Source organism: Streptomyces sp. NPDC000983 (assembly GCF_040299205.1).
Lineage (GTDB): Bacteria > Actinomycetota > Actinomycetes > Streptomycetales > Streptomycetaceae > Streptomyces.
This window is the reverse complement of the sequence record NZ_JBEPBM010000043.1, coordinates 1-51,344: the sequence shown is the minus strand read 5'-3', so window position 1 is coordinate 51,344 and position 51,344 is coordinate 1. Positions and strand designations below refer to the sequence as shown.

Here is a 51,344-nt window from a genome sequence, read left to right as displayed (position 1 = left end):
CTGTTCTGGGGGCGGGGGGGCTCCGGGGGGGGCGGGCCCCCCGGGGCTTGGGGGGCCGCCTTTGCGATTGTCGGTTGTCGCCGCCCGCCCACACGATCGTGCGCCGCAGGAAGCGGCGCACACCGGCAAACGTCGCTCAGGGCAAGGGTGTCGGATTCGTTTCACCTCGACCAGGACGGTTGTGCTGCGGGCTGTTTGAAGCGGCCCCGGTGGGTGTCCGCGTCCGCCTGCGCTGCGCCCTCAGCGCACGAGGTCGGCCAAGAGCGCGTCGAGGACGTTCTCTTCCTCGAGGCGCACGCCGGGTTCGGCCAGGGCCGCGGGCATGTCTTGGTCCCATGCGGCGGTGGCCGGTGTGCCGCGTGCCGTACCTGTCGTCGTACGTCCGAGTGCGGCCGGCCGTTGCGCCGTCTCGATGGTCCGCCCGGACATCAGGCCAGCGATCTGCGTACGCGCGGCGGGAACGCGACCTGGGTCCCGAGAAGCCCTTCACGGTTGTCGGCCGTCAACTGCTGGGCCCCTACCGGTCGGGGTGGTGGTCCCCGCCGCGACCGCACGGCGGATGACACCTCGCGGTGTGGTGCCCGGAGGGCGGAGGCGGGGAAACCCCCTGTACGCCTCAAGGTCCCCGCGGTGGGCCCGAATACCACTTGACCATCAACAGGGTTGCCTTTCAGTGCAATTGGGCACGAAAAGGCTGCTTGTATCGGATGGTCGGACGGGGGCCGGACGGACATGGACGAGTCGAGACTGAGGGCGGCCGCCGCGCGAGCGGTGACGGAGAGCGCTCCGTTGGCACGGGAACTGGCGGCCCGGTTGCGGGAGGTGGAACAGAGGCTGGGGCGGACCACGCCGGTCTCCGACGGTACGGCCCTGACGAAGGAGCAACGTGCCCTGTGCGCGGAGGACCGTCGGCTGCGCGGCCGGGCCGTCGAACTGGTCAGGGAGCTGACGGGTGACCGGTTGCGGGCGCTGGACACCTTCAACGTCGTTCTGTTCGGCCGTACCGGTGCCGGCAAGAGCTCGCTGGTCGAGGCACTCACCGGAGGCGACGGGGCGCGGATCTCCCCGGGCCGCCCCGACCACACGACGCAGGTCGAGGAGGTCCGGTGGGCGGGGCTGCGGTTGTACGACACACCGGGCACCAACGGGTGGGGGCGTGACGGCGACAACCGGTATCTGGAGGAGGCGGCCCGTAAGGCCGTCCTGGTGGCCGACGTCGTGCTGCTGTGCTTCGACGACGACAGTCAGTTGGAGGGCGAGTTCGCGAAGGTCGCCCAGTGGGTCCTGGCGTACGGCAAACCCGCGGTGGTGGTGTTGAACTGCAAGGTGCCGATTTGGCGTGCTCCGGATGAGGTGGCCGAGCGCGAGGTCCGGGTTCACCTGTCCACGACCGTCGCGGAGCATGCCACGCACATCCGGGAATGGCTTGTGACCTGTGGGCTGCTGCACGTACCCGTGGTCGCGCTGAACTCTCAGCGGGCGGTCGCCGCCAGGGCCGCCGAGCCGTATCGGGGCAAGGACGGCAACGCGGTACGGAAGATACGGGGCCGGGCCGACCGCGCGACGCTGCTGGAGTGGTCCAATTTGCCTGTCCTGGAGGCACTCCTCACCGAGGCCGTCGGCAGCGACGCGGCGCAGCTGCGGTACGGGGGTCTGCTCACGCAGACGGCGGGCGCGCTCAACGGGCTCGCCGGTGACCTCGACAGGGCGCTGGCCGGGCCTGCCCTGGAAGGTGCCCGGACGATCGAGGCTGCTCTCGAAGAGCTGCTGGGCGTCCTGGGGTTCCCGGAGGACCCTCCCGCGTCCACCGCCGACGAGGACACGGACGCCTACGCAGCCATGGTCGGCGCCCTGCGCGAGCTTCAGCGGCTGCGGGGCGGACCGTTCGCCGTGCCGGCACGCGCGGAGGCCCCCGCTCACCTGGACCACCTGCTTGCCGCCGGCTTCGGCAAGCTGCGCGGCACCCTGCAGGCCCGTGCCGAGGACCTGGTGGAGAAGGCGTTCCGGGAACGGAAGGCGCTGTCCGGGGAGGAGTTCGACGCGGCCGTCTTCAAGCCGGCCGAACTGACGGCGGTCATCGAGAAGGCGGTTGGATCCTTCACCTCCCACCTGGAGGGCCGTGTCAACCTGGTCGTCGACGACCTCAAGGCCGGCCTCGCCGAGGTGGACGCCGGGGTGGGCGGCCTGGGCAAGGACGTGCGCGGCAACGCCGGAGCCGGTTACCGCGCGTTCGGTCGAGGTGCCGGCTATGCCAGCGCGGGAGCGGGCCTGCTGTCGGCCGGACTCTCCGTCGCCGCTGTGGTGTTTCTGTCGAACCCGGTGGGCTGGGCCGCCGCAGCCGGACTCGCTGTCGTCGCCGGAGCCGGCCGGCTCGCCGCCCGGTTCGGCCTGCGGCGCGGACAGCAGCGACGGGACGACTCCCGGGTGGACCACCGGGAAGAGGTCCGCGACGCCGTGCACCGGGAGGTGGAGGCGCTACGGGACCGGGTCGCGGCACACTGTGCGGCCATCGTGCGGCATGCCGCACTGCTCAAGGCGGGGCCACTCGTCCAGCAGGCCGTGGCCCTGCGACGTATCGCCGATGCCGCGGCCCGGGACACGGTGTGGCTGGCCGACACGGTGGATGAGCTGCCGACGGGGCGCGACGCCGCCGAACTTCTGACGGAGGCCATGGGGCGTGCCGAGGCCGCCGTCGGCATCACCCATCCCGCCGAGGCCGACCGGCTCTGGCTCGGTGCCGACTGGTGCGACGACCCGCGCAACCTCTCCGCCGAGGACGACGCCACCGGGAGGCGGCGCCAACGGCGCACCCCACGCTTCAGCCCCAACGTCCTGGACCGGATGCGCGAACTGTTCCGGCGTGGCCCGCAGGGCCCAACGCCGGGAACCGGAAAGGAGTGGCTCGGCACGCTGCACGGCCACCTCGCCGGTGACCCCCACGCGGCCGGCCTGCTGGCCGAACTGGACGCGCTGGCCGCCGACCCGAGGCCCCGGATCGCGGTCGCCGGGAATCTCAGCACCGGCAAGTCGGCGTTCATCCACCGCCTGCTGGTGGAGTCGGGCCGGTCCGTTCCGGATTCGCTGACCAGCGCCGCCGGCCCCGAAACCTGGCGTGCTGTGTCGTACGACTGGGAGGACCTGATTCTCGTCGACACGCCCGGATTCCAGAGCGGGCGAGAAGGCCATTCCGAGGCTGCCCGCCTGGCCCTCGCCGACGCCGCCGCCGTCATACACCTGTTCTCCCCTCTCATGCTGGTCGGAGAACAAAGCGACCTCCTGCACCTGCTGCGCGGCGTCCCGGAGTCGGGAGTCTTCGACAAACAGGGCCGGACCCTGTGGGTGATCAACAAGATCGACCGGCTCGCTGTTGCCGGGGACGCGGATGATCTGCGTGCCCACATCGGCCACGCGGAGCGGGAACTTGCCTCCGCGCTGGAACGGATGGCCCCCTCCCCGGTCGGTCCGCCCTCGCACCGTGAGCGCGTGGTGTCGATGGCGGCCGCACCGTACGGTCTGCGCGCCGCGCACCGCCGTCACTACGACGACTTCCGTGCCTGGGACGGCTTCCAGGACTTCACCGCGTCTGTACGGCGGTTGCGCCTCGCCCTGGAAGCGAACGCCGTGGACGTCACCCTGCTGCACGGCGGGGCCGCCCGGCTGGGTGTACTGCGCTCCCAGGCCCTCGAACACGCCGAGGACCTCGATCGCAGGATCACCCAGACGGGCAGGCTCGCCGATGAGGCGGCGACGGGCGCCCGGACCGGACGGGGTCTGGTCACCTCGATGATCAATGGGGCCGAGCGCATGGCCGTCGCCTTCACCACACGGCTCGTGCACGAGACGCTGGAGGCGGGCGTGGACGCGCCGGTCCGCAAGGCCCGCGGCCGACGCCTGGAATCCTGGGCCGAGGACAAGGAGTTCGCAGGTGACTGGAAGAGGCACCGCTCGGACTCCGAGCGGGAGGCGCAGGCCTGGCTGGCCTCGGTGGCGGACGCGATGGAGCGAAGGGCCGCCTCCCCGGCCTATGCCGCCGCCTTCCCGGAGACCGCCACCCGCGCCGATCTCTCGTTCCTGTCCCGGGAGTCGCTGCGGGTCTGGACCGGCGACATCCTGGCGGGCGCGAACTCGATCGTCACTCCGGGCGCCGAGCTGAAGCCCGACGATCTGGTCGCGCTGGCCGCCCACTTCGACGTGGCGCTCGACGCCGGGCAGCTCGACGACCTCCTGGAGGGGGTGAGCAACGTGGGCGTGTTCCTGAAGATCGCCAACGCCGTCAGCATGATCAGCGCCCTCAACGCGGAGGCCGGCCGCGAGGAGAAGCGGGAGGCGTCCCGCGTCTACCTCCTGAAGACCATGCGCGCGTCTGCCGAGGCATGGGCGAAGGGGATACGCGGCGGCTGCGGCGCGGTGGAGGACGTGTGCGGTCGACTTGAGGCCCTCGCCGTCGAACTGACGACAAAACAGGGGGAGTTGCTTGAGAAACTCGCGGCGACCCACGAACGCGCCGATCGGTACACCAGGGCCATCGAAGGAGCACGCATGCGGCTGGGTGACTCCGTCGTGGGCGGTGGGAACGACGGCACGGGGCATCGGCACACCGGAGACGGACGAGGGAAAGGCGGACGGCGATGAACTCGGCCGACAGCACCGGGGGCACCCCCGCCGACTGGGCGGACCGCGCCATGGCCGCCGTCCGCAAGGCGTTGGGCGACAGGGCGGCCGCGGTCCTGGAGGGGGCGTGGGCCGCCCGGGAGGCTGATCCGGACGTGGCCGTGGTGCTCTACGGCCCGCAGAACGCGGGCAAGACCACCCTGCTGCGCCGCCTGCTCGTCGAGGACGGCACCCGCGTCCCCGCGTGGGCGACCGTGAGCGGCGGCAAGGAGACCTTCGAGGCCGGCGCGGTGCGCTCCGCCGGACTGCGCTATGTCGACACCCCCGGCGTACAGGCGGGTGACGCGCTGCACACGGAACGGGCCGGGACCGCCCTGCTGGAGGCGGACGCGCTCCTGCTTGTCCTCCACCGGGGGCTGTTCGGCGACGCGGCCGAGGACCTCTTGCCGTTGGTGGCCGGCGAGGCCGACGACCCGGACCGTCCCCGGCCGTATCCCGTCGGCGCCCTGGTGCCGGTGGTCTGCAAGGCCGACCGGTGGGGAAAGGACGTGGGCGACGAGGAGTACGTCGAGGAGGTGGCCCTCATCCGTGAGCGGTTCAGGAATCAGCTCGCCGTCCACATGGGCCGACGGCCCGTACCCGACCTGCACGTAGTGGTCGCCGACTACTACACCCTCAACGCCCGCATCAAGCCGGAGGACCTGCGCCCCGGCCTCTTCATTTCCCACGGGGAGCACGACGGCATCGATGCCCTGCGGGCGGCCCTGCGGACTCTGCCCGCACGCAGGGCGGAGCTGCGGGCCGCGGCCCGGGTGCGGTTCTGGAGCCGGCACGCCGTCCGGGCGCTGGACGCGGCACGGATCTCGCTGGGGGAGGCCGAGGCCACCCGGGACGGCGCCCGCCGGGTGGACACCCGCTTCGCCCTGTTGGAGAACCGGCTCGACGCCGTGCGCGAGACGGGCCGGGTCGAACTGCGGGCCGCGGTAAGGGAGGAGTTGCTGCGCGCCGCCGACTCGTCCGCCTCCGCCGAGTCGGCCGAGGACACCGCCCGCAAGCGTCTCGCCGCCGCGGTGGAGGGCTGGCAGGCGCGCTGGGCGGGCGAGGTCAACAAGCTCGCTCTCCAGGGGCGGGCGGAGACGGTGACCGTACGAAGCGCTCCGGGCATGCGGGCGTTTCGGGCCTACCTCAGTGACATCCGCGCGGTCCTCGCCTCCGCGGACGGTTCGGCTCCCGCCAGGTCCGACGGCTCGGCGGACGTCACGGCCGCCGTGGTCCTGGGCCTCGGGCCCGTCTCCCACGTCGTCACACACGAACTGCGCAGGCGCCGCCACGAGCAGGTCGGTGAGGTCGTGGGACAGCAGAACGGAAGGACGGACACCGGGGCCGGTCAGGGGGCGGACCCGGTGACCGCCGGGCAGGTCTCCGCCGTGCCCGATCCCTACGCATACAGCTACACGGCCTTTCCCGCGCCCGACGCGTCCGGGGTGCCCGGTGAGTGGGACGTCACCGACCGGCTGTCCGACTCCGGCGCGGTGGAATCGCGGACGGTGGGCGGCGATTCCGCCGGGGATCCCACCGCCGGGGATCCCACCGCTTCCGGTGATGGCGCGGCGGGCGAAGGCGGTGGAGCGGAGTCCGGCGGTGATGGCGCGAGCCTGCTGGGGGAACAGGCCCTGGTCATCGCCCTGTCGGAGATCCGTGCCCTCATCCGCGGCAAACGGGCGGAAGCGGCCGAGAAGCGCCGTGCCGAGCGGCGCGAGGCAGCCGGCAAGGCGACCGAGCGCATTGCCGCACAGTTGGAGAAACCCTGGCTGAAGGCGCTGGAGAAGGTCCGCACGGGTATCCGGGCCCAGCGCCCCGACCCGGCGACCACGGACCTGGCCGAGAGCGAACGGGCCCATCTGGACGGCGTGGTGAAGGAACTGGAGAAGACGCTGAGAGAGGCACCCCTGTGACCACGGAGCCGGACTCGGAGCCGGCGCCGCAGGTCTTCGTCGGCCATGTCGCGGACGACCGGGACGCCTTCGTGGAACCCCTCGCTCTTGAGCTGGCCGAACTGGGAGTCAGGGCATGGGTGGAGTTCTGGGAGATCCGGATCGGCGACAGCCTGATCGGCCCGGTGTTCACCGACGGCATGGACCAGGCGGACTGCTTCGCCCTGGTCCTCTCCTCGTCGTGGCACGAAAAGCCATGGCTGCGCGAGCAGTTGGAGGCTACGACACACCGGCGTATACAAGACCGGCGCACGCTGATCCCCGTGCTGCTCGATGGAGTGCCGCCTCCTCCCGCGCTGCGCCACCTCAGGGCGCTCACCTGCCCCCGCAACCCCGAGGGCGCCGCCGTCGCCGCCCGAGGGATCGCCGACCTGCTGTACGGCGTCGACCAGCGCCCTGTCGTCACCCCGCGGTCCGCCGCCCGGCAACCCCCGCCGTGTGTGTCCGTACCCGGCTCCGCCGCCCCATCCGCACGGCACCTGTCGCGCCGGCCCGCCTTCCCGGGGCCCGCGGACGCCGAGGCCGGGTTCCTTCAGTGTGTTCTGACCGTCGCGCTGCGCGAGGGTACGCTCGGCCCGCTGCCCTGGGCCGAGGTCGGCGCCGCCCTGCGGGAGGCAGAGCCGGACCTTGCGGCGACGGTCCGCACACTGGCCGGCCTGGAGAGGAACGGGCTGGTACGGTCCGGGCGGGTGGGCGAGCGGGTGGCATGGTGCGAACTCACCCCGGCCGGTTACCGGTTGGCGGCACCCCGCGGTGTGCCCGACCTTGAGGGCGCAGAGCGCCGACTGGTCCTGGCCCTGGCGCGTCGCCGAGTCTCGCCGGACGCCCGCTCTCAGGGGCGGGACGCGGTCGAACTGGCGGACGTCGCAGGCACCCACGTTCTGGTCGCCGACCGTTTCCTCGCCGATCTTGCCCAGCAAGGGCGGGTGACCCTCCTGAGAGGGGGAGGCCGTACGCTCGTCACGGACGTCGATCCGGCGCTCGGTGACTGGGCTCGTGAACTCGGTGAGGAGCAGCGAAGATGACGGTTGGCACGGCCCGGGACCCCGCTGAGGGGCAGGTGTTCATCAGTTACGCCGGGCCGGACCGGGCGTGGGCCGAGTGGGCCGCCTGGACGCTTGAGGAGTACGGGCATCGGGTCGTACTGGACCTGTGGGACTGGCGCATGGGCGAGCGCCTCGACGAGCGGCTCGGCTACGCGTACCGCAGTGAGGTACTGATCCTGCTGCTCTCACCCGACTACCTCGCCTCGCCGTGGGCGAGGGCGGAGTGGAGCAGTGTGCTCGCGCAGCCGGCAACGCCCGGCCGGCTGCTGCCGGTGGAGGTCGAGCCGCTGTCCGCGGTCACGCTGCCGCCCGAGCTGCTCGCGCTCAATCGGCTGAAGATCTCAGGACAGCCGGAGGCCGAGGCCGCCGACCGGCTGGTCTCCGCCGTCAGGGACGCGAAACTCCGTCTCGCCGCCCTGATTGCCGAGGGCCACGGTCCGATCACCGGCAACGGGCGCACGCCCCCGCACCACCGGCCGCCCTCGACTCACCACACGGCCACCGCGACAGCCCCTCGGCTGCCCGGCGCCGCGTCACGACCGGATGTCTCGAACGTGCCGGTCGAATCGTCCGGCGCACCGGACCGGGAGTCGCTGCTGGAACAGCTCAGACTGCAGCTGAACACCGGGTCGTTCGCGTGTCTGCCGCCCGGACGCGGCCCGGACGGCGTCGGCCCGGACGACATCGCCCGCGAGTACGTGGCCCGCTTCCGCAGCCAGTACGACCTCGTGTGGTGGGTGGACGCCGGCGACGCCGAGCGGGTCAGGGCCTCGTACGCCGAACTGGCCGTCGTGCTCGGTCGGGTCGCGGACGACGCTTCCGCCTCCGCCTCCGTTTCCGCCTCGGACGAGTCGATCGAGGAACTCTTCTCCCTGCTCGACGACGTGCCGCGCAGGCTGATCGTGTTCGACCGTGCGACCGCTCCGGAGCGGCTCCTGGATCTGATGCCGCCCGACCCCGGCCATCTCCTGGTGATCCCGGCACATCCCGACTGGCTGCCGGGCCCGATTCGACGCCGGAATCCCGAACCCCCGTCCGCCGTGGAACCCCGGCCCGGGACCCCGGAGCCTCCCCGCCCGCCGCGCATCCTGGCGGTCGCCACCGAGTGGGCGCCACGACGCGGGGGCCTGAGCACCTTCAACCGCCGCCTGTGCCAGGCCCTCGCCGCCGCCGGAGCGGAGGTGCACTGCCTGGTGCCCAAGTTCGACCGGGAGGAGGAGAGAGACGCGGGACGGCACAAGGTGAACCTCGTCGAGGCACAGGAACCGCCGGTGTGGACGGGTGAGTTGTCCCTGTTGCGCAGGCCGAACGAGCTGACCGTGGTGCCCGACGTGATCCTCGGGCACGGTCGGATCTCCGGCCCTGCCGCCCAGCTGCTCCGCGAACAGCATTACCCAGAAGCCCAGTTGGTGCACATCATCCACATGCTGCCGTACGCCCTGGAACACCTGAAGGAGGACCGGGAGGACGACCCCGTGCAGCGGGCGGACGAACGGACCGAAGTGGAACTGGCCTTGGCCGAATCGGCTGACCACGTCGCGGTCGTAGGCCCTTATCTGCACAGCAAGTTCGCCCGGTACTTTCCGGGATCGGAGCCGTTCAGCACCACTCTGCACCGTCTCAACCCCGGCTTCGACTCGTACGCGGAGACGAGCTTTGGTGTCACCGCACCGGAGCGGCGGACCGTGCCCGCGGGCGATCCGGAGGTCCTGGTCTTCGGCCGTGCCGAGGACGTCCGGCTCAAGGGCCTCGACCTGGCCGCGCAGGCACTCGGTCGGTTCGCGGGGCGGACGGGGCACGACGGCAAACTCGACTTCGTCATCCGGGGCTTGGCGGCCGGTCAGTCTGCCACCGCACTGCGCCGGCGCATCGAGGAACAGGCGGCCAACGGCAGCCTGAACGTGAGCATCAAGCCGTACCGCATGGAGAGCCGGGTCCTGACCGGCGACCTGCTGGCCGCCAGTCTGGTGCTGCTTCCCTCCCGCAGTGAGGGGTTTGGTCTGTCGGCCGCGGAGGCGATTACCGCCGGCACCCCGGTCCTAGTCAGCGGTGCCAGCGGACTCGCCCTGCTGCTGCGCGAGACACTGGGGGAGCGGGAGGCGGCGCACCACGTCGTGGAGACCCGGGACGACGAGCAGGACGTGGAGCGTTGGAGCCGCGCTGTGGAACGGGTTCTCGACGACCGTGAGGAGGCGTTCGGCCGGGCGGCGCGGCTGCGTGAGCAACTGGCCGGGGCACACACCTGGCACGCCGCTGCCGCCTCCCTGCTCGGCCGAATGCGCGACCGCGATACGGTCGCCACCATGGCGCCGTCGTGAGGGGTACCGTCCTGGCAGTGGTGCCGTCCGGCCGCAGCGGCTCCGGTGGACGCAGGGGTGGCTGACGACGTGCTTGGGTAAGGACGAGGCAGTCACAGCGGGGTCTTTGGGGGAGCGGCATGCTGGCGGGGGCGATCGGTGATCTCGTGTTGGGACTGCTGGCCAGTTGCCTCAGCGGCCTGGCGGTGTGGCTGTGGCAGCGCGGCAGACACAGCCGGGATCTGCGGATGCGGATGCGCGTGGTCGGGGCCCGCCCCGGCGACACCTGCCTGATTGTGATGAACAACAAGTACGGCGCTCCGGGCACGACCCATCACCACGACGTACAGGCGATGATCGAGGCGGCCGTCCTCAGCCACAGCCTGCACTGCGAGGTCGAGATCGTCCGCAGTGACGACTTCCGCGGCGGCAACGGGGACAAGCCGGAGTTCTGCCTCGGCGGTCCACTCGGTTCGAACGTGCGGAGCGCGGGCCATCTCGCCCACAGCCTGCCGGGCGTCATGTTCCACCCCTATACGCACCAGGACCACCCCCTCGCCATCGAGGCGGACGGCGAGCGCTACCGGTGGGATCGTGAGAACACGGCATACGCTCTGCTCGCCAAGTTCACCGCTCCGGGCGGCTCCCGTCCCGTCCTCCTCATCTGCGGGCAGAGCGCGGTTACCAACCACGCGGCCGCGTACTTCCTCCGTCACTCCTACCGCCGGATAGCGGACACGGTCGCCTCCACCGACCGTTTCTGCCTGCTCCTGAAGGTCCCCTCGATCCGCACCTACGGTTTCCAGGGGGTCACTCTGGAACGAGACCTCACCGACGTCGCCTTCGCCTCCGCGCCGTAGCGGCTGGGCGTCCGAGGGTCCGGGCGAGGGCTCGCCGAAGCGGTGGGTGCCGGTTCGTGGGAACCCCAGGGCAACCTTGTGAGTGGCTTGTGGGTCTCCTTATCGATCACGTCGTGATCGGAGCTACGAGGAGACCATCATCAACGCTGTACGCAAGACCCTGACCGCCACGGCCGTCGTCGGTGCCGTTCTCGCGGGAGGCGCCGCCTGCGGGACGGTGGAGCAGTTGTCCGCCGGCCAGAAGCTCGACCGGGCCTTCGAGAAGCTCGGTGAGAAGAACACGCTCTCCTTCGAGCTCGACCTGGACACCGACGTCGCGTCGCTGAAGGCGCTGGACGACGCGTCCGACCCCGCGCCCGGGGACGAGATGCCCGACGAGGTCGCCGAGATGTTCAGCGGCGCGAAGATCACCATGACGGTGCAGTCCAAGAAGCCGCTGGAGAAGTCCGGCGAGAAGGACCTCGTCGGCATGGCCATGAAGGTCAGCACCCCCGACGGCGACCTTGTCGAGTACCGGCTGATCGGCGACTACGCCTACATCCGCGCCGACATGGACGTCATGGGCGAGGCGATGGGCGCCCCCCTGCCGGACGCCGACGAACTGCCCCCGGAGGCCGGGGCGTTCAAGGACGTCATCGAGGGCAAGTGGGTGAAGTTCAACGTCAAGGAGATGGAAGAGGCGGCCGAGGAGGAGCAGGGGGCCGCGCCGGCTCCTGAGCCGTCCCTCGACGCCAAGGCGCAGAAGAAGCTGATGAAGGCCCTGCGCAAGGTCGTCTCCCGTGAGGTGGAGTTCAAGACCGCCGACAGCGGGGACGGCACCGAGCACGTCACCGCCACGGCGCCCTTCCGCACGCTGCTCACCGAGCTGTTCGGCGAGATCGAGCCCCTGCTCAAGGACCTGCCGATGGGCGCGCCGATCCCGACGGAGAAGGACTTCAAGGACGCCCCGAACGCCAAGGTGACGGCCGACTTCACGCTCAAGAACGGCGAACTGGCCCAGGTGGACCTCGACCTTGCCAAGCTGGCCGAGAACGCCAAGGTCAAGAAGCTCGGCCTGACCCTGCGGATGGTCGACGGCACCAAGCCCACCGCTCCCGCCGGCGCGAAGACGCTCGACATGGACGAACTCATGTCGGGCTTCCTCGGCGGGCCGGTGATGGATGACGCCGAGTTCGAGATGAGCCCGCTGCCCGACGAGGAGTTCCCGGAGGAATTCTCGGAGGACTTCCCCGAGGGCGAGTTCTGATCGCGCCGATCGCGGTCTCCCACCCCTGACCGCCGGACCGGCGCGGGCGGCCGTACCGCCCCCACCCGCGCCGGATTCCCCGAACCCCGCCCGGACTGTCAGTGCCGGTCCGTACGCTCGAAGGCATGGTGGGGGACGAACGGTACGAAGAAGCGCAGGCGGCGCCGCGTGGTGCGGAGGGCGGCGGGCCGGACTGGCAGCGGCTCAGCGCGTACGCCTATCTCAGTGCTCCCGAGCGCCTGGAGTACGTCGCGGTGATGCGGGTCTTCTGCGGCACCCTGCTCGCCGACCTCGCCGTGCCCGACCTGCTCGCCAGGCTGGAGCAGCGCGGGCATCCGGCGGCCGCGCTCGGGGCGGAGACCCTCACCGCCCGGCTCGAACAGCTCGTGCGCTGGGGCAACCTGCTGCGCAGTACGCACACCGTGACCGCCACCAGCATCGCCGAGTACCAGCGCTCCCGGTCCCGCTACCAGCTGTCCAAGCTGGGCGAGCGGGTGCAGCGGGACGCCGACGAGGTGCTGGAGGGGGCGGACGCCGCGCGGGAGGTCAGCAGCGAGCTGCTCGCCCTCGTCGACCGCGGGCTCAAGGAGATCGCCGCCCTGGCCGCCGCCCCGGGCGGCGCGGATCCGCAGCAGGCGCTGGAAAGGATCAGCACCCTCTTCGCACAGTTCGCCGAATTCGCCGAATCCGTAAGGGACTTCTACGCCTACCTCGGACAGGTGCTCGCCCGGTACGACCTCGACGGCGCCGAGTACCAGGGGTTCAAGGAGCTGCTCCTCGACTACGTGGAGGCCATCACCGAGGACGTGTCCTTCCGCGCCCCGCGCATCGCCGACCACCTGCGCACGCTCTGGCCGCACCTGCCCGCGCTGCTCAGCCGTGTCGACGCCCACGCCTCGGGCCTCGGCGCGCTCTCCGGCGCCCTGCCCGAGACCCGCGTGCAGCGCAGCCGCGGGCGGGAGATCGCCGACTGGGAAGGGCTGCGCGACTGGTTCGCCGACGGGGACGGGCGGGGGTACGGCTACGGCCACGGCAGCCAGGTGGACCAGCTTCGGGACGCCACCCTGCGGGCCCTGCAGTCCCTGCTCGCCAACGCCAAGCGCATGCTGCGCTCCGCCTCGGGGGAGATGTCCCGCCGCAAGGACCTCCTCCGGCTCGCCGCCTGGTTCGACGCCGCCGAGCCCGAGGAGGCCCACGACATCGCCGTCGCCGCCTTCGGCCTGTACGGGGCACGGCATCTGGGCGTGGCGCCGGACCCCGATCTGTCCGTGCCGGCCTATGTCAGCTGGTGGACCGGGCCCGTCGTGGACGTGCCGGTGGCCCTGCGCGAGCGGGGCAGCCGGGCCCCGCGCGGGCGGGCGGCGGCCGTGGAGGACCACGGCGAACAGAAGCACCGCCTGATGGAGCGGGCCCGCGAGGAGGCCGCCGCCCGGGAGGCCGCGGCCGCCGAACTGCGCAGCGCCTCAGGCCGGTTCGACCAGGTACGGCTGGGGTCCGCCGCCATGCGCCTGCTGCTGGAACTCCTGACCGCCGCCCTCGGCAACGCCCGCCTGCACGGCGGAACCGAGACCGGTGATCTCCAACTGGACGGGGCCCGGGCCGGCGACGCCGATCTCGGCATCAGGCTCACGGCCTGGCGGACCCCCGGCCGGCACACCCTCCTGCGTTCCGTCGACGGCGACCTGACCGCCGACGACCTCACCCTCGCCGTCGAGAGCATCGCCGGGAGCATCACGGCACCCGGCAGTCACGGTCACGGTCACAGCCATGGTCACAGCCACGGCGTTCCCGGCGCCCCCGAGGAGGCGACCGCCTGATGGCCCTGCCCTCCACCCACGACGTCGCCCTCGCCGCCGAACGCCGCGCCGCCGCACGCCTGCTGCTCGCCCACCCGCTCGTCACCTGCGACGGCCCGCACAGCGACACCTTTCCGCTGATCCGACGCCACGCCGACTGGCTCGCCCAGCGGTTCCAGCAGGTGTTCGGCTACCGGCTCCTCGTCGAGGCCTCCTACGCCCGCCTGTTCAAGGCCGGTCTCGGTCCCGGCTCCGGGCACCGTCTGGAACGGCCGTCCACCGGCACACCGTTCACGCCGCGGACGTACAGCTGTCTCGCTCTGGCGCTGTCGGTCCTCGTCACCGCCCCCGAGCAGCTGCTGCTCTCCCAGCTCGTCGCGGACCTGCGGGCCGCCGCCGTCGACGCGGGCATCGAGATCGGCGACACCGGACGGCAGGCGGAACGGCGCACGCTCGCCGCCGCGCTGCGCCAACTCGTCGACTGGGGCGTGCTGAAGGAGACCGAGGGCCATGTCTCGGCCGTCGCCGAGGAGCGGGGCGGCGAGGCACTGCTGACCGTGGACCGCGAGATCGCCCGCGCGGTCGTCGCCGGACCGCTCGCGCAGAGCCGCGACGGCGGCGACCTCGTACGCCGGGCCGCCGATCCCGGTTTCGGCGGCCCGCGTACGTACGTGCGCAGACGCCTCGTGGAGACCCCCGTGGTCCATCTGGACGATCTCACCGACGCCGAGCGGGAGTGGCTGCGGACCCGGCAGCGGCGCGAGTCGCAGGCATTCTCCGAACTGCTGGGCCTGGAGGCCGAGATCCGTGCCGAGGGCATCGCCCTCGTCGATCCGGACGGCGACCTCACCGACCTGCACCTGCCCGGCACCGGCACCGTCGCCCAGGCGGCCCTGCTGCTGGTGGGGCGCCTCGTCGAGAGGCTGCGCCCCGAGGGGCCCGGCCATCCGGCGGTCGGCGGCAGGCTCGTCATCGGGGTTCCCGTCCCGGACGGGCTGCTGACCGAGCTCCTCGACGGACTCGTCGAGGAGTACGGCCGCCGCGCCAACTGGCAGCGAGGTCTCCTCGACGACCGGGACGGGCTGCTCGCCGCCGTCCTCGGCCTGCTGGTCCGCATGCGGCTGATGGCCCCCGCCGGCCCGGTGCGCGCCGACGGCCACGGCCTGCCCGAGGGGTACGAGGGGGCGGCACTGGACGACCGGTCCGTCACCGACGTCTCCGGCGCCCGCGGACAGGCGGGCGCGACCGGCTGGGTGCTGCTCGCCGCCGCCGCCCGGTTCGCCACCACCGTGGCCGTATCGCCCCGCCCCGCACCACGGCAAGCAGACGATGTCTCCCCGGGACCTGAGGAGCCGCACCGGTGAACCACCCCCACTCCCCGCACCGTTACCGTCTGCACCGCGCCGGTATCCGCAACGTCTGGCAGTACGACCAGCAGGAGTTCGCCTTCGGTGACGGCCGTCTGCTGCTGCGCGGCAAGAACGGCGCCGGCAAGTCCAAGGCGCTGGAGATGCTGCTGCCGTACCTCCTCGACGGGGACGCCCGCGCGCTGGACGCGACGGGCACCGGGCGCACCACCCTGCTCTGGCTGATGCTCGACGGATTCGAGCAGACCAACCGACTGGGCTACCTGTGGGTGGAGTTCGCCCGCACCGACGACGACGGCAACGCCCACCACCTCACCCTCGGCGCGGCCGTCCGCGCCTCCCAGTCGACCAGGACGGCCAAGCCGTTCTTCTTCGTCACCCCGCTCCGGGTCGGCGTCGACCTGCACCTCGCCCCCGCCGGGCAGCCGCTGCCCCTGGACCAGCTCAAGGCGCTCGTCGGCCCGGAGAACGTCACCGACCGAGCGGTGGAGCACCGGGCCCGGGTCGCCCGCCACCTGTTCGGCCTCACCGACCCGGCCCGCTACCGCAACCTGCTCCATCTGCTGCACCGGCTGCGGCGCCCCACGATCGGCGACCGCATCGACTCCGGCGGACTGGTCTCCGTCCTCGCCGAGACCCTGCCCGCGCTCGACGACGACGTGGTGGAGAAGGTCGCCCGCAACCTCGACGACCTGGACTCCGTACGGACCGACCTGCGCCGGCTGGAGCGGACCGACGAGGCGCTGCGGACCTTCCTGACCGGATACCGGGGCTATCTGCACGGGGCGCTGCGCCGCCGCGCCGACGAGGTGCACGCGGAACTGGAGCGGCTCGCGGAACACCGGCGGCTGGCGGGTGAGGCGGCGAAGAAGGCGGAGCGGCTCCGTACGCGGGAGGGCGAACTCGCCGCCCGCCTGGACGCTTTGGAGGCCGAGGAGGAGGCCGCGGAGACGGACCTCGCCGCGCTGCACGCCAGCGCGGCCTACCGCAGCCTCCAGGAACTGGCGGAGAAGCGGGCCACCGTGACCGCCCTGCACAGCGCCGCCGCTGCCGCCTTCAAGGCCCTGCGGCAGGCCCACAGCGCCCAGGAGGAGGCGGGACGGCGCCTCACCGAGGAGGCCGACCGGCTCGGCGCCGAACTGGTCGAACTCGCCACGACACATGGTGAGTTGGTGCGCGACGCGGAGCGCTCCGGGCTCGATCCCGTACACCTGGGGGAGTGCGTCGCGGTCTCGGGCGTCCCTCTCGCCGGTGCCGCCACGTCCGAACTGACCTCCCCCGACGGTGACTTCCACATGGTGCGGCACGGTGAGGTGCTGGCCGTCGACACGGAGTCCTGCGCGGCGGGCCTGCACGCCTGGGAGGCCCAACTGGACGCCGCCGGGCCCGTGATCAGAAACCGCGCCCGTGCGGTGACCGAACTGGCCGCGCTCATCGACGCCGCACAGCGCGCCCAACGCGAGTCCCACGAGGCCGACTCCACGCGGGAACGGCTGGAGGAGCAGGCGGACGACGCCCGTGAACGGGTGCGCGGCGGACGGAACGAGGCGGCACAGGCGGGCGAGGCGTACGCGGACGCCGTGGGGGCCTGGACCGGGCAACTCCAGCGCCTCACCGGCCTGTCCCTCGACGCGGTACGGGCGCAGACCGCGCACGACCCGGCCGAGGGGCCGCTGTCCGCGCAGGTCCCCGACGAGGTGCCCGACACCGCCCGGGCGGTCGTCGAGCCCTGGCTGGACAAGCTGGACGAGCAGGGCATCGCGCGGACCGTGGACATCCGGGAACTGGCCGCCCGCCAGGACCGTCTGCGCCAGGAGCGCGCCGACCAGGAGGCCCGCACCGACCCCGAACCCACACCCCCACCGCACCGCTCGGCACCCCGCACCCCCGGCACCGGGGCACCCCTGTACCGGCTCGTGGACTTCGCCGACGGCCTGGAACCCCGGGTCCGCGCGGACCTGGAGGCCGCACTCGAAGCGAGCGGTCTGCTCGACGCCTGGATGTGCGCCGACGGCACCGTCGTCGACCCCGCCACCCGGGACACCCTCCTCACCCCCGGTACGCGGTCCGCCGGACCCACCCTTGCCGAGGTGCTGCGGCCCGTCCCGGCCCCGGGCAGCGGCGTGCTCCCCGAGCAGGTCGAACAGGTGCTCCACACGGTGGCCCTGATCACGGAGGGTGCCACGGGCGCCCTGGCCGAGTCCGCCATCGGTACGGACGGCTTCTGGCGGCTGGGCGTCGCCCGAGGGCGGCACACCAAGCAGGCCGCCGAGTACGTCGGGGCGGAAGTACGGGCCGAGACCCGTCGCCTCGCGCTCGCCGAACTCGACCGTCAACTCGCTGACATACAGGCGCAGATGGCGCGACTGGAACACGATGTGCGGGTCATCGCCGAGCACCGTGCCCAGGTGGCCGACGTCCTGCGGCGCCCGCCCTCGGGCCGTCCCCTGACCGATGCGTGGGCCCGGCTCACCGAGGCCGAGCACACGGTGCAGGCGCTCGCCGCCAAGGCGGCCGCCGCCGCCCGTGAGGCGGAGGGCGCGCGGGCGCGGGCCGTCGCCGCCCGACGCGAGGCCGAAGCCACCGCGAGCGCCCACGACCTCCCCGTCGCCCCCGCCGCACTCGACTCCGTACGGCTGTGTCTGGACCGCCTCGGCACCGGCGCCGGGCGACTGCGCAGACGGCTCGGCGTGGTCGCCGCCTCCACGGACGCCCATCGCCGCAGCCGCGAGGACTACGGGCGCGCCCTCACCTCCACCGGCGAGGCGGAGTCCGACTACGCCGAGCCGTTCGCCCGCCTCGACGCCGCCCGCCGCACCGTCCGGGGTCTCGAAGCGGCCCTGGACGCGCCGGAACAGGAGATCCTCGCCCGCGAGGACGAGGCGAAACGGCGACTGGACGCCGTGGGACGTCAACTCCCCGGCGCGGAAAGGGATCTCAGCGCCGAGCACGACGAGCGCGTACGCGCGGAGGAGGACGAGAAGGTCAGACGGGAGGCGCTGGCCGTACGGGAGGCCGAGGCGGTCGCGAGCGGCCGGCGGCTGTCCACGGCGCTGTCCCTGCCGGGGGTGGCCCGAGGCGCGGGCCTCGGTACGTCGCAGGCCGAGGACCGGGCCGACGCGGCGCACGCGGGAAGCGGCGGCGAGGAGCCTCCCGGCGAGGAGCGTTCCCCCGAGGAGCCCTTCGGCGAGAGCGGCGCCGAATCCCGAGCCGCCGCCCCCGACCGCGCCAAGACCCTGCGCCGCCTCGTCGACGACGTACGCGGACGGCTGGACGCCCAGCGGCGGGACATCTCCGACACCGCGCTGCTCAACCGGCACACCGACCTGCGCGACCAGCTCTCCGGAGGCTACGACGCCACTCTGGAGGAACACGACGGCATCAAGACCTGCCGTCTCGTCGACGACCACGGCCCGCACGACATCGCCGTGGTCGGCGAACGCATCGCCGCCCAGGCGGGGGAGGCCCGCGCCCGGCTGACGGAGCGCGAGCGGGAGGTCTTCCAGCGCTTCCTCACCGGTGAACTCGGCGACCACCTCTCCACCCAGGTCCTGTCCGCGGGCGCCCTGGTGGGCGCGCTGAACGACACGCTGTCCACGGTCCGGACCTCGCACGGACTCGGCGTCACCCTCGACTGGAAGCTCGCGGACGGCGTGCAGGCCGACGTCAAGGCGGCCGTCGACCTGCTGCGCAGCCCGTCCGGCCTGCGCACCCAGGACCAGTCCGACCAGCTCCGGGACGTCCTCCAGCGCCGTATCGAGGACGCCCGCCGCGCCGATCCGGGGGCGAGCTACGCGGCCCATCTGCGGACCGCCCTCGACTACCGGGACTGGTTCGCGTTCACCCCCTGGGTGGTCAACGACGCCGCGCCCGGCAGCCGCCGCAAGCTCTCCGGCCGCACCGGCCTCAGCCAGGGCGAACAGCGGGTGCTGTCCTACCTGGTGCTCTTCGCCGCCGCGGCCGCCCACTTCACGAGCCTCGCCGAGACCGCCCCGCACGCGCCCCGGCTGATCCTGCTGGACGACGCCTTCGCCAAGGTCGACGAGCCCACCCACGCCCGCCTGGGCCGCATCCTGGTCGACCTGGACCTCGACTTCGTCCTCACCAGCGAACGCCTGATCGGCAACTGGCCCGACGTGCCGTCCCTGCACATCTACGAGTGCCTGCGCGACCCCCATGTGCGGGGCGTGGCGACCCTCCACTACACATGGAACGGACGGCAGAGACGGCTGGTGTCGGTATGACGGACACCCGGGCGGCGCATCCGCAGACGGACCGGGATGCGGAACGCGAGACGGACCGCGATGCGAACCCGGATGCGGACCGGCCGCCGGTCCAAGCCCCGCAACGCGGCGCGAACTCGCCCGCGCTGTCCGCCGAGGCCCGCGCCTTCCTCGCCCGGCCCGGTCTGAGGCGTCTGTGGGCGGCCGCCCGTGCCCGCCTGGAACGGGGCGGACTCCTGCCCGTCGGCTCGCTCCGCCTCCAGGGCCTGGACGCGGAGGAGCGCGAAGCCCTCTCCCTGCTCCTGGCCCGCCCGGTCACCGGTGGCACCGCCACGATCCGCCTGCCGGACCTCGACACCCGCCTGCGCACCAGCGCGGCCGGCCTGGGCCTGGCCGCGACGCTGACGGAACTCGGCCCGCCGCTGACCGACCGCCGGGCGGTCCGGGACGCGGCGCAGGCCGAACGGAACCGCCTGTGGTCGCAGGCGGAAGCGGCGCTCGCGGCGACCCCCCTGGCGGACCAGGAGTGGGCCCGGCACTGGCTGGAGGAGATACGGCGGGGCGGCACCCTGGCCCGGCAGCACGCCGACGGCACCGCGCTCACCACCGTCTGCCAGGCCATCGCGACCCTCGCCGTCCTCTTCCCCGGCGCGACGGCGGACCCGACCCCCGCCACCTGGGGCCGAGGCGAGCTGGCCACCCGTACGACCGGTTCGGCCCACGGCCTGGACGACGGCACCCTGCTGGCCCGGCTGGTGCAGCGCGGCATCGCGTTCGCCCGTGGCGTGGACCCACCCGGTGACGCACCGGGCCGCCGGGCCCTGTGGCGCCAGGCGTCCGTCACCCCCGACGAGGTCTCCAGCACCGTGCTCACCCTCGGCCTCCGGCCGACGGGCACCACCTGGCAGGAGGAGGCCCTCCGCCGGCGCGCCGAGCACCGGCTGGAGACCCACCTGACGCTGCGCGAACTGCGTTCCCTGCACCTGGCGTTCGCGCCCGGAACCCGCGTCCGCATCTGCGAGAACCCGCGCGTCCTGGAGGCCGCGGCGGACGCCTCCCGCACCACGCCCCTGATCTGTACCTCGGGCAGTGCGGCGACGGTCGTCCTCACCCTCCTGGACACGCTGGCGGAAGCCGGCTGCGCCTTCGCCTACCACGGTGACTTCGACTGGCCGGGCATCGCCCTCGCCAACCGGATCATCGGGCGGTACGAGGCGGAACCCTGGCGCATGACCACCGAGGACTACGAATACCTCGCGACCCGAGCCGAGTTGCGGGGCACGCCGCCGCTGCCGCTCGCCGGCACACCCGTCGAGGCGGCCTGGGACCCCGAACTCGCCCCGACCATGGGCACGGTGGGCGTCGCCCTGCACGAAGAGGCCGCCCTGGACCTGCTGTTGAGCGACCTCGCCAAGTGACGACCGGCCCTGCGCGGGAGAGGCGCAGCCGCTACGGCAGCCGGTCGCCCAGGGACCGTTGCCGTACCCGGGACAGGTGGTGGGAGAAGACCTCGCCGGGTTGCGGGGTCAGGGTGCGCAGGGCCACCAGGGCCGTGATCGCCACGTCGCAGAGTTCGGCCTGCACGTCGTCCCAGGTGTGGGTGGTGCCCTTGCGGGGGTTGCGGCCCGTCGCCCCGATCACCGCCTGCGCCACCTCGCCGACCTCCTCCGACAGCTTCAGCACCCGCATCAGGAGGGTGTCCGAGCTGTCGGGCGGGCGGTTGGACTCCAGCCACGTCCACAGGTCGTCGATACCTGTCCACAGGTCTACGGCGGGGAGGGAGGAGTCAGGGGGAGTGGCCGGGTCCGGTGTACGGGTCATGCGGGCACCCTTTCACCGCCCACTGACAGCGACGACGCTCAGCCCGAGTACTCCTCCTCGAACAGCGTTTCCTGCTTGCCCTCCCGCTCCTCGCGCACCCGCTTGGTGCGCATGCCGACGACCACCGCCGTGCCGGCCGCCGTCGCCGCGAGGGCCGCCGGGACCATCCAGCCCCGGTCGAAGACGTGGCCGAGCGCGTGGTCGAGGGAGAGCCGGCCGGGGCCGCTGACCGCCAGACCCAGCGCGGCCAGGCCCAGGGTCGCCGCGTACTCGTAGCCGCCGCCCGCGTTGAAGAAGCCGTTCGGGGTGTGCACGGCGGTCGCGCCCGACATCGCGCCGGCCGCCGCCGCGCCCGCCGCCGGGGTGGCGAGCCCGAGCGCCAGCAGGGTGCCGCCGCCCGCCTCGGCCAGCCCGGCCAGGGTCGCGTTCGACTTGCCGGGCCGGTAGCCGACGGACTCCATGAACTGCCCGGTGCCCTCGATGCCTCCTCCGCCGAACCAGCCGAACAGCTTCTGGGTGCCGTGCGCGGCCAGTACGCCGCCGGTCCCCAGCCGGAGGAGGAGCAGGCCCAGATCACGTCGGTCGTACGCGCTCACGATGTCTCCCGGAACAGGCGGTGGATCAGGCGGTGGATCAGGCGGTGGATCAGGGGGTGGATACGGTCCCCTCCCGCCGTTCCACCGTCGCACCGCACCCGCCGCCGGGGCCCGCCCGGGCCAGCCGTTCGGGTGGCGGGGCGCCGGGAGCGGTGTGAGTCTGGCGGGCATGACGATCCAACCGAAGAACCTCAGCGACCCGGTCGTCCGGGACTTCGTGACCGCCGTCAACGCGCACGACCGTGACGCCTTCGTGGCGCTGCTCACGCCCGACGCGACGATGGCGGACGACGGTTCCGACCGTGACCTGGACGACTGGATCGACCGGGAGATCTTCTTCTCCAACGGTCATATGGAGGTCGACCGGGAGTCGGACGGCGGCCACGCCCTCATCGCCCGCTACCGCAACGACACCTGGGGCGAGATGCGGACCCGCTGGCGCTTCGAGGTCGACGACAGCGTCGGCAAGATCCGCCGGTTCGAGACCGGCCAGGCGTAGGCAGCCCCTTTGCCACAGGGACGGACTCCCGTTCACCGGGCGACACCCGGCGGACGGGAGTCCGGCACGTCGGCGTCAGTACGCCACCTGCTGTTCCGTCAGCGTGATCCGCCCCGACCTGATCGTGGCCAGGCGCGGGGCCCGGCGGGCGATCGAGGAGTCGTGGGTGACCATGACGAACGTCAGCCCGTGCTCCCGCCACAGCCCTTCCAGCAGGGCCATGATGTCGTCCCGGGTGCCCTCGTCGAGGTTGCCGGTGGGCTCGTCGGCGAGCAGCACCTTGGGGCGCTTGACCAGCGCGCGGGCGATGGCGACGCGCTGCTGCTGGCCGCCGGACATCTCCGAGGGCACATGCGTGAGGCGTTCGCCGAGGCCGACCGAGCGCAGTGCCTCGGCCGCCCGCTCGCGCCGTTCGGCGGGCCTGACGCCGAGCGGGACGAGCGCCGTCTCGACGTTCTCCTGCGCGGTGAGCGTGGGGATCAGGTTGAACGCCTGGAAGATGATGCCGATCTTCTCGGCCCGCACCCGGGTCAGCCGGGCCTCGCCGACCTTCGCCAGGTCGACGCCGTCGAGTTCCACGCTGCCCTCGGAGGGGCGGTCCAGGCCGCCGATCATCTGCAGCAGCGTCGACTTGCCGCCGCCGGTGGGGCCCTGGATGACCAGCTGGTCGCCGGCGGCGATCGTCAGGTCGACACCGCGCAGCGCCTCCACCGTCTCCTTGCCGCGCGTGTAGCGCTTGGTGACGCCGGTGAGCTTGTACATGGGGTTTCTCCGAAATCTCGGTCGGTGGGTCAGGAGACGCTGCGCAGGGCGTCCGCCGGGCGCATCCGGGAGGCGCGCCAGCCGCCCATCGCGCCGGCGATCAGGCCGCCGGCCACCGCGAGACCGACCGCGAGGGCGATGGTGGTGACGGAGACCGGCGCGGACAGGGCGATCTCCATGGTGTTCGCGGCGGACTGCTGACCCGGGCCGCCGCCCATGCCGCCGCCCCCGCCGGGACCGCCGCCCATGCCGCCCCCGCCGCCGGAGGAGCCGAGCTGCGCGGTCAGCTTGGGGCTGATCGCGGTGACGGTGTAGGCGGCGCCGAGGCCGAGCGCGATACCGAGGGCGCCGCCCATCAGGCCGTTGACCATCGACTCGCCGACCACCTGCCGGGTCACCCGGCGGCTCGGCCAGCCGAGCGCCTTCAGGGTGCCGAACTCGCGCACCCGGCGGGACACGGCGGAGGAGGTCAGCAGCGCGGCGACCAGGAACGCGGCGGCGAGCACCGCGACCGACAGCCACTTGCCGACGCTGGTGGCGAGGTCGGAGGCGGTGGACAGCGAGCCGGACACGGTCTCCGCGAGGTCGGCGGAGGTCGTCACGGTCGTACCCGAGATGTTCTTCTGGATCGCCGACTTCACGGCGTCGATCCGCTGGGAGTCGGTCGCCTTGACGTAGATCGTGGTGACCTTGTTCTTCGCGTCGCCCAGCGTCTGCGCCTGCTTCAGCGGCAGGTAGACGTCGGTGGTCGACTCGCTGCTCTCCGGGGTGGCGATGCCGATGACCGTGTACTTGGTGCCGGAGATCTTGAACTTCTCGCCGACCTCGTACTCGTTCTCCTTGGCGTACGACTTGCTGAGCACCACCACCTTGGCGTTGCTCTGCGCGGTGGTGAAGGTCTCGCCGGAGGTGATCTCGGAGCCGGCCAGCGGGCCGAGGTCCTGGTTGCCGACGTCCACGCCGGCGACGGAGTAGGAGTTGACGTCGAAGGAGGCGCCGCCGCCCTGGACCCGGGGCTGCCCGGTGGAGCCGCCGCCGGGGCCGCCCTGCGCCTGGCCCTGGTCCTGGGACTGTGCCTGGCCCTGGGTGAAGGAGCCGTCGACCTTGGTGACGTTCAGGGTGAGGGCGCCGACCGCGTCGGCGACGCCGTCCTGCCCGGCGACCTTCTCCACGAGCGAGGCCTTGAGCGCCTCGCCGCCCTGGGTCATCACCCGGTCCGAACTCTGCTCGGCGTCCTCGTCGGACCCCGCGTCGAACTCGAACCTGGGCCCGCCCGAGGCGTTGTCCGTGGGCGCCGACCTCGCCTTGGTGACGGTCATGTCGGTGCCCAGGCCGTAGAGCGACTCAAGGACCTTGTCCTGTGCCTTCTGCATGCCCGCCGACACGGAGCTGACCGTGATGACGAGCGCGATACCGAGCGCCAGACCCAGGGCGACGACCAGAGCCGCCTTCTTGCGCCGGCTCAGCTCGCGCTTGAGATAGATGCCAAACATCCCGTTCCTCGAGGTTCTGGGCGCCCGCTGTGGGCGCGGCCTCAAGCTAGGGACGAAACGTTGCGCGGCCGTGAGTAAGCGATAGGTGCGACCTGAGAAGGAATGTGAGCGAGCTGAGAATGTGCCCGCCGGCCCGTCGGCCGAGGTCCGCCGCCCGCCCGGTCTGTACGGCAGCCGCTCACGGCGCGGAGCGCACCCCGCGGTCCCACGCGGGGTCCACCCCCAACCCGCGCCGTGAACGGCTGCCGTCTCCCCCCTCGGTGTGGTCGGCGGAAGGCCATCCTTCCAACTGTGAAGCTCTTGTGTAGGTGATTTGAGCATATGGCTCCGACCGGCCGCAATGGAGCGGACGGTCAAATTCCGTATGTGCAGGTTACGAAGTCAACTGCTTATGTGCGGAAGGCCGTGTCGAGGGCCGAGCGCCGTGGGCGGGCCTCAGCCCCGGCCCACGTACGGCATGGCCGTCGCCAGCACCGTCGCGAACTGCACGTTCGCCTCCAGCGGCAGTTCCGCCATGTGCCGGACCGTGCGCGCGACATCGGCCACGTCCATCACGGGCTCGGGCGCGACCTCGCCGTTGGCCTGGAGCGCGCCGGTCTGCATCCGGGCCGTCATGTCGGTGGCCGCGTTGCCGATGTCGATCTGCCCGACCGCGATGCCGTAGGGCCGCCCGTCCAGCGACAGCGACTTGGTCAGGCCCGTCAGCGCGTGCTTGGTCGCCGTGTAGGCGACGGAGTGCGGGCGGGGTGCGTGGGCGGAGACGGAGCCGTTGTTGATGATCCGGCCGCCTCGCGGGTCCTGCTCCTTCATCTGCCGGAACGCCGCCTGCGCGCACAGGAACGCGCCGTTGAGGTTGGTGTCCACCACATGCCGCCAGGCGTCGTAGGGCAGTTCCTCCACCGGGACCCCGCCCGGGCCGAACGTGCCCGCGTTGTTGAACAGCAGGTCGACCCGGCCGAACCGGCCGACCGCCGCCGCGAACAGCGCGGCCACGTCCTCGGGTCGTGAGACGTCCGTACGGACCGCGAGGCCGGCCCCCTCGGGCACCAGCGCGGCCGTCTCCTCCAGGGTCTCGGCGCGGCGGCCGGCGAGCGCCACCGACCAGCCCGCGCGCAGCAGTTCCACGGCGACCGCGCGTCCGATGCCGGAGCCCGCCCCGGTCACCACGGCGGTCCTTCGTCCCTCGCTCAGCTTGGTGTTCATGGGCCCGGAGCGTACGGGAGGGTCCGCCATCCGGAACTCATCCGCCCGTCATGTGAATGTTGTGTACGCGCCAATCGAGGGTCGTCCCCGGCCACTCCAATGCCTGAGGCAATCGACTCGCCTGGGGAGAACCGGATGACACCCGACGCACGCCCGTCCCAGCACGCGCCCGAACTCCGCTCCGCCGTACGCCACTTCAACCGGCGCCGCTTCCTCACCGTCGGTGGCGCGGCGGCCGCGCTCGCCTTCGCGGTGAACCTCCCGGCCGCCGGAACGGCTGCCGCCGCCGAACTCGACCCCGCCCGCATCGACGCCGACCCCTTCACCCTCGGCGTGGCCTCCGGCGACCCGAAACCCGGCTCGGTCCTGCTGTGGACGCGCCTGGCACCCGTCCCCTTCCAGGCCGACGGCGGACTGCCCGCCGAACGGATCGCCGTCCGCTGGGAACTGGCGCTGGACGAGCGCTTCCGCCGGGTCGTCAGACGCGGCGAGACCACCGCGCACCCCGAGTTCCACCACACCGTGCACGTCGAGGCAGGCCACCTCGCCCCCGGGCGCGAGTACTACTACCGCTTCCGCGCGGGCCGTTGGACCAGCCCGGCCGGCCGCACCCGCACCGCGCCCCACGAGCACGCCCGCGGCGGCGCCCTCACCTTCGCGCTCGCCTCCTGCCAGCGCTACGACCAGGGCCACTGGACCGCGTACCGGCACCTGGCCGAGGACGACGTGGACGTCGTCCTCCACCTCGGCGACTACCTCTACGAGTACCCCGTCACCTCCGTCGGCGGCGCCCGCGCCTACCCCGCCGGCACCCTCCCGGACCTGTTCAACCGCGAGACGACGACCCTGGAGGACTACCGGCTGCGGTACGCCCTCTACAAGACCGACCCCGATCTGAGGGCGGCGCACGCCGCGCACCCCTTCGTCGTCACCTGGGACGACCACGAGACCGAGAACAACTACGCGGGCGACACCCCCGAGAACACCGTCCCGCCGGAGGAGTTCCTGCTCCGCCGGGCCGCCGCCTACCGCGCCTACTGGGAGAACATGCCGCTGCGCCGCCCGCAGTTGCCCGACGGGCCCGACCTCCGGCTCTACCGGCGCCTGCACTGGGGCCGGCTCGCCCAGTTCGACGTCCTGGACACCCGCCAGTACCGCTCCAACCAGGCCTACGGCGACGGCTGGCAGTTCCCCGGACCCGAGTCAGAGGACCCGAGCCGCACGCTCACCGGGGACGCCCAGGAGCGCTGGCTGATCGACGGCTGGCACCGGTCGGACGCGGTGTGGAACGTCGTGCCGCAGCAGGTCACCTTCTCCCGCCGGTACAACTCCACCACCCTGCCCTCCCGGGTCTCCATGGACTCCTGGGACGGCTACCCGGCCTCCCGCGAGCGGGTGCTGGCGGGCGCCGAGGCGGCCGGGATCCGCAACCTGATGGTGCTCACCGGCGATGTGCACGTGGCCTACGGCTTCGACATCAAGCGGGACTTCGACGACCCGGAGTCCAGGACGCTGGGGACCGAGATCGTCACGACCTCGGTCAGCAGCGGCGGCAACGGCTCCGAGAAGCCGTCGAACTGGGCCACCTACCTCGCCGCCAACCCGCACCTGAGGTTCTACAACGGGCAGCGCGGCTACACGACGGTGGCCCTGGACCGGGAGCGGGCCCGGATCGACTACAGGACCGTGCCGTACGTGACGACGCCGGGCGCCGCGCTCACCACGTACGCGTCCTTCGTCACCGAGGCCGACGACCCGGGGCTCAAGCCGGTGTGACCCCGGCCGCCGTCGCGGCCTCGGAGGGGTAGCGGACGCCGACGCGGTCCCGGATCGTGTCGAGCGTCCGCATCACGGCGAGGGTGCCGTCCAGCGGGACCAGCGGGGACTCCGTCTCGCCGGCCCGCAGCGCGCGCATCACCTCCACCGCCTCGTGGCGCATGGTGTTGCGGGGGCCGTCGGCCGGGTCGGCGGTGACGGTCTCGGGGTCCCGGCCGTCCCGGTGCAGGACGAAGTGGTCCGGGAAGAAGAAGCCGAACGGGATGTCGATCCGGCCGTGCGAGCCGGTGATCGACGCCGAGTTCGCCGTACCGCCGACGATGGAGCAGTGCACCGAAGCGAGAGCGCCGCTCTCCCAGGAGAGCAGTGCACCCGTCTGGAGATCGACGCCCTCCTCGGAGAGCACCGCTCTCGCGGTGATGTCGGAGGGCTCACCGAGCAGCAGCTGCGCGAACGACACCGGGTACACGCCGAGGTCGAGCAGCGCGCCCCCGCCCTGCTGCGGGTCGCGCAACCGGTGCGTGGCCGGGAAGGGCCCGGCGAGCCCGAAGTCCGCCTGCACCGTGCGCACCTCACCGATCGCCCCGTCGTCGACGAGGGCCTTGATCCGGCGCACCAGCGGATTGCAGTACGTCCACATCGCCTCCATCAGGAAGCTCCCGCGCTCCCTGGCGAGGTCGACCAACTCCCGCGCCTCGCGCGCGTTCAGCGTGAACGCCTTCTCGCACAGCACGTTCCGCCCGGCCTCCAGACAGAGCCCGGCCGCCTCCCGGTGCGCCGAGTGCGGGGTGGCGACGTACACGACATCGATGTCCCCGTCCGCCGCGAGCGACGCCCAGTCGCCGTACGCCCGCCCGATGCCGAAGCGCTCCGCGAACGCGTCCGCCGACGCCTGCGAACGGGAGGCGACCGCCACGACCTCGGCGTCCGGCAGATCCACCAGATCGGCCGTGAAGGTGGCCGCGATCCCTCCGGTCGCCAGGATTCCCCAGCGCACCTTCTGCTCCGTCATCCCCGAACCCCGCCCTTGCTCTAGTGACCTCGGCACTGTGTTCGAGCTGAGAGCATAGGTGCCCTACCGCGAGAAGAGGGAGGGCACATGCCCGACAGCGGGCCGTCCGGGGCACCCCTGCCGAACGAGACCCAGCCGGCCGAACCGGGCACGGCACCGCCGGCGACAGCGCCCGCCGTCCTCGCCGCACGGCGCCGGACCGGACTGCTCGTCACCCTGCTGCTCGGCGGCCTGACCGCCACACCGCCGCTGGCGATGGACATGTACCTCCCCGCCCTCCCGCAGGTCACCGAGGCCCTGAACGCCCCCGCCGCCACCGTCCAGCTCACCCTCACCGCCTGCCTGGCCGGCATGGCGTTCGGGCAGCTCGTCGTCGGCCCGATGAGCGACCGCTGGGGCCGCCGGCGCCCGCTCCTCATCGGTCTCGTCGTCTACGTCCTGGCCACCGCCCTGTGCGCGCTGGCCCCCACCGTCGAGTCCCTGGTCGCCTTCCGGGTGGCGCAGGGACTCGCGGGCGCCGCCGGCATCGTGATCGCCCGCGCCGTCGTCCGCGACCTCCACGACGGCGTGGCGATGGCCCGCTTCTTCTCCACCCTCATGCTGATATCCGGCGTCGCGCCGATCGTGGCCCCGCTGATCGGCGGCCAGATCCTGCGGGTCACGGACTGGCGGGGCGTGTTCGTCGTCCTCACCGGGATCGGCCTGCTGCTGACCGCGCTGGTGTGGGTGCGGCTCCCCGAGACCCTCGCCCCGGCCGACCGCCACGAGGGCGGCGTGGGCGAGGCGCTGCGCTCCATGCGCGGACTGCTCGCGGACCGCGCCTTCTCCGGCTACCTGCTGACCGGCGGCTTCGCCTTCGCCGCGCTCTTCGCCTACGTCTCCGCCTCACCGTTCGTCGTCCAGGAGGTCTACGGTGCCGGTCCGCAGACCTTCAGCCTGCTCTTCGGCCTCAACTCCGTCGGCTTGGTGGCGGTGGGCCAGCTCAACGGCAAGGTCCTGGTCGGCCGGGTGAGCCTGGAGGCGGTGCTGGCGGTCGGCCTCGGCGTGGTGGTGCTGGCCGCGGGAGTGCTGCTGCTGATGACGACGGGCGTGTTCGGCGAGGTGGGCCTGGTGCCGGTCGCCACCGCGCTCTTCGTGCTCATGTCGGCGATGGGCGTCACCCTCCCCAACACCCAGACCCTCGCCCTGCTGCGGACCCGGCACTCGGCCGGTTCGGCGTCGGCGCTGCTGGGTACCTCCTCCTTCCTGATCGCCGCGGTGGTGTCCCCGCTGACGGGCGTCGCCGGGGAGGACACCGCCGTCCCGATGGCCGTCGTCCAACTGGCGGCCGCGCTCGTCGCGGTGGCCTGCTTCATCGGAATGTGCCGTCGCCGCAGGGGACGAGCCGGTGTGGAAGGAGCGGAGAGCTGAGCGCACCCAGACTGCGCGACGGCACCCCGGAGCGGGCCGGACTCGACCCCGGGGAACTCGGCCGCCTGGTCCGCGAGGTCCGTGCCCTGACCACGGGCGAACGGCCCTGGGCCGCGGGCGCGGTGGTGCTGGCCGGGCGCGGCCCCTGCGTGGCCGTGGCGGAGGCGGCGGGCTGGGCCGTCCGGTACGCCGCCTACGACCCGGAGTCGGACACCGGCGTGGAACTGCCGCCCGCCGCACGGGTCCCGATGACCGTCGAGACCCCCTTCGACCTGGCCTCGGTCACCAAACTCTTCACCGCCGTCGCCGCCGTCCAGCAGATCGAGCGGGGCACCCTCGGCATCGACGCCGAGGTCGGGGCGTACCTGCCGGACTTCCGCGCGGCGGCCCGGCACCGGGTGACGGTACGGCAACTGCTGACGCACACCTCGGGACTGCGCCCCGAACTCCCGCTGTACGACTACGACGACGACACCGGGCGGCTGAACCGGCTGCGGGCCGAGGTCCCGGTGGGCGTGCCCGGCACCTACTGCTACTCCGACCTCAACCCGCTGCTGCTCCAGCACGTCCTGGAACGCATCACGGGCCGCGGTCTCGACGTCCTGATCCGCGACGGCATCACCCGCCCGCTGGGCATGACGGCCACCCACTTCGGCCCGTGCCCCGGCGCGGCGGCCACGGAGGACCAACGGCGGCCCTGGGCGAAGATGGAGCGGGGGCTGTTGCGGGGTGTGGTCCACGACGAGAACGCCTTCGCGCTGGGCGGGGTGGCCGGGCACGCGGGCCTGTTCTCCACCGCCCGCGACCTCGCGGTGTTCTGCCGCACGCTCCTCGCGGGGGGCTCCTACGGTCCCGCGCGCATCCTCGGCCCGGACTTCGTGGAGCTGCTGCTGACCCCGCCGGGGCTGGGGTTCGCCATGGACCAGGAGTGGTTCATGGGGGAGCTGGCGGGGCGGGGGGCGGCGGGGCACACGGGGTTCACGGGGACGATGCTGGTTCTGGACCGGGCCACGGACACTTTCCTCATCCTGTTGGCCAATACGGTCCACCCGCGCCGCCGCCCCCCGAACAACGCCCCGCGCGCGGCGGCCGCCACCCGAGTATCCAGAGCAGTCCAAGCCCGCTGACCCCCCCGAGCGGGGTTGGTCGCGCAGTTCCCCGCGCCCCTGGAGGGTGGGTGGGTGCGGCGGGGTGGGGGTTGGTCGCGCAGTTCCCCGCGCCCCTGAGAGGTGGGCGGGTGCGGCGCGGTGGGGGTTGGTCGCGCAGTTCCCCGCGCCCCTGGAGGGTGGGCGGGTGCGGCGCCGCGAGGGCTGGTCGCGCAGTTCCCCGCGCCCCTGCCACCCCCTCCGGGGGCGGCGACCCACCCCGGCACACGTGCCCCAAGCACGAGCCCCTCCAGCATCACAAGGAACCGCGCGACAAGCCCCCTCAGGGGCGCGAGGAACTGCGCGATCAGCCCCCACTCGGCGGCAGCCGCCCTTGAGGGGCGCGGGGAACTGCGCGATGAACCCCCGCGGTGCCGCACCCGCCTTTTGGGGGCGCGAGGAACTGCGCGATCAGCCCCCACTCGGCGGCAGCCGCCCTTGAGGGGCGCGGGGAACTGCGCGACCAACCCCCGCGGCGCCGCAGCCGACTTTTTGGGGGCGCGGGGAACTGCGCGACCAGCCCCCACTCGGCGGCAGCCGCCCTTGAGGGGCGCGGGGAACTGCGCGATCAGCCCCCACTCGGCGGCAGCCGAGTTTTGGGGGCGCGGGGAGCTGCGCGACCGAGCGCCGCTCGGGCGCAGTCGGGAGTCAGCCCCGCAGGGGTGGGGGAGCTGGGTGAGGGGGCGTGGCCCGAAGAGCCTAGGATTGCCGGGTGTATGAGCGCGTAACCTCGGCCGAAACCCTGCGTGCCGCCCTCGACGGCCTCCTGGACGGACTCCCGCCCCGACAGGCCGCCGCCGCGGTGGACCGGCTGATCGCCAACTACCGGGGCGCCACCCCGACCGACGCCCCCATCCTCCGGGACCGCGCCGACGTCGCCGCCTACGCCGCCTACCGCATGCCCGCCACCTTCGAGGCCGTGCGCGCCGCGCTGGAGGCGTTCGCCGACGCCGCCCCCGAGTGGGTGCCGGCGAGCCAGACCGACGTCGGCGGCGGCACCGGCGCCGCGACCTGGGCGGTCAGCGCCACCTGGCCCGGCCCCCGTCCGGTCACCGTGCTCGACTGGGCCGAACCCGCCCTCGCCCTCGGCCGCGAGATCGCCGCCGGCAATCCGGACCTCGGCGACGTCCACTGGCAGCGCGCTCGCATCGGAGCAGCGCTCTCCCTCGAGAGCGCCGATCTCGTCACCGTCTCCTACGTCCTCAACGAGCTGGCGGAACCCGACCGCGCCACCCTCGTCGACACCGTGGCCGCCGCCGCCCGGGCCGTCGTCATCGTCGAACCCGGCACCCCGGACGGCTACAGCAGGGTCATCGCGGCCCGCGAGCGGCTGATCGCGGCCGGTTTCGAGATCGCCGCCCCCTGCCCGCACAGCGCAGGCTGCCCGATCGTCCCCGGCACCGACTGGTGCCACTTCGCCGCCCGGGTCAGCCGTTCCTCCCTGCACCGCCAGGTCAAGGGCGGCTCCCTCGCCTACGAGGACGAGAAGTTCGCGTACGTCGCGGCCGCCCGCTTCCCCGTCGCCCCGGCCCCCGCCCGGGTCGTCCGCAGGCCCCAGATCCGCAAGGGCCAGGTCCTGCTGGACCTCTGCGAGACGGAGCCCGCCCTGGCCAGGACGACGGTGACCAAGCGCCACGGCGACCTGTACAAGGCGGCCCGCGACGCGGACTGGGGCGACAGCTGGCCCCCGGCCACGGAGGAGTAGCCCCTCGGAGAAGGGGCGTCACTCCTCCGCCGTACCCGCCTCCCCGCGCTTCTCCTGAAGCCTGCGCAGCAGTTCCCGCTTCTGGGCCGCGGGGTCCTGGGCACCGCCCACACGGCTGTCCCGGCCGCCGCCGCGCAGGGCGTCCCGGCCCATGTTCCTGCGGGTACCGCCCACGCCCAGCATGTTCCCGGCTCCACCTCGTGCCATCACCGGCTCCTTCCTCGGCCCGCCCGTGAGCGGACCGACCAAACGGTGAGGCGAGACGTATCGTCTCGCTTCCCGACCTCTCCACTGTCCGGCGAGACGCTCCGTCTTGTCAACCTGATAAATTCGGCACATGGCCAAGAACCTCGCCCCCGACTCCACCCGCCGCAGCGAGAAGTCCCGCCGCGCCATCTATGACGCCGCCCTCGCCCTCGTCGGCGAGGTCGGGTACCCCAGGACCACCATCGAGGGGATCGCCTCCCGGGCCGGTGTCGGCAAGCAGACGATCTACCGCTGGTGGTCCTCGAAGGCCGAGGTCCTCATGGAGGCCTTCCTCGACCTCGGCGAGCAGGCCGGCCGGGACGCCGGGCAGGAGCAGTACGGCATCCCCGACACCGGGGACCTCGCCGCCGACCTCAAGCTCGTGCTGCGCGCGACCGTCGACGAGCTGAAGGACCCGCGCTTCGAGGTGCCCTCGCGGGCGCTCGCCGCCGAGGGCGTCGTCGACGAACAGCTCGGGCGCGAGTTCGTGACCAAGCTCCTCGAACCCTCGCTCCAGCTCTACGTCGCACGCCTGCGCACCGCCCAGGAGGCCGGGCAGGTCCGCCCGGACGTCGACCCGCGCATCGCCCTGGAACTGTTCGTCTCCCCGCTCGCGCAGCGCTGGCTCCAGTACACCGGGCCCATCTCCCACGAGTACACGGACACCCTCGTCGACTACGCCCTCTACGGCCTCGCACCCCGCTGAGCGCCCGGCCGAGCGCCCCGCACGCGCTCCGCGTGACCCCGGCGACACCATGGGCTCGTTAAATCGTGCCAAAGCATGCAATCGTGCCCGATCCCGGGCTCGTCCCAGGTACCCCTGTTGTCGGCTCCGGCCCCCCGGGGCTCACGAAGATGCGACGATGGGGCATGCTGTTTTGCACGACAGCGAGGCGAGGGGATAGATGAGCGCGGAGAACGGCGACCGAGGTCTACAGGGCAAACTCTCCCGGTGGCTGCGTGGCCGCCGCCCCGAGCAGGCCGCCGCCGACGACGGCGGCCGCGAGGCCCTGCTGCTCGCCGCCGCCTCGGCGGGACTGCCGCTGGCACCCGCCGCCCACCCCGCGCCCGGCTACCGCTGCTCCTGTGACCGGGTGGGCTGTCCCACCCCCGCCCAGCACCCCGTGTCCTTCGCCTGGCAGACGCAGTCCACCACCGACCGCGGCCAGATCGAGCGCTGGGCCCGAAACCAGCCGCAGGCCAACTTCATCACCGCCACCGGCATGGTCCACGACGTCCTGGACGTCCCCCTGGAGGCCGGCCGCGAGGCCCTCGACCGGCTCCTCGAAGCCGGCGTCGAGGTCGGCCCGGTCGCCGAGCGCGACGACGGCCGCCTGCTCTTCTTCACCCTCACCCGCGGCACCCCCGAGGACGAGGACGAGTGGTGGCCCTGCGAGCTGGACTGCCACCCGGAGACCATGGACGAGCACCCGGGCCTGCGCTGGCACTGCCGCGGCTCCTACGTCCTCGTACCGCCCGCCCGGCTCCCCGGCGACGACCAGGGGGTGCGCTGGGTGCGCGGGCCCGAGCATCCGCTGCCGGACCCGCTGAGCCTGCTGGAGGTCCTCACCGACTCCGGCGCCCGCCACGCCGGTGAGGACTCCGACCACCCGCACGCGGCCTGGCCCCTGCGCCGCTGAGCGGCTGAGACCCGGGCGGGACTACCCGCCCTTCGCCCCCGTGAGGCCCTCGATCCGGCCCAGCACCGACACCGGGCCCGCGCCGCGCGGCGGGTCCAGCGCCACCTCGTTGGAGACGAACTCCATCGTCAGCGACTGCTTGATCTCACCCGTCGTCAGCGCCAGCACGTCCTTGTTGGGCGTCGGCACCGAGGCACCCGGCGCGGCCGTCTGCTTCTGGAAGTGGTGCGTGGCGAAGAACACCAGCGCCCCGCCGTCCGCCGTGCGCAGGGCGAGCGGCGCGTAGTCGCCCTCGGTCAGCGGCTCGTCGATGTACTGCGTCACCAGACCCGGCCGCTCCGCGCCCTTCGCGCGCTTGTCCCGCCACTCCGAGGTGTGGCTGCCGTTGGCGAAGGAGGCCCTGCCGTCCTTGAGGTAGCCCGCGTAGTCCGCGCTCAAGTCGCCCGGGGCGACGGTCAGTTCCTTGGAGTTGGCCTCCACGGCCTCCGCCCAGCCGTCCTTGTCCTTCTTGAACTCCGGCAGGTCGTCCGGGGCCACCAGCGTCAGGTACGCGACCTCCCACGGCGCCTGCTCGGCGTCCCGGGTGAACACCAGCAGCCAGCGGGACTCACCGCCCCGGTTGCCCTTGGCGTCCGCCAGGAACCAGCGCGGCCAGCCCGGCTTCTTGGGGATGGTGTACTCGGCGTCGCTGAACTCCAGCGGTGTGTGGCCCGAGTTGCCGCCAGGGTTGTTGGCGCGCCCCGCCTTCAGCCGCGCCTCGTCGATGTCGCCGAGGGCGCCGGTGACATGGTCGGCGTCGAGGGAACTGTCGTACGCCTCGTCCGCCGCGTTGTACGCCTCGGTGAACTCCGCCAGCGCCTCGGCGGCCTCGGCACGGGTGGCCGCGGGGATCAACTCGCGTTCCCCGTGCACCACCACGCATCCGCTCGCCGTCAACGACAAAGCGGTCACGGAGGCCGCTATCAGCACCCTCCGGTCAAGCCTGCGGAGCCTGCTACGGCCGCGATCCGTGCTCATCGGGTTGCTTCACCCTCCCCTTCCCGGAGGCGAACCCTACCGGGGCGACGGACGGCGCGAGCGCCCGGAGCGGGTACAGCGGCCACACCGTGACCTCACGGTCGGAGGTCCCGGCGCGGGACGACCAGAGTGGCGGCCGTACGCGGGTGGGGGAGCACCTCCACGGGCTGGTCGTAGACCTCGGAGAGGAGTTCCTCGGTGAAGACCTCCGCGGGCGGGCCGTCGGCGGCGATCCGGCCGGCCCGCAGGACCGCGACGCGGTGCGCGTAGGCGGCGGCGAGCCCCAGGTCGTGCAGGACCACCACGACGGCGTCCCCGGCGTCCGCCCGCTCCCGGCACAGCCGCAGCACCAGCTCCTGGTGCTTGAGGTCGAGGGCGGCGGTCGGCTCGTCGAGCAGCAGCAGCGGGGCGCGCTGGGCGAGCACCCGGGCGAGCGCCACGCGGGCGCGTTCACCGCCGCTCAGCGCGGAGAACGGTCGGGGCGCGAAATCGACCACCTCGGTCAGCCTCATCGCCTCGGCGACGGCCGCGTCGTCGTCCTCGGTGTGCAGCCCGGCCCAGGGGGCCCGGCCCATCCGGACCACCTCCTCGACGGAGAAGGGAAAGCTCAGCGTCGCCGACTGCGGCAACACCGCGCGCCGCAGGGCGAGTTCGGGAGGGGACCAGTCCCCGGCGGGCCGCCCGTGCAGCCGTACGACCCCCTCGGCGACCGGCGCGTCAGCGGCGAGCGCACCGAGCAACGTGGACTTCCCGGCCCCGTTGGGCCCCACCAGCGCGAGCACCTCACCGGCCCGCACGACCACGTCCACCCCGCACACCACATCCCGCCCCCCGAGCCGAACCACCAGCCCCTCAGCCTCGGCAACCACATCACCGGCCAAGAAGGGAAGCGGCGGCACAGGCCGACCCCGAAGCAGTCTCATAGACGTTTCCTTGAAGACGAGAACAAAAGACCTGACGGAACGGACAACTCCCCAAGGGGCGCGGGGCTGTGTCAATGTGCGGCTACCGCCGCGTGGGCGCGACCAACCCCCGACGGCTCAGAGCGGCGGGCGCCAAGCCCGACTCCCCCAGGGGCGCGGGGAACTGCGCGATCAACCCCCACCCACCCGCACCGGCGCACAACCGTCACGCCCACCCCCCGTGCCGCCGCCGAGTCCTCCGCAGCAGCCAGAAGAAGAACGGACTCCCCAGCAGAGCGGTCAGCACACCCAGGGGCAGTTCCGCCGGCGCGGCCACCGTCCGCGAGGCCAGATCCGCCGCCAGCAACACCACCGCCCCCAGCAACGCACTGCCCGGCACCAGGAACCGATGCCCCGGCCCCGCCACCATCCGCAGCAGATGCGGCACGACCAGCCCCACGAAGCCGATGATCCCCGAGACGCTCACCGCCGCCGCCGTGAGCAGCGCGATGACGAGGACCAGGGTGATCCGGAGCCGCTCCACATCCACCCCGAGATGGCGGGCGGGCCGCTCGCCGAGGGCCAGCAGGTCCAGCCGGCGGGCGTACAGCGGAGCCACCACCAGACCCAGCGCCGCGCACGGCAGGACCGCCAGCACCTTCGGCCAGGTCGCCTGCGACAGCGAACCGAGCTGCCAGAAGGTGATCTGCTGGATCGCCGCCGCGTCCGCGAAGAACAGGAGCAGCCCGATCAGCGCCCCCGCGAACGCGTTCACCGCGATACCGGTGAGGATCAGCGTCACCACCTCCGTACGGCCCCCGGAGCGGGACATCACGTACACCAGCAGCACGGTCACCAGACCGGACACGAACGCCGCGACGGTGACCGTCCAGTTGCCGAGGAAGGTGAGCCCGAGCGCGATCGAGGCGACCGCGCCGACGGCCGCGCCCGAAGAGATCCCGATGACGCCCGGCTCGGCGAGCGGGTTGCCGAACACGCCCTGCATCAGCGCGCCCGCGCACCCCAGCGAGGCGCCGATGAGCAGCGCCAGGACGATGCGCGGGAACCGCACGTTCCACAGCACCGACTCCGCCACCCGGTCCAACTCCGCACCCCCCAGCCCGATCCGGTGCTGCACGGAGGCGAGGACGTCGCCGACCGGCACCGGATAGGCGCCGATCCCGGCCGCGACCGGCACCAGGACGACGAGGGCGAGCACCAGCCCCGCGGTCACCAGCCACGCGGCCGAACGGGGCGCCCGCGCCGGGGCCTTGCCGGTCCGCGGGGCCGCCTTCTCCACAACCGTCACTCGGCACCGTCCCGGTAGAGCTGGGCGACGACCGACCTCAGCACCTGGTCGGTGCGCGGACCGTAGTTGAGGAGCACACCGTCGTCCACGGAGACGATCCGGCGGTCCATCCCGGCCGGGGTCTGGGCGACGCCGGGGATCTTCACCAGCCCGTCGACGCCGCCGACCGAGTCGAGTCCCTTGGTCATCACGAGGATCGCGTCCGGCGCGGCCTTCACCAGTGCCTCGCTGGTGATGGCGGTGAAGTCCTTCGTCAGCCCGGACGCGGCCCCCGCGTCCACCGCGCCGGCCGCCTCGATCAGCGTGGTCGCGCCGGACCCCTCGCCGCCGATCAGATAGACCGACGCCGAGCCGCGGAGGTAGAGGAAGGCCACCCGGGGCGGCTCGTCCGAGTGCGGAACGTCCTTGCGTACGGCGGCGATCCGCTCCTCGGAGCGCTCGGCGAGCCGCTCTCCGGCCGCCGGCACGCCGAGCGCCTCTGCGACCGTCCCGATCCGGGCGCCGACGTCGTCGAGGCCCCGCGCCGGAGCGACCACGAGCACCGGGACGCCCGCGGCGCGGATCTGCTCCATCGCCTCCCGCGGCCCGCTGGTGGTCTCGGCGATCACCAGGTCCGGGCGGAGCGCGAGCACGCCCTCGGCGGAGACGTCGTGGCCCCGGGTGACCACGGGCAGCTTCTCGGCCTGCCGGAAGGTGGCGGTGATGTCCCGGGCGACGACCCGGTCGCCGAGGCCGAGCGTGAACACGATCTCGCTGAGGCTGCCGGACAGGGGCACGATCCGCTCGGCCCGCTCCACGGTCACCCGCTTGCCGTCGGCGGAGGCGACGGTGACGGGCAGTTCGGGCGTGGGCGCGGGGGAGAGGGGCTCGACCCGGTCGGCGGTAGCGGTGGCGGCCGCGGTCGAGGTCTTCGGCGCTGCCGCGGAGGCACCGCCGCAGGCCGTCGCCGTGGTCAGGGCGAGCACCGCCAGCAGCGCTCCCGACAGTCGTGTGCGCAAGCGTCGCACGGTCGGCCTTCCTCTCCGCGCGCGTCTGACGTGCGCTTCTTCCCTGTGAACCAGCTGTGTTCACGCCCGGACCTGTCGATCGGGGCGCGTCGTAGTTTAGGTTAGCCTTACCTCACCTGGCCGGAAACCGTCGGGTGCAGGCCGGATCTTGCCGTCCCTGGAGGTCACCCATGTCCCCATCCCTGCCGAGGCGCCTGTACGGCGCGCTCGCCGTGCTGTGTCTGGCCGTCCTCGGGGCCCTGCTCCCGACGGCCGACGCGCACGCCGCGAACCGTGCCGTGCAGGGCGGCCGGCTCGACTGGGGCATCAAGTCGTCCTTCCAGAGCTATGTCACCGGCCCCATCGCGAACGGCGGTTACTCGCTGACGGGCGGCGCCGCCACCGTCGGCAGCGGCAGCTTCCGCTTCCACTCGGCCACCGGCGGCTACGACGGCGCCACCGGCGCCTTCACCGCCTCCTTCAGCGGCGGCGTCCGCTTCACCGGCCACCAGAGCGACTCCGGCGCCTACGAGCTCGACCTCACCCTCAGCCGGCCCACCGTCCGGATCTCCGGCTCCTCCGGCACCCTCCACGTCGACATCACCAGCAAGGCGAAGGGCACCGGGGCGGTCACGACGTCCCGTCAGGTGCCCTTCGCCTCCCTGTCCCTGGGCGGCATCGACATGAGGGGCGGCGGCGACACGGTCGTCCTGAACAACCTCCCCGCCACCCTGACCGCCCAGGGCGCGCGGTCCTTCGCCGGGTACTACACCGCCGGCACCGCGCTGGACCCGGTGAGCCTGTCGGCGGACGTGCGGCCCGCGGCCGTCACCAGGTCGCCCGCACCGACCGCCTCCGCCTCCGCCAAAGCGAAGAAGACGGCCTCCGACGACACGATCGAGGACGGCGCCGTCGACTGGGGCGTGCGCCGCACCTTCCGGGAGTACGTCACCGGCGACATCGCCCGGGGCGAGTGGAAGCTGTCCGCCGGCGCCCAGGACGGCGGCGCGCTGTTCCGCTTCCCCGAAGGCGAAGGGACCTACAAGGGAGGCGAGTTGACCGCCCGCTTCGAGGGCGCCGTCCGCTTCACCGGTGAGCACGGCCTCGACCTGGGACTGAGCGCGGTCCGCGTCACCGTCGAGGACGGCAGGGGCACCCTCTACGCCGACGTGGCCTCCTCCGACGTCACCGGCGAGAAGGTCCCGCTGGTCACCTTCGCCGCCAAGGGCCTGAAGTCCGCAGACGGCGTCGCGAAGCTCACCGAGGCACCCGCGAAGCTCACCGCCCGCGGTGCCGAGGTCTTCGGCGGGATGTACCCGGCGGGCACCGCGATGGACCCGGTGTCCCTGGCCGTCGCCACCCGCGCCGACGCCGAACTGCCCGCCCTGCCCGACCTGGGCAGCGGTTCCGGGACCGGTGCCGCGGCGAAGTCCTCGCCCGAGCCCGAAGCCTCACCCGATCCGTCCGCCGAAACGTCCGCCGAGCCCGTCGCGAGCGCGTCGGACGACGGCGTCCCCCTCGCCCTGCCGCTCGGCATCGCGGCCGGCGCTCTGGCACTCGCCGCCGCGGCCGTGTTCGCCGCCCGCAGGCGCCGGAACTGAACCCACCCCCTTCCCAAGGAGACCCCCGGCCATGGCCGTCAGATCGCACCGCCGTCCCCTCGCCCTCGCCGCCGCCGTGGCCACCGCGGCCGCCCTCGGCGCCACCGCCCTCGCCACCACCACCGCCTCCGCGGCCGAAGTGCCGCTCAGCGGCTATGAGTTGACCTGGGGCATCAAGCAGTCCTACCGCACCTACGTGACCGGCTTCGCGGCCGGCAGCTTCACCGCCACCGACGGCGCCTCGCAGGCCGCGGGGAACGGCGCCTTCACCTTCACCGAGGGAGCGGGCACCTACGACTCCACCGCCCACACCCTCGACCTCGGCTTCCGGGGCGGCCTGAAGATCGAGTCCACCGCGCACCGCTTCGAACTGACCCTGACCGACGTGAGGTTCGACAGCGGCACCGCCGAGATCACCGCCGATGTCACCAGGAGCGGCACCACCACCCAGGACGTCCCGCTCGCCGACGTCACCGTCACCCGGTCGATGACGGACATGGCGACCACGCTCACCCAGGAGGCCGCCGACGTCCTCGGCAGCGCGAGCTACGCGGGCGCGGCCGGCGACCCGCTGACGGTCGTCCAGAAGACCCAGCCGAGCCCCTCGGCCCCGGCCTCGCCGTCGGCGTCCGCCTCCCCGTCCGCCCCCGCCTCCCCGTCCACCTCGGCCTCCCCCTCGGCGAGCGCCTCCCCGTCCACCTCGGCCTCGCCCTCGGCCGGCGCCTCCCCGTCGTCGCCCGCCGCCTCGCCCTCCGCGAGCGCGTCCCCCTCCACGCAGGCGCCCGCCCGGGGCGACATCGTCGACGGCACCCTCGGCTGGGGCGTGAAGCAGTCCTTCCGCACGTACGTCGTGGACGGGGTCGCCAAGGGCGCCGTCACCACCTCGGGCGGGGCGAGCCAGGCGGCCGGCAACGGCGTGTTCACCTTCGTGGACGCCAAGGGCGAGTACGACACCGAGGCGGACTCCCTCACCGCCGCCTTCGAGGGCGCGGTGAACTTCAAGGGCCACGAGGAGAACGGCGAGTACGGCCTCGACCTGACCCTGACCGGCCTGGAGGCGACCCTCGACGACGGCGCCGGCGAACTGACCGCCGACGTGACGAGCCTCGGTGAGACCTCCGAGGACGTCGTCCTGGCCGAGCTGAAGGCGGACTCCGCGGCCCTGACGGCGAAGAACGACGTCATCACGGTCGACGACATCACCGCCACGCTGACCGACGCGGGCGCGGAGGCCTTCGGCGGCTTCTACGCCGCGGGCAGCGAACTCGACCCGGTGGACCTCTCGGTGGCGCTCACCGAGGACGCCGAACTGCCCGACGGCGACGGCGACGGCGACGGCGGCTCCGGCTCCGGCGGCGGCTCCGGGACGACCGGCGGCACCGGCTCCACCACGGGCGGTACGGGCTCCACGACCGGCGGGATCACCGGCGGGCTCGCGGCCACCGGCTCCGACGTGCCGGCGGCGGCCCTCGGCACCGCGGCCGCGATCACCGTCGCGGCGGGCGCGGGCGTGGTCCTGGCGATGCGCAGGCGCCGCACCGCGGAGTGAGCCGCGGGCCGGAGTGGGGGCGGACCCGTCCGCCCCCACTCCGGCCCGCCCCGGACCGCGGTGGCCTGGGAAGACCACACGGCCGGGACGATGCTTCAATGCCCTCGTGACTGATTACGACGTGCTCCGCGTGTTCTGCGGCCCGCGCGGTGGATACGGCAACGAACTGGGCGTCGTCCGCGAGGGCTCGGTGCTGCCGGAGCGCGAGGACCGCCAGGCGCTGGCGGCGAAACTGGGGTTCAGCGAGACGGTGTTCGTGGACGACCCCGAGCGGGGTGTCATCGACATCTACACGCCCAGCGTGCGGCTGCCGTTCGCCGGTTACCCCTGCGTGGGCGCCGCCTGGCTGCTGGACGTCCCGGAGCTGGTGACACCGGCCGGGGTGGTCGGAGCGCGGCAGGACGGGGAGTTCTGCTGGATCGAGGCGCGCGCCGAGTGGGCGCCCCCGCGGACTCTCAGGCAGTACGGTTCGGCGGCCGAGGTGGACGCGCTGGAGGTGCCCCCGCCCGGGGAGTGGATCTACGCCTGGGCCTGGGAGGACGAGTCCGCGGGCCGGATCCGCGCCCGCGGCTTCCCCGGCCGCGGTGACGGCATCGACGAGGACGAGGCCACCGGCGCGGCCGCGCTGCTGCTCACCGAACAGCTCGGCCGTGCCCTGAACATCACCCAGGGCACGGGCTCGCAGATGCTGACGGCGCCCCAGCCGGGCGGCTGGGTGGAACTCGGCGGCCGCGTCTACCTGGAACGCTGACCGCGATCGCGTCGGAGCCTGTCGTCACCTTGCCGTCCGCGCGGCGGCGACAGGCCCCGGGACCCGCTCAGGCCGAGAGCGGGAACTCCTCGCCCAGGGCCCGGAAGACGGCCGTGTTCAGCGCGAACGCCTTCTTGCACTCGGCCACGATCCGCTGCTTCTCCAGGTCGTCCGCCCGCACCCCGTCCAGCAGTTCGCGGTAGTTCCGCTTGAACGCCGCCGGGTTGGCGACCTCCTCGAAGACGTAGAAGCGGACGCCGTCGCCCTTCTTCTCGAAGCCCCAGGCCTTCTCCGCCCGGTCGCGGATGATCTGGCCGCCGGAGAGGTCGCCGAGGTAACGCGTGTAGTGGTGGGCGATGTACCCCGCGGGCCACTCCCGCGCGCACTTCCGGACCCGGTCCGCGTAGGCGCGCGTCGCGGGCAGCGCGGAGACGCCGTCCCGCCACCGGGGACCCCGCAGATGCGCCAGGTCCCGCTCCAGCGCCCGCAGCCGGAAGAGTTCGGGCTGCACGAACGGGCCGGCCACCGGGTCCGAGGCCAGCCGGCCGGCCTCGCTCTCGAGTGCCTCGTAGACGAACCACAGCTGCTCGGTGTAGCGCGCGTACGCGTCGACGCCGAGGCGGCCGCCCAGCAGGTCGCTCATGAAGGTCGAGGTCTCCGCCTCCACATGCTGCTCGTGGGACGCGGTGCGGATGACTGTCGAGAAGGAGTCCATACCGCACATCCTCTAAGGTAAGGCTTACCTAAGTCAATAGGTTGCCGACGCCCTGTCGGTAAAAGCGTACAAGAAAAGACCCACCCCCATCAGGGGGCGGGCCCGGGCCGTGCTAGGGCAGCGTGAGGATCTCCGCGCCGGTCTCGGTCACCACCAGCGTGTGCTCGAACTGGGCCGTCCGCCTGCGGTCCTTCGTCACCACCGTCCAGCCGTCGTCCCACATGTCGTACTCGTGGGTCCCGAGCGTCAGCATCGGCTCGATCGTGAAGGTCATCCCCGGCTGCATCACCGTCGTGGCGTGCGGGCTGTCGTAGTGCGGGATGATCAGGCCCGAGTGGAACGACGAGTTGATGCCGTGCCCGGTGAAGTCCCGCACCACGCCGTACCCGAAGCGCTTGGCGTACGACTCGATCACCCGGCCGATGATGTTGATCTGCCGGCCCGGCTTGACCGCCTTGATCGCCCGGTTCAGCGACTCCCGGGTCCGCTCCACCAGCAGCCGGCTCTCCTCGTCCACCTCCCCGACCAGGTAGGTGGCGTTGTTGTCGCCGTGGACGCCGCCGATGTACGCCGTCACGTCGAGGTTGACGATGTCGCCGTCGCGCAGCACCGTCGAGTCCGGGATGCCGTGGCAGATCACCTCGTTGAGCGAGGTGCACAGCGACTTGGGGAAGCCCCGGTAGCCGAGCGTCGACGGATAGGCGCCGTGGTCGCACATGTAGTCGTGCGCCACCTTGTCCAGTTCGTCCGTGGTGACGCCGGGCGCGATCAGCTTCGCCGCCTCGGCCATCGCCCGCGCGGCGATCCGGCCGGCGACACGCATCGCCTCCACGGTCTGAGGGGTCTGCACCTCGGGACCCGTGTACGGCGCCGGCGCGGGCCTGCCGACGTACTCGGGCCGGCGGATGTTGCCGGGAACGGAACGGGTGGGGGACAGCTCCCCTGGTACGAGCAGCGACTGGCCAGACATGCCAGCGAGTCTAACGAGCCCTGGTGGGGGAACATGTCTGTGGCGAGAGGAGCTGGTCATGGCGTTGTTCAAGAAGCGGACCGTCGGCAAGCCGGGCGAGTGGTACTACTGCCTGGAGCACCAGAAGGTCGAGGAGGGCCCGGACTGCCCCGGCAAGGACCGGTTCGGTCCGTACGCATCCCGCACCGAGGCCGAACAGGCGATGGAGACCGCCCGCGAGCGCAACCTCCAGTGGGAGAACGACCCCAACTGGCACGACGCCCCCCGCGGCGCCGACGACTGATCAGGTCTCGGCCGGCGCCTGTGCCGCCGAACGCTGCGCGCGCACGCTCCTGGCGTGCTCGCTCGTCCGGTCGTCGTACGACATCAGCTTCGGCAGGCACAGCGCCAGCAGCCCCACCGCGCCGGCGCACAGCAGACCGCCCGACCACACCGAGGCGCGCACGCCCCACCACGCGGCGAACCCACCGGCCCTGACCTGGCCCAGCGTCGGCCCGGCGGAGTACGACAGCAGCTCGATCCCGGCGAGCCGGCCACGCAGCTCGTCGGGGATCGTCTGGTTCCACATCACCCCGCGGAAGATGCCGCTCACCATGTCGCAGCCGCCGGCCACCGCCAGGAACAGCAGCACCAGCCACACGTTGTCCACCACACCGGCCGCCGCGATCGCCACGCCCCACAGGGCCGCCGCCAGCACCACCATCCGCCCGTGCCGGTGGATCCGCCCGGTCCAGCCGCTCGTCACGCTCACCAGCAGCGAACCGAACGGCAGCGCCGCGTACATCAGGCCCAGCGACCACTCGGCGTCCAGCTCGTCCGCCAGGAACGGCAGCAGCGCCAGCGGCATCGCCAGGAACATCGCGGCCAGGTCGACCGCGTAGGTGCCGAGCAGCTCCTTGCGGTTCCAGGCGTAGCGGGCGCCCTCGGCGATCGCCTTCAGCGACGGCTTCACCGCCTCGTGCGCGGCCGGCGAGGACGCCAGCGGCACGATCAGCACGACCGACAGGAAGAACGTCAGCAGGTCGGCCGCGTACGCCCAGCCCAGCCCCGCGTACGCCACCACCACACCCGCCACCGCCGGGCCCGCCACCCCGGCCACGGTCCAGCGCAGGGCGTTCAGCGAGGCCGCGGCCGGCAGGTGGTCGTGGGCCACGATCCGTGGCCACAGCGAGTCCAGCGCGGGCCGCTGCACCGAGACCAGCGCCGAGGACAGGGCGGCCACCACGTACAGCGGCCACACCGCGGGCTCCGGCAGCACCGCGTTGACCAGCAGGGCCACGCTCAGCACGCCCTGCCCCGCCTCGGTCCACAGGATCAGCAGCCGCTTGTCGACCGCGTCGGCGAGCGCGCCGCCGTACAGCCCGAAGACGATCAGCGGGACCAGCTCCACGGCGCCGATCGCCCCGACCGCCGCCGCGGAGCCGGTCAGCTCCTTGATCTGCACGGGCAGCGCCACGAACGTCAGAAAGCTGCCGAAGGTGGAGATCAGTCCCGACAGCCACAGCCGCCGGAAGTCCGCCGAGGCGCGCCAGGGGGTGAGGTCGGGGAGGAAGGAAGTCACGAGAGGTCATGATCTGCACAGATGGGAGACCGGAGCAACTGATTTTGTAGTGGTCCTCACCACCGTGCCGGCGGCGGCGCCGTCAACTGGTCCGCCAGCGCCGACAACCGGTCCCGGAACCGCCGCCGCGCCCGGGGCGCGGGCAGCGCGTTCTCCCCGGCCGCCGCGCTCACCAGGTGCTGCACCGTGTCCAGGTCCAGGTCCGTGCCCTGGGGCACCGCCAGCGACTCGTGCGCCAGCGCCGTCAGATGGCCCTCGCCGGGGCCCAGCGCCAGCACCGTCGCCCCGGCCCGCCGCGCGTCGTGCACCCGCTCCAGCAGCTCGGCGCCCGGTCCCCGCTCCGCGACCACCAGCAGCGTCTCGCCCCGCCGCGCCGCCGCCAGCCGCCCCGGACCGACCGCCAGATGCGCCGGATCCGTCGGCCGCGCCGCGTGCCGCACCAGCGTCGGCGTCAGCTCGGGCGTCCCCGACCAGGCGGCCTCGTCCACCAGATGCGCCGCGAGATGCCACGGCTCCTGCTCCGCGGTGCCCACCAGCAGCAGCCCGCCGCCGTGCGAGACCACCGAGCCCCGCAGCACACCCGCGAACCGCCGGGTGGCCCCCAACCACTCGGTCCCTGCCAGCACTTCGCGCAGCAGCGCGACCCGTACGGCGTCCATGGCCCGCATCCTGCCGCACGAGCCCTCCCACGACCGGCAGTTCGGCCCGAATTCCACCGAACCGGTCAAGCGGGACGGCCCGGCCGTGGCCGCCCGCGCCCACGTAGAGTCGGGCCATGACCTCTACCGACAGTGCTGCACAGAAGGCCCCCGCCAAGGACCCCTGGGACCTTCCCGATGTCTCCGGGCTCGTCGTCGGCGTGCTCGGCGGGACCGGTCCGCAGGGCAAGGGCCTGGCCTACCGGCTCGCCAAGGCCGGCCAGAAGGTGATCATCGGCTCGCGGGCCGCGGACCGCGCCGAGGCCGCGGCCTCGGAACTCGGCTACGGCGTCGAGGGCGCCGACAACGCCGAGACCGCCCGCCGCAGCGACATCGTGATCGTCGCCGTGCCCTGGGACGGCCACGGCAAGACCCTGGAGTCGCTGCGCGAGGAGCTGGCCGGGAAGCTGGTTGTCGACTGCGTCAACCCGCTCGGCTTCGACAAGCAGGGCGCCTACGCGCTGAAGCCCGAGGAGGGCAGCGCGGCGCAGCAGGCGGCGGCGCTGCTCCCGGACTCCCGGGTCACCGCAGCCTTCCACCACCTGTCGGCGGTGCTGCTTCAGGACCCGGAGATCGACGAGATCGACACCGATGTGATGGTGCTCGGCGAGGCCCGCGCCGACGTGGAGATCGTGCAGGCGCTGGCCGGCCGCATCCCGGGCATGCGCGGGGTCTTCGCCGGGCGGCTGCGCAACGCCCACCAGGTCGAGGCGCTCGTCGCCAACCTGATCTCGGTGAACCGCCGCTACAAGGCGCACGCGGGACTCCGCGTCACCGACGTGTGAGGGCCTGACACGGGCCGCCGGGGGGATGGGGGACACTGGAGGGCGTCGTACCGCCGTGTCCCCCGACAGGAGCCCCCCGCATGCCCCGCCTCGCCCTCTACGCGCTCATCGTCTGCCTCCTCGCGGTGGCGGCCGCCGTCGTCTCCTTCGCGCAGGGCAGCTTCCTCGGCATCGTCTGGGTGCTGCTCGCGGGACTGTCGTCCAACATGTGCTGGTACTACCTCCGGCGCGAGCGGATCCGCCGGTCCACCTCCGTCACGGGCTGACCGCGCAGTAGGGGTCGCTCTCCCGCCAGAAGCGGAAGAGGTCGTAGCCGCAGTAGGTCAGGTCGTCGTCGACACCCAGGCCGCGCAGCAGCGCGTCGACCATGTCGAAGAAGACGCCGTTGACCGCGGGCAGCCACAGCAGCGCGAACACGAACAGCAGCCCGAACGGGGCGAAGGGCTCCACCTGCCGCCTGACGTTGTACGACAGCCACGGCTCGATCACGCCGTAGCCGTCCAGGCCCGGAACCGGCAGGGAGTTCAGGATCGCGGCCGTCACCTGGAGCAGGGCGAGGAAGGCCAGCGCGTACTGGAACTCGGCGGGGACGCCGTCCAGCGCGTCCAGCCAGAACGGCGCCGTGCACACCGCCGCGAACAGCAGGTTCGTCAGCGGACCCGCCGCCGAGACCAGACTGTGCCGCCAGCGCCCCGGGATCCGGCCGCGCTCGATGAAGACGGCACCGCCGGGCAGACCGATCCCGCCCATGATCACGAAGATCACCGGGAGCACGATGCTCAGCAGCGCGTGCGTGTACTTCAGCGGGTTCAGCGTCAGATAGCCCTTGGCGCCGACCGTGATGTCCCCGCTGTGCAGCGCCGTCCGCGCGTGCGCGTACTCGTGCAGACACAGCGAGACGATCCACGCCGACGTCACGAACAGGAACACCGCGACGCCCGGCTGCTCGGCGAACCCGGTCCAGGTCGCCCAGCCGGTCACCGCGGTGACGGCCAGGATTCCGACGAAGACGGGGCTCATCCGGCGCTCGGAGCGGCGGGTGGTGGTGGCGGTCATACGGCTCCCCCGACTGGTCGGCACGGGCTGGACTCGGGGCCCGACGCTACCGGGCGCAGCGGGAAAACGTCTCGCGGCCGGGCCCCGGTTCCGGAGAGGGTGGGGCCATGGGACTTTGGCACGTGTTCTACGCGGACTGGCAGATGGAGTGCTGCGGGACACCGTTCTCCGTCGGCGACGAGGTCGGCTGGCCGCTGCTCCTCAACGACTCCGGCGACGTCCTCGGCGGCGACTGGCCGGACCATCTCGCCGAGGTCGTCGGGGAGGTCGCGCAGGTGGGCGGCATCAGGGTGCTGAGGGACGGGTCGGGCCTGACGGCGGCCCTGCACGAGGACCCGGTCGACGTCCTCGCGCCCGACGAGGCCGGCGCCGAGCGCCCAGGCGACCGGATCCGCCGGGCCGGACTCCTCACGGTTGAACGGCACGGCGGCGAGTGGCCCGAGGTAAGGGGCCTGGTGCGGGCCGTGTCGGTGGTCGGCCAGGAGTACGCCGAGATCCCGCCCTGCTCCGGCACCTGGCAACCCGTACCGGGGGAGCGGTCGCTGCGCGCCGTCGACACCTGCCCGAAGTGGTTCACCGACCCCGCCCCGCCCACCGGGACCCGGCACCACAGGGAGACGGGCGCCTTGGTCACCCTGGAGGTCCCCCGGAACTGACCCGCCCGCCCCGGAGACCGCCGTAGGACTCCCGTACCCGCCCTCCCGCACCCGACGCCGCGCCGCCCTTCGGGCCACGACCGGAAATGCCGCCCCCGGGCCACGACCGCAACTCGACGACAGGCCCTGGCCGGGCCGCCTCCGAACCCGCTCCCGCACCAGAGACAATGGACCCCGTGCGCTATCGCATCCTCGGCACCACCCAGGCCCTTCGCTCCGACGGCACACCCGTCCCGGTCGGCGGTGCCCGGCTGCGGGCCCTGCTCTGCGTGCTCGCGCTGCGCGGCGGCCGGGCCGTGCCGGTCGGGCTGCTCGTCGACGAGGTCTGGGCCGGTGACCCGCCCGCCGACGCCGCGGGCGCGCTCCAGGCGCTCGTCGGACGGCTGCGCCGGAGCCTGGGCGCCGACGCCGTGGAGTCCGTGGACGGCGGATACCGGCTGGCCGCCGAACCCGACGACATCGACCTGCACCGCTTCGAGCGGCTCACCGCCGAGGGCCTCGGCGCCCTCACCGACGACGACCCCGCCAAGGCCGCCGCCGTCCTCGACGACGCCCTCGCCCTGTGGCACGGCCCCGTCCTCGCCGACCTCCCCGACCACACCGCCGAGGCGGCCCGCTGGGAGACCCGGCGCCTGGACGCCCTGCGCGCCCGCCACACCGCCGCCCTCGCCCTCGGCCACGCCGACCGGTCCCTGCCCGAGCTGACCGCCCTGTGCGACAGCCACCCCCTCGACGAACGGCTCCAGGCGCTGCGCCTGCGCGCCCTGCGCGACCTCGGCCGCCCCGCCGAGGCCCTGGCCGCCCACGACGAGGTGCGCCGGCTGCTCGCCGACCGCCTCGGCTCCGACCCCGGGCCCGAACTGACCGCCCTGCACGCCGAGTTGCTCACCCCCGCGCCGGCCCCCGCACCGCTGGGCAACCTCCGCGCCCGGCTCACCTCCTTCGTCGGCCGGGAGGCCGACATCCGGGCCATCCGCGCCGACCTCGGCGGCGCCCGCCTGGTCACCCTCCTCGGCCCCGGCGGCGCCGGGAAGACCCGGCTGTCCCAGGAGGCCGCCGAGACCCTCACCGACACCGCCCGCGACGGCGTCTGGCTCGCCGAACTCGCACCCGTCGACGACCCGGAAGCCGTGCCGGAAGCCGTGCTCACCGCCCTCGGCGCCCGCGAGACCGTGATGTACGGCGCCGGCGCCGAGGAGTTCCGCCAGGCGGTCGCCGACCGCCACGACGACCCCGTCGAACGCCTGGTGGAGCACTGCGCCCGGCGCCGCATGCTGATCGTCCTCGACAACTGCGAACACGTCGTCGGCGCCGCCGCCCGGCTCGTGGAACACCTGCTGGCCCGCTGCCCCGGCCTGACCGTCCTCGCCACCAGCCGCGAACCGCTCGGCGTACCCGGGGAGGTGGTGCGCCCGGTGGAACCCCTGCCCGAGCCCTACGCCCTGCGCCTGTTCGCCGACCGGGGCGCCGCCGCCCGCCCCGGCTTCAGCGTCGACCACGACCCCGAGGCGTGCGGCGAGATCTGCCGCCGCCTCGACGGCCTGCCCCTCGCCATCGAACTTGCCGCCGCCCGGCTGCGGATGCTCACCCCCCGCCAGATCGCCGACCGCCTCGACGACCGGTTCCGGCTGCTCACCTCCGGCAGCCGGACCGTCCTGCCCCGCCAGCAGACGCTCCGGGCCGTCGTCGACTGGTCCTGGGAACTGCTCGACGAGGACGAACGCGACGTCCTCGGCCGGCTGTCGGTCTTCGCCGGCGGTTGCGACCTGCCCGCGGCGGAGGCCGTGTGCGGTCCCGCAGCCCTGGACGCGCTCGGTTCCCTCGTCGACAAGTCCCTGGTGGTGGCGGCCCCTTCGGGCGACGGCGCGATGCGCTACCGGCTGCTGGAGACGGTCGCCGAGTACGCGGCCGAGCGCCTGGACGAGGCGGGCGGCCGCGCGGCCGCCCAGCGTGGGCATAAGAAGTAAAAACGCGAACAAGCCCCCCCCAACGACCCCGTGCAGCGCGGGCCGGGGGAGCAGGGAGCCCTGGGACGGCTCC

General features: G+C 73.0%; 41 protein-coding genes and 2 pseudogenes. 25 read left to right on the top strand and 18 right to left on the bottom strand.

Going from position 1 to position 51,344, the window contains the following annotated elements:
* Positions 1–240 precede the first annotated feature (240 nt).
* Positions 241–429: a DUF2399 domain-containing protein gene (locus ABT296_RS32795; RefSeq protein WP_351932766.1), complete on the bottom strand. Its 189-nt coding sequence runs from the start codon at positions 427–429 to the stop codon at positions 241–243.
* Between the two features lie 303 nt (positions 430–732).
* Between ABT296_RS32795 and ABT296_RS32790 the strand changes: the two genes are divergently transcribed.
* The 10 genes from ABT296_RS32790 to ABT296_RS32745 all read left to right on the top strand — a co-directional run bounded on the left by ABT296_RS32790 (position 733) and on the right by ABT296_RS32745 (position 20,858).
* Positions 733–4,632 (top strand): GTPase, encoded by a 3,900-nt coding sequence (locus tag ABT296_RS32790; RefSeq protein WP_351932764.1) that lies wholly within the window; start codon positions 733–735, stop codon positions 4,630–4,632.
* Complete coding sequence (locus ABT296_RS32785; protein WP_351932762.1) at positions 4,629–6,566, top strand: GTPase; 1,938 nt, start codon at positions 4,629–4,631, stop codon at positions 6,564–6,566. The genes ABT296_RS32790 and ABT296_RS32785 overlap by 4 nt, the downstream gene beginning before the upstream one ends.
* Entirely contained in the window at positions 6,563–7,630 is a 1,068-nt protein-coding gene (locus tag ABT296_RS32780) for a toll/interleukin-1 receptor domain-containing protein (RefSeq protein ID WP_351932760.1), read from the top strand. The genes ABT296_RS32785 and ABT296_RS32780 overlap by 4 nt, the downstream gene beginning before the upstream one ends.
* Positions 7,627–9,969: a TIR domain-containing protein gene (locus ABT296_RS32775; protein ID WP_351932758.1), complete on the top strand. Its 2,343-nt coding sequence runs from the start codon at positions 7,627–7,629 to the stop codon at positions 9,967–9,969. The genes ABT296_RS32780 and ABT296_RS32775 overlap by 4 nt, the downstream gene beginning before the upstream one ends.
* Positions 9,970–10,088: 119 nt before the next feature.
* On the top strand, positions 10,089–10,808 hold the full coding sequence (locus tag ABT296_RS32770) for a hypothetical protein (RefSeq protein ID WP_351932756.1): 720 nt from the start codon (positions 10,089–10,091) through the stop codon (positions 10,806–10,808).
* Positions 10,809–11,025: 217 nt separating this feature from the next.
* Complete coding sequence (locus ABT296_RS32765) at positions 11,026–12,054, top strand: hypothetical protein (protein ID WP_502977386.1); 1,029 nt, start codon at positions 11,026–11,028, stop codon at positions 12,052–12,054.
* A 125-nt stretch (positions 12,055–12,179) separates the two neighbouring features.
* On the top strand, positions 12,180–13,871 hold the full coding sequence (locus ABT296_RS32760) for a TIGR02677 family protein (protein ID WP_351932752.1): 1,692 nt from the start codon (positions 12,180–12,182) through the stop codon (positions 13,869–13,871).
* Entirely contained in the window at positions 13,871–15,214 is a 1,344-nt protein-coding gene (locus ABT296_RS32755; protein ID WP_351932751.1) for a TIGR02678 family protein, read from the top strand. The genes ABT296_RS32760 and ABT296_RS32755 overlap by 1 nt, the downstream gene beginning before the upstream one ends.
* The gene (locus tag ABT296_RS32750; RefSeq protein WP_351932749.1) at positions 15,211–19,461 is read left to right on the top strand and encodes a TIGR02680 family protein; all 4,251 of its coding nucleotides are present in this window, start codon (positions 15,211–15,213) and stop codon (positions 19,459–19,461) included. Before ABT296_RS32755 ends, ABT296_RS32750 begins: the two co-directional genes overlap by 4 nt.
* Positions 19,458–20,858, top strand: a complete 1,401-nt coding sequence (locus ABT296_RS32745; protein WP_351932747.1) for a TIGR02679 family protein — start codon at positions 19,458–19,460, stop codon at positions 20,856–20,858. Before ABT296_RS32750 ends, ABT296_RS32745 begins: the two co-directional genes overlap by 4 nt.
* 31 nt (positions 20,859–20,889) lie before the next feature.
* Here the strand turns inward: ABT296_RS32745 and ABT296_RS32740 are convergent, their stop codons facing one another.
* A complete protein-coding gene (locus tag ABT296_RS32740) occupies positions 20,890–21,261 on the bottom strand; it encodes a MazG-like family protein (protein ID WP_351932745.1) in 372 nt (123 codons plus the stop codon).
* A gap of 38 nt (positions 21,262–21,299) precedes the next feature.
* Positions 21,300–21,857 carry a DoxX family protein gene (locus ABT296_RS32735; RefSeq protein ID WP_351932743.1) on the bottom strand — a complete coding sequence of 186 codons (558 nt, stop codon included), beginning with the start codon at positions 21,855–21,857 and terminating at the stop codon, positions 21,300–21,302.
* Between the two features lie 169 nt (positions 21,858–22,026).
* Between ABT296_RS32735 and ABT296_RS32730 the strand changes: the two genes are divergently transcribed.
* Positions 22,027–22,356 carry a nuclear transport factor 2 family protein gene (locus tag ABT296_RS32730; RefSeq protein WP_351932741.1) on the top strand — a complete coding sequence of 110 codons (330 nt, stop codon included), beginning with the start codon at positions 22,027–22,029 and terminating at the stop codon, positions 22,354–22,356.
* Between the two features lie 75 nt (positions 22,357–22,431).
* Here the strand turns inward: ABT296_RS32730 and ABT296_RS32725 are convergent, their stop codons facing one another.
* The 3 genes from ABT296_RS32725 to ABT296_RS32715 all read right to left on the bottom strand — a co-directional run bounded on the left by ABT296_RS32725 (position 22,432) and on the right by ABT296_RS32715 (position 25,814).
* Positions 22,432–23,118, bottom strand: coding sequence for an ABC transporter ATP-binding protein (locus ABT296_RS32725; protein WP_351932740.1), 687 nt, complete (start codon positions 23,116–23,118; stop codon positions 22,432–22,434).
* A gap of 29 nt (positions 23,119–23,147) precedes the next feature.
* Positions 23,148–24,611: an ABC transporter permease gene (locus tag ABT296_RS32720; RefSeq protein WP_351932738.1), complete on the bottom strand. Its 1,464-nt coding sequence runs from the start codon at positions 24,609–24,611 to the stop codon at positions 23,148–23,150.
* A gap of 435 nt (positions 24,612–25,046) precedes the next feature.
* Positions 25,047–25,814 (bottom strand): SDR family oxidoreductase, encoded by a 768-nt coding sequence (locus tag ABT296_RS32715; protein ID WP_351932736.1) that lies wholly within the window; start codon positions 25,812–25,814, stop codon positions 25,047–25,049.
* 135 nt (positions 25,815–25,949) lie between these two features.
* Here ABT296_RS32715 and ABT296_RS32710 point away from each other — a divergent pair, with 135 nt between their 5' ends.
* Positions 25,950–27,590 (top strand): alkaline phosphatase D family protein, encoded by a 1,641-nt coding sequence (locus tag ABT296_RS32710; protein WP_351932734.1) that lies wholly within the window; start codon positions 25,950–25,952, stop codon positions 27,588–27,590.
* Here the strand turns inward: ABT296_RS32710 and ABT296_RS32705 are convergent.
* Positions 27,577–28,602, bottom strand: a complete 1,026-nt coding sequence (locus ABT296_RS32705; RefSeq protein WP_351932732.1) for a Gfo/Idh/MocA family protein — start codon at positions 28,600–28,602, stop codon at positions 27,577–27,579. The genes ABT296_RS32710 and ABT296_RS32705 overlap by 14 nt on opposite strands.
* Before the next feature lie 87 nt (positions 28,603–28,689).
* Here ABT296_RS32705 and ABT296_RS32700 point away from each other — a divergent pair, with 87 nt between their 5' ends.
* The 3 genes from ABT296_RS32700 (at position 28,690) to ABT296_RS32690 (ending at position 32,862) form a co-directional block, all read left to right on the top strand.
* Positions 28,690–30,012: a multidrug effflux MFS transporter gene (locus ABT296_RS32700; protein ID WP_351932730.1), complete on the top strand. Its 1,323-nt coding sequence runs from the start codon at positions 28,690–28,692 to the stop codon at positions 30,010–30,012.
* Positions 29,964–31,139, top strand: coding sequence for a serine hydrolase domain-containing protein (locus tag ABT296_RS32695; RefSeq protein WP_351932728.1), 1,176 nt, complete (start codon positions 29,964–29,966; stop codon positions 31,137–31,139). The genes ABT296_RS32700 and ABT296_RS32695 overlap by 49 nt, the downstream gene beginning before the upstream one ends.
* A gap of 730 nt (positions 31,140–31,869) precedes the next feature.
* Positions 31,870–32,862: a small ribosomal subunit Rsm22 family protein gene (locus ABT296_RS32690; protein WP_351932726.1), complete on the top strand. Its 993-nt coding sequence runs from the start codon at positions 31,870–31,872 to the stop codon at positions 32,860–32,862.
* Between the two features lie 18 nt (positions 32,863–32,880).
* Here ABT296_RS32690 and ABT296_RS32685 read toward each other — a convergent pair whose 3' ends face one another.
* A complete protein-coding gene (locus ABT296_RS32685) occupies positions 32,881–33,069 on the bottom strand; it encodes a DUF6243 family protein (RefSeq protein ID WP_351932724.1) in 189 nt (62 codons plus the stop codon).
* Between the two features lie 130 nt (positions 33,070–33,199).
* Here ABT296_RS32685 and ABT296_RS32680 point away from each other — a divergent pair, with 130 nt between their 5' ends.
* Positions 33,200–33,814 (top strand): TetR/AcrR family transcriptional regulator, encoded by a 615-nt coding sequence (locus ABT296_RS32680; protein ID WP_351932722.1) that lies wholly within the window; start codon positions 33,200–33,202, stop codon positions 33,812–33,814.
* A gap of 199 nt (positions 33,815–34,013) precedes the next feature.
* A complete protein-coding gene (locus ABT296_RS32675) occupies positions 34,014–34,748 on the top strand; it encodes a bifunctional DNA primase/polymerase (RefSeq protein ID WP_351932720.1) in 735 nt (244 codons plus the stop codon).
* Positions 34,749–34,769: 21 nt separating this feature from the next.
* Here ABT296_RS32675 and ABT296_RS32670 read toward each other — a convergent pair whose 3' ends face one another.
* The 5 genes and pseudogenes from ABT296_RS32670 to ABT296_RS32650 form a co-directional block, all read right to left on the bottom strand.
* Complete coding sequence (locus ABT296_RS32670) at positions 34,770–35,765, bottom strand: SCO2278 family lipoprotein (protein ID WP_351932718.1); 996 nt, start codon at positions 35,763–35,765, stop codon at positions 34,770–34,772.
* A pseudogene (locus tag ABT296_RS32665) lies at positions 35,743–35,862 on the bottom strand (iron transporter); the annotation flags it as partial. The gene ABT296_RS32670 and the pseudogene ABT296_RS32665, both read right to left, overlap by 23 nt.
* Complete coding sequence (locus tag ABT296_RS32660) at positions 35,861–36,688, bottom strand: heme ABC transporter ATP-binding protein (protein ID WP_351932716.1); 828 nt, start codon at positions 36,686–36,688, stop codon at positions 35,861–35,863. The gene ABT296_RS32660 and the pseudogene ABT296_RS32665, both read right to left, overlap by 2 nt.
* Positions 36,689–36,893: 205 nt before the next feature.
* Complete coding sequence (locus tag ABT296_RS32655; protein WP_502977384.1) at positions 36,894–37,967, bottom strand: FecCD family ABC transporter permease; 1,074 nt, start codon at positions 37,965–37,967, stop codon at positions 36,894–36,896.
* 5 nt (positions 37,968–37,972) lie between these two features.
* Positions 37,973–38,983, bottom strand: coding sequence for a heme/hemin ABC transporter substrate-binding protein (locus ABT296_RS32650; protein WP_502977381.1), 1,011 nt, complete (start codon positions 38,981–38,983; stop codon positions 37,973–37,975).
* Positions 38,984–39,153: 170 nt separating this feature from the next.
* Here ABT296_RS32650 and ABT296_RS32645 point away from each other — a divergent pair, with 170 nt between their 5' ends.
* The 3 genes from ABT296_RS32645 to ABT296_RS32635 all read left to right on the top strand — a co-directional run bounded on the left by ABT296_RS32645 (position 39,154) and on the right by ABT296_RS32635 (position 42,863).
* A complete protein-coding gene (locus ABT296_RS32645) occupies positions 39,154–40,563 on the top strand; it encodes an HtaA domain-containing protein (RefSeq protein WP_351932710.1) in 1,410 nt (469 codons plus the stop codon).
* Positions 40,564–40,594: 31 nt separating this feature from the next.
* Positions 40,595–42,112 (top strand): HtaA domain-containing protein, encoded by a 1,518-nt coding sequence (locus ABT296_RS32640; protein WP_351932708.1) that lies wholly within the window; start codon positions 40,595–40,597, stop codon positions 42,110–42,112.
* Positions 42,113–42,218: 106 nt separating this feature from the next.
* Positions 42,219–42,863: a PhzF family phenazine biosynthesis protein gene (locus ABT296_RS32635; protein ID WP_351932706.1), complete on the top strand. Its 645-nt coding sequence runs from the start codon at positions 42,219–42,221 to the stop codon at positions 42,861–42,863.
* A 67-nt stretch (positions 42,864–42,930) separates the two neighbouring features.
* Here the strand turns inward: ABT296_RS32635 and ABT296_RS32630 are convergent, their stop codons facing one another.
* Together ABT296_RS32630 and map are read right to left on the bottom strand one after the other, a co-directional pair.
* Positions 42,931–43,578: a biliverdin-producing heme oxygenase gene (locus tag ABT296_RS32630; RefSeq protein WP_351932704.1), complete on the bottom strand. Its 648-nt coding sequence runs from the start codon at positions 43,576–43,578 to the stop codon at positions 42,931–42,933.
* 112 nt (positions 43,579–43,690) lie between these two features.
* Positions 43,691–44,548: a type I methionyl aminopeptidase gene (gene map, locus ABT296_RS32625; protein WP_351932702.1), complete on the bottom strand. Its 858-nt coding sequence runs from the start codon at positions 44,546–44,548 to the stop codon at positions 43,691–43,693.
* A 58-nt stretch (positions 44,549–44,606) separates the two neighbouring features.
* On the opposite strand from map, the gene ABT296_RS32620 reads away from it, so the two are divergent.
* Positions 44,607–44,831 (top strand): hypothetical protein, encoded by a 225-nt coding sequence (locus ABT296_RS32620; RefSeq protein WP_351932700.1) that lies wholly within the window; start codon positions 44,607–44,609, stop codon positions 44,829–44,831.
* Here the strand turns inward: ABT296_RS32620 and ABT296_RS32615 are convergent, their stop codons facing one another.
* Positions 44,832–46,109: an MFS transporter gene (locus tag ABT296_RS32615; RefSeq protein ID WP_351932698.1), complete on the bottom strand. Its 1,278-nt coding sequence runs from the start codon at positions 46,107–46,109 to the stop codon at positions 44,832–44,834. It lies immediately after the preceding gene.
* A gap of 56 nt (positions 46,110–46,165) precedes the next feature.
* Positions 46,166–46,768, bottom strand: coding sequence for a hypothetical protein (locus ABT296_RS32610; RefSeq protein ID WP_351932696.1), 603 nt, complete (start codon positions 46,766–46,768; stop codon positions 46,166–46,168).
* Between the two features lie 116 nt (positions 46,769–46,884).
* On the opposite strand from ABT296_RS32610, the gene npdG reads away from it, so the two are divergent.
* Both npdG and ABT296_RS32600 read left to right on the top strand, forming a co-directional pair.
* A complete protein-coding gene (npdG, locus tag ABT296_RS32605; RefSeq protein ID WP_351932694.1) occupies positions 46,885–47,592 on the top strand; it encodes an NADPH-dependent F420 reductase in 708 nt (235 codons plus the stop codon).
* 80 nt (positions 47,593–47,672) lie between these two features.
* Complete coding sequence (locus ABT296_RS32600; RefSeq protein WP_351932692.1) at positions 47,673–47,858, top strand: hypothetical protein; 186 nt, start codon at positions 47,673–47,675, stop codon at positions 47,856–47,858.
* On the opposite strand, the gene ABT296_RS32595 is transcribed toward ABT296_RS32600, so the two are convergent.
* The gene (locus ABT296_RS32595) at positions 47,848–48,648 is read right to left on the bottom strand and encodes a site-2 protease family protein (RefSeq protein ID WP_351932690.1); all 801 of its coding nucleotides are present in this window, start codon (positions 48,646–48,648) and stop codon (positions 47,848–47,850) included. The two genes, ABT296_RS32600 and ABT296_RS32595, sit on opposite strands and share 11 nt — an antisense overlap.
* Before the next feature lie 107 nt (positions 48,649–48,755).
* Between ABT296_RS32595 and ABT296_RS32590 the strand changes: the two genes are divergently transcribed.
* Both ABT296_RS32590 and ABT296_RS32585 read left to right on the top strand, forming a co-directional pair.
* Positions 48,756–49,304, top strand: coding sequence for a DUF6578 domain-containing protein (locus tag ABT296_RS32590; protein ID WP_351932688.1), 549 nt, complete (start codon positions 48,756–48,758; stop codon positions 49,302–49,304).
* Positions 49,305–49,471: 167 nt separating this feature from the next.
* Positions 49,472–51,344, top strand: a pseudogene (locus tag ABT296_RS32585) (AfsR/SARP family transcriptional regulator); the annotation flags it as partial.

Coding starts and splice junctions, on each gene's coding strand:
- ABT296_RS32795 (WP_351932766.1), bottom strand. CDS start 429: ATGTCCGGGCGGACCATCGAGACGGCGCAACGGCCGGCCGCACTCGGA.
- ABT296_RS32790 (WP_351932764.1), top strand. CDS start 733: ATGGACGAGTCGAGACTGAGGGCGGCCGCCGCGCGAGCGGTGACGGAG.
- ABT296_RS32785 (WP_351932762.1), top strand. CDS start 4,629: ATGAACTCGGCCGACAGCACCGGGGGCACCCCCGCCGACTGGGCGGAC.
- ABT296_RS32775 (WP_351932758.1), top strand. CDS start 7,627: ATGACGGTTGGCACGGCCCGGGACCCCGCTGAGGGGCAGGTGTTCATC.
- ABT296_RS32770 (WP_351932756.1), top strand. CDS start 10,089: ATGCTGGCGGGGGCGATCGGTGATCTCGTGTTGGGACTGCTGGCCAGT.
- ABT296_RS32760 (WP_351932752.1), top strand. CDS start 12,180: ATGGTGGGGGACGAACGGTACGAAGAAGCGCAGGCGGCGCCGCGTGGT.
- ABT296_RS32755 (WP_351932751.1), top strand. CDS start 13,871: ATGGCCCTGCCCTCCACCCACGACGTCGCCCTCGCCGCCGAACGCCGC.
- ABT296_RS32745 (WP_351932747.1), top strand. CDS start 19,458: ATGACGGACACCCGGGCGGCGCATCCGCAGACGGACCGGGATGCGGAA.
- ABT296_RS32740 (WP_351932745.1), bottom strand. CDS start 21,261: ATGACCCGTACACCGGACCCGGCCACTCCCCCTGACTCCTCCCTCCCC.
- ABT296_RS32730 (WP_351932741.1), top strand. CDS start 22,027: ATGACGATCCAACCGAAGAACCTCAGCGACCCGGTCGTCCGGGACTTC.
- ABT296_RS32725 (WP_351932740.1), bottom strand. CDS start 23,118: ATGTACAAGCTCACCGGCGTCACCAAGCGCTACACGCGCGGCAAGGAG.
- ABT296_RS32720 (WP_351932738.1), bottom strand. CDS start 24,611: ATGTTTGGCATCTATCTCAAGCGCGAGCTGAGCCGGCGCAAGAAGGCG.
- ABT296_RS32715 (WP_351932736.1), bottom strand. CDS start 25,814: ATGAACACCAAGCTGAGCGAGGGACGAAGGACCGCCGTGGTGACCGGG.
- ABT296_RS32710 (WP_351932734.1), top strand. CDS start 25,950: ATGACACCCGACGCACGCCCGTCCCAGCACGCGCCCGAACTCCGCTCC.
- ABT296_RS32705 (WP_351932732.1), bottom strand. CDS start 28,602: ATGACGGAGCAGAAGGTGCGCTGGGGAATCCTGGCGACCGGAGGGATC.
- ABT296_RS32700 (WP_351932730.1), top strand. CDS start 28,690: ATGCCCGACAGCGGGCCGTCCGGGGCACCCCTGCCGAACGAGACCCAG.
- ABT296_RS32685 (WP_351932724.1), bottom strand. CDS start 33,069: ATGGCACGAGGTGGAGCCGGGAACATGCTGGGCGTGGGCGGTACCCGC.
- ABT296_RS32680 (WP_351932722.1), top strand. CDS start 33,200: ATGGCCAAGAACCTCGCCCCCGACTCCACCCGCCGCAGCGAGAAGTCC.
- ABT296_RS32675 (WP_351932720.1), top strand. CDS start 34,014: ATGAGCGCGGAGAACGGCGACCGAGGTCTACAGGGCAAACTCTCCCGG.
- ABT296_RS32670 (WP_351932718.1), bottom strand. CDS start 35,765: ATGAGCACGGATCGCGGCCGTAGCAGGCTCCGCAGGCTTGACCGGAGG.
- ABT296_RS32660 (WP_351932716.1), bottom strand. CDS start 36,688: ATGAGACTGCTTCGGGGTCGGCCTGTGCCGCCGCTTCCCTTCTTGGCC.
- ABT296_RS32645 (WP_351932710.1), top strand. CDS start 39,154: ATGTCCCCATCCCTGCCGAGGCGCCTGTACGGCGCGCTCGCCGTGCTG.
- ABT296_RS32640 (WP_351932708.1), top strand. CDS start 40,595: ATGGCCGTCAGATCGCACCGCCGTCCCCTCGCCCTCGCCGCCGCCGTG.
- ABT296_RS32630 (WP_351932704.1), bottom strand. CDS start 43,578: ATGGACTCCTTCTCGACAGTCATCCGCACCGCGTCCCACGAGCAGCAT.
- map (WP_351932702.1), bottom strand. CDS start 44,548: ATGTCTGGCCAGTCGCTGCTCGTACCAGGGGAGCTGTCCCCCACCCGT.
- ABT296_RS32620 (WP_351932700.1), top strand. CDS start 44,607: ATGGCGTTGTTCAAGAAGCGGACCGTCGGCAAGCCGGGCGAGTGGTAC.
- ABT296_RS32610 (WP_351932696.1), bottom strand. CDS start 46,768: ATGGACGCCGTACGGGTCGCGCTGCTGCGCGAAGTGCTGGCAGGGACC.
- npdG (WP_351932694.1), top strand. CDS start 46,885: ATGACCTCTACCGACAGTGCTGCACAGAAGGCCCCCGCCAAGGACCCC.
- ABT296_RS32600 (WP_351932692.1), top strand. CDS start 47,673: ATGCCCCGCCTCGCCCTCTACGCGCTCATCGTCTGCCTCCTCGCGGTG.
- ABT296_RS32595 (WP_351932690.1), bottom strand. CDS start 48,648: ATGACCGCCACCACCACCCGCCGCTCCGAGCGCCGGATGAGCCCCGTC.
- ABT296_RS32590 (WP_351932688.1), top strand. CDS start 48,756: ATGGGACTTTGGCACGTGTTCTACGCGGACTGGCAGATGGAGTGCTGC.